This window comes from Pseudoalteromonas sp. PS1M3 (assembly GCF_016865405.1).
Classification (GTDB): Bacteria; Pseudomonadota; Gammaproteobacteria; order Enterobacterales; family Alteromonadaceae; genus Pseudoalteromonas; species Pseudoalteromonas marina.
In genome coordinates this window covers 1268774-1326444 of record NZ_AP022624.1, presented here as the reverse complement: position 1 = coordinate 1326444, position 57671 = coordinate 1268774, and the positions used below count along the sequence as shown (strand labels likewise).

Below are 57671 nucleotides of genomic sequence, written 5' to 3'. Positions count from 1 at the left end.
AGGCATTTTTTTAGCCGCTACTGAGCAATACCAAACCGATCGCAATACACAGTTTACGGCGCTGTTTGAGCACAGCAGTTGTATTTTAGATACGCTGAAACAATACCTTAATATCATTGTGCAAGAATGCGTTGACGGTGAAGCAACCAAAGTGTGCCTGCTCACAAAAAGCATTAGCGAGGTAGAGGGTAACGATCCACAAATTTGCCACGTATTGCGTACTAATTTAACTGCATATGAGCACGCTTTTGCGCAGCAGTTACAAAAAGCAATTGATAATAAAGAAATTACCAATGGCCGAAGTGCCATAGAGCTGGCACGATTTTGTGTTATGGGTATATATGGATTACGCACCTACGCATTAACAAACCAAGACCCCGACGCACTAAACCAACTAGCCAATGAGCTACTAGCAGCTATCAGCTAAACTAAATTTTAAAGCGCAGCAGCTCGCTGCTCTTTGTATACTCCACAGTGAGAGAGAGCCAAATATGACCACCGATAATTTATCAAAGCAAGACGACGTAATTTTAGGCCTTGGCGCAAAAAAACGACTCGCATACATGTACGAAACCGTGCAGCAATTTAAGCAAGTGTGGATTTTAAACGATGACGACGGCTGCGTAATGCTCACAAACGAAGACGACGATTGCGTGCCAGTATGGCCAACACGAGAATTCGCACAAGCCTGGGCAACAGGCGAATGGCAAGGCTGTACACCTAAAGCAATTCCAACTAACGATTGGTTTAGCCGTTGGACACCCGGTCTTGAAGAAGACGACTTACTGGTTGCCGTGTTCCCTACCGAAGAAGACGACGGCACAATTTTATTTCCTGATGAATTTGAAAGACAACTAAAAGCACCAAAGAAAAAATACTAAGTAACTAGCATAACTTTATTTAGTTTATAAACGCGGCTTTACAATAGCCGCGTTTTTTATACCTGCTTTCTAAAATTTAAATATGCCTGAGTGATTGCCTTAGCATCTTCAACTTGCGGATAGTGCCCAAGCTCAGCAAAGCCTTGTGTGCGGGCATTAGGTATTATTTTTTCATACTGTTCGAGCATGTGTTTCCCTGATATTGGGTCTTGCTCACCTGCAATAAATATAACCGGTATATCGCTATTAATAATTGCAGTAACCCAGCGCTGCTCGTTTTGCTTTCGCTGTGTAATGTAATTAATTAGCTTTGGCATAACACGTAAACCATTATTGTGATTTAAAAGCGCCCAAAGCGTATCTATAACTACAGGTGCGGGAGGCGTGTTTGCACCAAATATGGAGGTTAAATTTTTGGCAAACTTTTGCTTACTCATTAGCTTAGGGACTATCCAGCCCAGCTTTGAAAGTAACAACTTTTGTATAAATAACGGTTTATGTGCTTGAGGAAACAACCCGCCATTCAAAAAGCACACACTGTGTATATGTACTTCACTTTGATTAGCCACTTGCCTCGCTAATAGCTCTTGGGCAACGGTATCGCCATAGTCGTGGGCAAGTATGTGTAAATTACTTATATTTAAACGCTGTAAAAAATGTGTGTATAAATCAGCTTGCTCTGAAATTTTATAATCCGCTTTAAATGGCTTATCCGAAAGCCCAAATCCCAGCATATCAAGTGTGACTAAAAAGTAGTGTTTACTGAGTTCATCCCACATACCTTCCCAATCCCAGCTTGCACTTGGAAAACCGTGAATTAAAACAAGCGCGGGTTTATTTGTATTCCCTGCCGTTTTAGTAAAAATTTGATGCCCGTTTATATTTATAAATTGACCGCTTAATTGCCATTGTGAAAGTGAGTACATGTTATGAACCAAAACTTTTGTATTTAATTGTTGTAACACAATTACCTATAAACTTCGAAAAATCACCAGCAAGCTTTAACGCATAGATTAAAAGAAAGCCTTTTTCATTACAAAAATATCTATAAATACGGTATTAACTGGGAACCCACGCTAAATAAAAGTATTAAGCAACGTACTATTTAACAAAGAGTTTAGTTAATTATTAGCTTGTAACTTAACTATTAAATGCTATATTCAAAGCTCTTAGGTAATAATACAGTCTCAAAAAATACCATACAAAAGGATTGCTAAATGGCTTTGCAAAGTAGAGCTAATAAAGGGGTGCTATTAAGTACTTTACTTCAGGTTGTAATCCTCACTACAGGTATTGTTTTAACTTACTTTCAACAAACTCAGCATCAACAAACCTTAGACTCAAAAGTAACAGCTGCGCTAAATAGCAAGTTAACCAGTTTATCCGTAGGGATAAATAACAGAATGGAGTTATATCAATACGGGTTATTTGGCCTCAAAGGGTTTATACAGGGTATTGGAATAGAAAATTTAAACTACACCGCAATTAAGAGTTATTCAAACGCAAGAGATTACGCCGAAGAGTTTCCTGGTGCTAACGGCGTTGGGTACATAAAAAAAGTAACACATAACGAACTTGCCGAGTTTATAAATAAAGCACAAAGCGAACGCCCCGATAGACTATTTAATTTTAAAACACTTACTGAAAATAAAAATGATCATTTTGTGATCCAATATATTTTTCCTGAAAGTGGTAATAAACAAGCAATAGGGTTAGATATTGGCTCAGAAACTATTCGTAAACGTGCAGCATTAAGCGCAGTTTTTGCAGATAATGCGCAATTATCTGCACCTATTACGTTAGTCCAAGCAGATCAGAAAGCTCACCATGGTTTTTTGATTTTATTACCTATTTATAAGAGTAAGATCACTCCTACATCTAACGATGAACGCCTTGAAGCACTGCATGGCTGGGCATACTCCCCTTTGCTTATAGACAATATTTTAAACTCATTATTTGATATTGATGAAAACTACTTAACCATTAGCGATCTCAACGATGCAACTGATGTGGCCTTTTTTACATACGGCAATCCAGCAAATAACACTGAATTTAAAGTATCCACTGTGACTAAAGTGATTGGTCGTGAGTGGCAAATAACTTTGCATGGCTCTTACGCGTTTGTAGAAAACCTGCATTTGCCCTATCAGTATCAAGCACTCGTGAATGGTATTTTTTTAACACTCATTGCTATGTTAATTGTGCTTGCAATACAGTTACAATTTTTTCGAAAAGCCCAAAAAGAAAATTTAAGACGTGAAGCCGAACAAGCACATAAAAATATTCTTGAACAAGCCAATTTAAAACTAGAAACCGATGTAAAACTGCGAACTCAGCAAATAGCTGATATTAGTATGTTACAGCGTAGTATTTTAGACAGTGCTAGCTACTCTATTATAGCTACCGACATAAACGGTTTAATCACCGAGTTTAACCCTGCCGCAGAGAAGTTACTGGGCTACAAGGCATTTGATGTAGTGGGTAAAAAAACCTGTGGCATATTTCATTTAGAAACAGAACTGATAAGCAAAGCAAAACAACTGAGTATTGAGCTCAATAAAATAGTGAGTCCTGGATTTGAAACATTAATTGTAAAGGCAACCCCCACAGAACCCGATGTTAATCAATGGACCTATGTAGATTCTAAAGGTAGGCATATTCAAGTCAGCTTAAGTGTTACGTCGCTGTTGAATAACAGAGCCCAAGTTGTAGGTTTTTTAGGCATTGCGTTTGATTTAACGCAGCAAATAAAACACGAGCACGCGCTTGCTCATGCAAAGGAACTCGCAGAACAAAGCTCTAAGACTAAATCTGAATTTTTAGCGAACATGAGCCATGAAATACGTACACCCATGAATGGTATTTTAGGTACTCTGCAGTTACTACAAGAGCAACCGATGAATGATAAATCAACAGACTACTTAAAAAAAGCACTCTACTCTACTCGCTCATTAACCACTATTATTAACGATATACTGGATTTTTCTAAAATCGAAGCCGGTAAACTTTCTCTTGAGCAGAAGGTGTTTGAGCTGGACGAATTAATTCATCATTTAGAGTCTGATTTATTAGTACCTGCCCATGAAAAGAATATTTATCTAAAATTTAAATCAACGATTCATCATAAATACTGGCGTGGTGATGCTGTAAGAATAAGGCAGGTGTTTTTAAACATAATATACAACGCAATTAAGTTTACACACAAAGGAGGTGTAACGGTTGAGTTTAAACTAACTGACGATGAACAAGTTTGCGCTATTGTTTCAGACACAGGTATTGGTATTCCAAAAAATGTTGTAAACAGGCTCTTTGAGCGATTTGAACAAGCAGAGTCTTCAACCACGCGTGAATATGGTGGAACAGGGCTTGGATTGCCAATTACGAAGTCGCTAATAAACCTTATGGACGGTGACATAAAAGTAACAAGCGAAGAAGGTGTTGGTAGCCAGTTTTATGTATACCTACCGTTAGAACAAGCTGACAAAATACCAAGCACTGATAATACTGAAAATTTAGATTTTCCCGATCTAAGTAATAAAGTTATTTTGATTGCTGAAGATAATAAAATTAACCAAATAATTGTGAGCTCTTTTCTTGAGCCTACAGGTGCTAAATTAGTCATTGCTAATAATGGCTATGAAGCAATAGATTTATACAAAAAGGTATCACCTCATATAATTTTAATGGACATACAAATGCCAAAAATGGATGGCTTTGAAGCGTGTAAAGCCATAAAAAGGATAGATGCATCACAAACAGTTATTGCACTTACAGCCAATGTACTCTCTGAACAAAAACAACTTTATGAACAGTTTTTTGATGGGTACGTATCAAAACCTATTGAAAAACAAAAACTAATAAACGCATTACATATTAAAAATAGCTAAAGCCGAAATACCTTAAAAACTGACATATTGGGTATTAAATGGTTATATAAATACTTATAAAGTATTTTTTACAAAAGCACATAAGCAAATTAAAGGGGGAGTATGCTTAGATTATTTAGTTTATATTTATGTATATTGTTGACCCTATTGTCTTTTAGTACATTAGCTCAATCGCTCAATGATGAACAAATTAAAAAAATTGGGCCAGCTATTTGGCAACAAGTTAATATAAAGTCACCTGTTTCGGGTGAACAAATAATCAGTGCATATCAAAATAAGCAAAGCCCTCTTGTTTCTTTATCTGAAATGCGTGGACCCGCTGTTGCTAAAATACCACTGTCGACTCTGAATGAAGAACGCTGGTTTGTATTACCCCAAGCAAACTACCTAGATGGTGGTTTTGCTTATTGGCAAGATACACAGGGAATTCGTTTAATTGCTGATTTTTCTCAGGGTAGTTTGTCGCAGTCAGCAATTATAATGCATGGACAAGCGTTTCAATTAAACCTAGAAACAAATTCTCAAGGCGTACTGTGGCTTTATTTAAATGCACGTCATTACGCCAAACCAGTGAGTGTAACCTTTTTAGATGAGCCTACATTTATATACCAGCAGTTTTTTATAAATTCACTCAGTATAATGTCCATCACCATTATGCTCACCCTTGCCTGCATGGCATTCATTCTTTATTTAAAAACAGGTCAAAACGTTGCGTTATATTGTTCAGGTTATATTGGCTTACACGGAATTGGTTGGGCGTTTGCGGCTGGGGTTTTTGGCGTGTTTTACAGCTTTAAAAGCATAAACTCACATTATTTTGGTATGTATATTTTTTCGTTTGCGATATCTTCAGCCAGCGCCTTTGCCTATTACTTATTTAATTTTCATACGGTTGAAAAAACACGAATAAGCCAATTTTTAAAGTATTTTTCTTATGTCGCTTTTATTAGTGGCTTTATAAACCTAGTACTACCCTTTCATTGGGTATTTTATTTAGCGCACACTTTAGCAGCAATATGGGTGGTACTAACGTTAGTGCTCGGCTTTAAAATGTTGAGCTTAAACGATTTTAGAGCAAAGTACTTTTTAACCGGTAATATTGTTTACAGCCTATCACTTGTTGTCTTTATTTTATCTCACCTTAATTTATTCGTAACGGCTTCAGCTGAACTTTGGGTGCTTGTTGCCCTCGCTATTGATTGTATTTGTATATTACTTTCATTATCCGAATGGCTGAAAATAAAGCAAAACGATTATATTAATGCCCTTGAGCAATCCCGTATTGATCCACTTACAAAAGTAGGCAATCGTTTACTACTACAAGAAAAGCTAAATTCCATAGGCCATTATTATTTAATAGGATTTATTGACTGCGATGGTATGAAATCAATAAACGATCAACTAGGGCATGCCAGTGGCGACAAACTACTTATCAATGTCACTGAATTAATTAAAAAAGAACTGGCTAACCTAGGAGATGTGTATAGAACTGGAGGCGATGAGTTTATATGTTTGTGTTGTGCTTCGTCGTTAAACGAGCTAGAAAAATTGGCAGACAACACATCTAAAGCACTTAATAAAGCGCATATTCAACTAAAGCAAACGTGGCCGCAATCTGGTTTAAGCTTTGGCATTGCCATCAGCAGTGAGTGCACAGATTATAAAGCATGTTTTACTTTAGCTGATGAAAGAATGTATGCGGCAAAATATGCTCGTAAAAATAATACGCCTACTAACCACAATACCACCCAGCAAATTTAAAGCACAAAAAAGGACGCCCAAAGGCGTCCTGATATTGAATAATGGTGGGGATTTAAAAATCTTTATTAATCTAGCCAGCTTTCAATAGCAACCAGCTCATTAATACTTCCATTATGAGGATTATATATCCATTCCTGATCAAATACTTCTCTGAGGCGTTTACTTAGGTAACAGTTACCCACCACTAAAGAAAAAAACTTATTTCCGTTCAGCTTTAAAGCGGATATAGCCTCTATTTGCGACGTTGGTAGTCCACCCATAATAAAATCAGAAACGATAAGTAAATCAGCTTTGTTATAGGTGTTTTCTGTCATTAAATTAACTGCATGCCTAATAGCTGGTCCTACATCCGTTCCACCATAAAACGACATTGACAAAAAGTCCGTCAACTTTTCTAAACTAAACCCTTTGGATAAATCCAAGGTATTAATCGAAGTAGAAAAGTTAATAATATAGCAATCTCTATTTTTAGCTTGCGCTTTTAGTGACATAACTAAGGCAACGGCTTTTGCAACAGTTTCAGGCGTTCCTCGCATTGAACCACTGGTATCAATGCAAATAACTAAAGGGCCTTTTTGCTCATCTTCATCAATGGTTTGTTCTTTTTCTACTTCATGTTCCTCATCAATAAATTGCTGCCCCGACATTTCAAAGCACATCAAAGAAGATTCAACATACTTAAGGTCAAATAGGATTGATGTGTCCTCGTCACTTAATAGTGCTAATTCAGAAGGGAGAGCATGTTCAATATCTTTAGATAATTTAATACCTACTATTTCTTCTTTAGAATTAATATCAATTATGGGAGATTTTTGTATATAAGAATGAGTAACTGTTTCTATTTTTTCACTTTTTTTAACCTGGTTAATACGACCTAACAAGTCTAATAGCTTTTTAATTCCTTCATCACTATGAATTCGTTCCATTAAGCTTTTAACTTTAGCTAAATTATTTAGCCTTAAAGAACCACTTGAAAGATCAAGTAAAATGCCTGGTTCAATACCTATGTTACTCAGTAAGGTAAGCATTTCATCAATAAGCTTTAATTTTTTAACTAAGCTTTTTAAAAACTTTTCTCTTAATGAAAGTATTTGCTCTAGCTCCCATTGTTCATATAGTGAACACAGTAATTTTTGCCACTCCTTTGCCAATAAATTAGCAGAAGTGGCTAAATCACTAGCAGCTTTAACGTTCTTACTTTTTGACGCAACAGCCTCATTTTTGAGGTGAACTAAATCTGTATCCCAAAAGTCTTGGTTGTAATTAACGTCGCTTTTTAGACACAAAGCTTTGTATTTATTTAACGCAAGTTCATATTTTCTAATAGTTAAGCTATCAAAGTTTAAACTATTAAAAACATCCAACTCATTTTGAGCATCGTAATAAGGGTACTCTAATAAGCAATGCCGGTTCGTTTTATCGGCCCAATTTTTTAAGCGTTCTTCTACTTGTAATGCTAAGTTGGGCGCTTGCTCAAATACACCTTGGTAATCGTTACATATTTCAGCCAGCATAGTGGTTGCATGTTCATCAACTTTACGCACTACATAACCCTTTTAAACGGTCACAATCTTTAATTCTTAACTTCAAATTACTTATTTGCTGATTAATGCCATTTAGCGCTATATTGCATGATTGTTCAGACACAAATGGTGAGTACAAGCTAGACACATACTCTGCTTGCTTAGCCTCACATAATTCTAAAGTTGTCCTCAAGCTCTGTGTAAGCTTGTTAACTTCAGCTTTTAAAGCATTAATTAAGCGATTATTTACATTTTGTTTCTTTTGCCCTTTTTTATATAGAATCTTTGGTGTTACATGGGCTGTAGAGTCATATCGTCCCTCTAATCCAGTAATTTTAACTTCGCAACTACCTTGACCATCAAACGTACATGTATAAGTTTCAAGCTCATTACCATTCGCATCAAAAGGATTAAAGGTGTCTTTACTCTTCATTTTATTAATAGGGATATAAAAAGTTCGTGTTGTTGTTTTTGTATCTGATGCATAGTATCCCCCTCTATATGAAAATACTTGTTTCACTTGATAGTGCTCTTTACCATTAATATCATGTGTTTCGTACACATCTTTTTCATGAAAAATCTCATTAGTAATCTCTTTATCAAGCGCATCTTTTTTTCTATCAAGCTCAGCTAAGCTTAACTCTGGTGAAAAACCAGATTCTTCTATTGCACTGTTTACTATACTCTCAACATCTTCGCGATTATTATCGGTGGTCCAAAGGCAATAACGTAATAATAAAGCATCGCTGTGGTTAGTATGTTTGCGGTTATTAAAAAATGCCGAGGCTTTTAGCAATTGTGCGGCTTTTTGCCATCGTCTGTCTGATACATAAACACCAAGCTCTACAAATTGATCCGACAGTTCTTTTCTTATTAAATGAATTATTGTTAACGTATCTTGTGAAAGTTCAACCGTATCAATTTTTTTAAGCCAGCTAGCCCATTCATTATTCTTAACGACTACCTCATCAGTGACTTTAATTTCAGCATGGGTTGGCTTACTACTAATTAAGCTTTCAAAGTTTTCTTTTATTTCAATAGGGCCAACCATTAACCTAATAATAAAACGATCATATAAAGCATCTAGGCCTTGGTTTTCTTCAGGTGTTTCATTTGATGCTGCAATTAGGGCTTTTAAAGGTGCTTTTTCAAGCTCTTGCCCATTTTTGTAAATCCCTTCATTTATAAGTGTTAATAAACTATTTAATATTGCAGGGCTCGACTTCCAAATTTCATCTAAAAACGCAAACTCTGCTTTGGGTAAATAATTTTCGGTTTTACGTGTATATTGATCTTCTTTTAACGCTTTTATCGATACCGGCCCAAACACCTCTTCTGGTGTACTAAAACGGTTCATTAAATATTCAAAATAAGGCGGGTTATCAAATGCTTTAGCAATACGTCGCGATATCAAACTTTTAGCAGTGCCTGGTGGGCCATATAAAAATGTATTTTGCCCAGTGAGTGCGCCAAGTAATGCAACCGGGATTATCTCCTCACGCTCATGCATACCGACTGAAATTTGATCAATTAATTTTTTTATTCTTGTTTGTAAACTCATTACTTATTCCTTTAAATTACTACTAATGCTTTGTCTGTTGCTTGTGCAAGCGCTTTAAAAAAGCGCAAACACTTTTCAAGCTCATCTTTTTTAATTATTTGTGGTTGAGTTGTATCAAGCTGTGCGCGGTGTACGGCTTCCCCCCGTTTAGAAATCCATTTATTTAACTGCTCTCTGGCATCTTTTGGTAGTACATTAGGCCATGACCATTTCTCAGTAATATCTACTCCAAAAAACTCTTCAAAAAGCTTTTTGGTTTTATTTGAATTTGGATTATGAAAAAACTTTAAACGCTCATGCAATTGTTTTTCTGCAAAGTGACCAAATTGAGAGCCTTTAATTAAGCTAAATTTGGCATCAAAAATTTCAGTTACCACATCTTCAACATAGGTTTCCCATGCGGTTAGCGTCATTATTAAGCTCGCTTTTTTTAAAACATCATATGAGCATAATTCTGGATGGTTATTTAACGTTTCAAAGCATGCTAATAGTTGTTCTGCTTCAGATAGGGCTCTGTTAAAATTTTGTAATGAGAGGGTCATTTTCTTCCTTAAATATTTAACTAACAATTAGGTGTTTGTTAGTACTGCTTTATTTTTTGTAATGCTATACAAAAATTTATAAAAATATATTTTCACAAGCTTGCGAAAACTTAATTCGTTCTGTTTTAGTCTTTTTTGTAATCACTAAAATTAATGATATTACTGGTATCAACTATTTCGTTTGATGACTCATCATCATGTTGTTGAACAGTAATCAGCGATTGGCAATAAGTGAGTAGGCGCTCTATGGGTATAAACTTCTCTTTGCGGCCAGTTGTTTTATTAGTAATACGTTTAGGTTGGGTGTTTAAGTAAATAGCTAACTCAATGGCAAGGGCTTTAGGTAAATTATAAAGTCCCTCTTCTTGTAGGGTTTGGGTAACCCAAAGTGCGGCATCACTAATATGCCCGTTTATGCTTAAATCGGTATTTTTAACCCAGTGTGGAGTAAACTCTGTTTTAGATAGTTCACTCAACAGCACCGAAATATCGCTGCGTGGTATTAACTGATACACCTCAAGCGTTTGTGCCATAATTAACTGCCATTCGTACTGCAAACGCTGAGTTAACTCTTCTTGCGATAGCTTTAAATTAACCGGTATAAAAAACGTAAAACGGCTATTCGCTTCACAAACAATGATTGTTTTTTCACGGGATTTATAGCTGTTATCAATTATCTGTAATTGCCAGTTAAAGTAATTTTTATCACTAATAAGGGTATTTACCCCCGCTTGTTTACCTGGTTCATTAGGCAAACGAGGTAAATCAGCTTTTAGGTATTTATTAAGTGCGTTTGAGGCGCTTAGCTGGAGTTTCATAGATTTAACCTCATAACCCCATTGACGACATTAGTTCATGCTCACTCACCACTTCAGGCGTTACTACCGCATCTCTTAGCATGGTTTTCTTTGCGAGTAGCTTGTCTAAGTTCACATCAAACGAATCATACTCAGGATGTAAAAGGCAGGGTAAGTGAATAAACACAGGCTTTTTTTGACCTATGCGATAAACTCGGTCTGTAGCTTGTGCCTCTTTTGCTGGGTTCCAATGGCGCTCTAAATGGACTACGTGATTCGCACCAATAACTGTTAAGCCAACGCCTGCTGCTACCGGCGACATAATGATAATATTAAAGCCTTCTTTTGCTTCAAAGTCGGTGATCATCCCTTTACGAGAGAGCTGATCCTTTTTAGTTGCCATCGCTTTACTATCACCATTAATAACATGGATGTTTAGCTCATAAATTTTATCTAGGCATATTTTAAGAACAGCTTGAAGTTTTTTGGTTGTTGCAAAAATTATTACCTTCTCTTTTTTGTTTTTTATATCTGACAATATATCTAACAACATGCGCAACTTTTCAGACTCTTGTAAATTACGCTGAGCATCTTTTGCATTACTCGGCGGCTGTTTAAAAACCTCATCAAGCCTTGGATGTAAGCTAACAGCCCTTAATTGCTGTAACACAGTTAAAGCATGGCCGCCGCCCTGCTCTTTCGCTTTTTCAGCTCTATAATCTTCAACAATTTGGTTGTAGCCAAGTAATTGTCCGCCGGTCATATTACGAGCGAGTTCAGGTGCAAATGCCATATTGTCGGCTAAATCTTTATGAATGCCTGTTTTTATTGTTTTAGTCGGCATTCCGGTTAGTTCGTCTTCCTTGGTTCGACGTAACATAAACTGGCCTGCAGCATTACGTAAGTCGTTGCCAACGTCTAACCGTACCTCTGCTTTTTCTTCTTCATTAGCACTGCTTATTGGCTTGATCCAGCGTTCTCTAAAATAGCCCCAATCGCCTAATAACCCTGGTTGTGCTGTATCCATTAAGCACCAAAACTCACTTAAGCTATTTTCAACAGGGGTGCCTGTTGCCAATAACTTAAAATCAGCTTTTAAGCCTTTAGCTGCCCGAGTGGCTTGGGTATTCGGGTTTTTAATATTCTGAGCTTCATCAAATACCACCACCCCCCAATCAATTACGCATAGTGAAAACTGATAGTCTCGAAGTGTTTGGTAGGTAGTAATAACAACACGTCTATCCATGTCTAAGCGCTTTGTAGCTGCATCAGCTCCAACATGTAAAGCGTAACGAATAGATTCGTGATCTGCATGAGAGTCATCGATAACTGTGGCCAGCTGCATAGACTCTCTTTCAGCTCCTTTAACTCTAAACTCTTTTAAATCTCTTGCTGACTGTAATACCTTAATGTCCCTAAATGGCGACTCATTAAAAGTAGCATCAACCTCTTGTTCCCAGTTTTCTAATAAGCTAAGCGGTGCAACTATTAATATAGGCTTTTCTGATTTATTATTTTGCCTTTGTATTGTCAGGTACTCAGCCATCATTACCAGCGTCATATAGGTTTTACCTAGCCCCATATCATCCGCTAACAAAGCCCCCTGTACTCGATACATATCTTCATAATTATCCAACTGCGCTGATTTGAGTAACGACAGCATCCAACTAATGCCGGACTCTTGGTGAGGAAAAGGTGTTCTTGCTAAATTAGTTCTGTCAAAGGTAATACTTTTATTAAGCTGCGAAACTTTATTAACGATATCTTTATTATGCTCTTCGGTGTCTTTAAGCAATAAAGAAACTTGTTCTTTTTTAACCGGCAAATCATCAGTATCAGATATATCCGTTTCATTGGATGGATTTGCCAAATTTTCTCTTACCTCTGCGAGTGTTTCAGTTACGCGCTGCTCATCGCGTATATCAATTGACTCATCATCAACAAAGACACTATCAGCATTTTGCCCTTTAGCTTGCTGGTAGCTTTGCTCAAACGATACAACGTCTTCCTCGCATTCAAGCAACTTTACCAATCGCTCTGGTGGTTCACTATCTGTGTTAGTCGAAAACCAGCCATTACTTCCGTCACTGTCTTGACCAAAAGGAATGTGTACCATTTTGCCAATACCAGCAACTCTGAGAGAAAACCCAAGATCGAGGTTTAAAATAGATGCATCTAAAAAAGCTGAAGGGGTTTTAATAAATTCTGCCACTTTGTGTGCAGGAATGGTTCTATTTTGCAGTACTTCTTTAACAGCCTGTTTTTTATCGTCAGTAAGTAAAACAATGCGGTCTTTTATTCGCATTACTTGCCCGTCGCCCTGGAGCTGAGCTAAACGATTTTGTAAGTCGTCGGATGAAGAGCCATCACCAAAGCTTGGGCTAAGCTCTAAGCTACCATCAGCCCTTTGGTTTGCAGTTACTGTGATGTGTTCTGGTTGTACTAAATCAAACTTATCAAAATGTTTTAAATCTAGCTTTAATCCATCTTTAACGGCTTGCTGTAACTTAGCAACTGCCAACACATTATTTAGCTCAGTGCGGTCATCGGGCGTAAGCGACGAATGTATTTCTACGGCTAAAACAGCATTAAGCTGCTCTGGCGTCATTAAATATTGTGTTTGCTCACTAAAAAAAAGTATCGGTCCTTTTCTTTTTACTGGATATTTTTGCTGCTCAAATTTTGCAAATAATTGCAGCGTAAAGCTACTTTTAGTGGTTCTACCTTGAATATCAACATCAAAGTCGTTATTAAAAAAAGGCGGTAGGCCTAAAACTTCTGCATCTTCGGGGTCTAATAAACATGCTTGTTCGCTGTCTAGTCTAAAGCCATTGGGTATAAGCTGTGCAATATCTCGCTCTTGTAGCATTTTAAGTACAACATGCTGAATAAGCTGGCTACCTCCGCCCTCACCTTTGTTAAGGCAGTGGAATGAAGCTTCGTCAGTGGCAAAATTAACGCCATACGAGTCATACACTAAAGAGTATCGTTCATCTGCTAAATGACTATTTTTATTCTTAGGCAAAAGCCCTTTTATCAAACTAACAAGTGACATATTTTTATTTGATCCCTTTTAAATATTCCTAGTACGCAATTTACTTATTAAGCAAGTTCCCAACAGAGCCTGTCGTCTCTAGTTACTCTATTTTCAGATAACATTGAATAAAGTTTAGAATTCACAGTTGAGCGGTCAGCCTTCATATTAAACTCACTGTTTAAAACCTTAACGAGCTCTTTGGCGGTAATTGGTTGGTACACTTCTAGAGCGTTTAATAAATTGATTTCCAAAAGACTCTTTTCTTCTACTATTTTTCTTACCACAGGTAATCCATAACGATTAACATATCTTCTGTATTCGTCTTTATAAAATAGTTTTTCTAAATCGAGTTCAATGCCATTTTGAGTTAAAAAATCAATCGCATTTTTTTGCCAAGAAGTCGGCGAGTGTTGAATAGGCATTAACTCGCCTTTTGGATAGTTCTTTTTATATTCTTGTGGAAAGCTATTTGTTAAAGCAAAATGGTTTAACTCACTCAAAGAGTAATCATTCAACTTATTACTCGGTAGGCCCATATAAATCCATAGCTTAAAGTTATGCGACCCTTCAATGATATGAAAATCACCGCAATCTAAATAAATAATGGAAGTTTGAGTCATTCCTCTAAGGTTTATATAACTGGTTGTTAAACTCTTTCCTAACACTCGCTTAACTGTATGCTCTGCTTGGTTTCCAAGCATTAGCCGAGCATTGCGCACAAAGCCATGTTCATAAAGCCCTTCTAAAAAGCGCTTACGAGCTGGGAACATTCTATTTAGCGCTTCATCACCGGTGTAATTTGCGTACTCTTCAATAGCGCCTAAAAATAACCGTAAGTCTTCTTTGGCAAGCCAGCTTGTTACTGCTTTTACTCTATTCTCACCAATGGGCTTCCACCACAGGCGGTAATTTGTAGCAGTATTCGCAATACGCGGGTCGCCCGCTAAGTTCAGTACAAAGTTTTGCCATATTTCACTTGGTGCACCAGCAGAGCGATCAATAATAATTTCAAGCGCTATGTGCCCTATTCGTTTACCTTCTTCAAAAGGCATTGTGGCAACATCTTGTTTTAGTAGCTCATGCAGAACATCATGTTGCTCACCAACGGGGATTTCTCTTAGCGTATCTAAGTAATATTGCGCATGACAAATATCTAAAAATCGCCCTTGCGGCAGCTCGTTTAAGCGTAGTTTTTTTAATTGTTCGTTTAAGTCTAAATGATTTTGTTTGGCAAGGTTAACCAAAGCCTTAGGAGCGGTTAAATCTAGCAGCCATTTAGCTTGGTTAAGCACCGATAATATTGTGTCACTTGAGTTTTTGCGATCTTTTAAACGTTGCTCTATTTGCTGGTTAAGCCACTGCGTTAATCGGTTAAAAATATTGCCATCAACCAGTGCATCAAAATATCGATAAACCAGTGAAATTAAATTCATTAACGACGACATACCCAGTTTGGGATGTTTAGCTTGAATGTAATCTATTGTTTGTTCGTTTAAGGAGTTTTTTCTTACGTCTTCTTTATCAATCCATAACTGAGTTAAAACACGCACGCCTTTTCGCTTAATTAAAATTTGTTTAAGCTTTTCTTTTTGATCGTACATAACGTAGCGATTAACCTGTTGCTCAAGGACTTTAAACTCTTCGCCTTGCCCTGCACCATCAGCAATTTTTTTTGTTTGTAATGTCAGGCTACTCCACTGTTGTGACATACGCTCCCAGTTAAACTGAGCAAGCTCTGGAATAGGAGGTAAATGCAGCATAATTAAGGCATCTCCAAACGGCTTCTTACTGTTTCGTATTCAGCACTGGTGGGTCTACGAATTGTAAAGCGTATATCAATGCGTCTGTTTGATCTAAAATCACTCTCTGTTAGCTCTTCAACAACCATGCGCCTTGTTGCCGCATAGCCACTCACCGAAAAAAGTGGGTTGCCTTCTTTGTTAGTAATACTAGCTAAATCATGTTGGCTTGGCAGTAATTTAACCCAGAGCTCCCATAACGAAATCGCCCTAAAGGTCGATAAGCCCCAATTACCCTTACCCATCATGCCATAAAAGTTTTTACTGTCGGTGTGCCCTTCAATAAAAATAGTATCAAGAAATTGCTCACGGTTATCTTTATTTATAACCTCAGCTAGCACCTCTCCTATTTCAAGTGCAGTGCCTTCAAACTGAGCACTTATATTAAATGCAGCGCTATCAAACCCTAAAATATCGTTAGGTATACTTAATACCGTTTCATTTTCGCTAACCGTGACTTGTATGCCTCGCTTACGCAGTAAATCAGCAGCTTCGTGTAATATCGTTTTACGAACACCCTCAGCCATGTGCAGCATTTCTAGCTCTTGAGTAAATGCTTGTTGTTTATTTTCTAGCTCTTCTTTGGCTTCCATAAGCTCAACCATTAACACAACAGACGCTAAAACAAATAAAATAAGCAAACCCGACAAAATATCCGAAAACGACATCCAATACGGGTTTTCTTCATCAACATTTACTTGGTTGCTTCTAAATACTCGCATTAGCTACGCTCCAATTCATCCACTAAATCAGAAATAGAGCTCACTGTTCTAAGCATTTGATCGCTAAATTTACGAGTTGTGGTATTCCAGGTTTCCATACGCTCTTTAACTTGGGTATTTACCTCTGATGAATAACTACGTAGCCACTCATTCGTTTGCTTTTCAATATCCGATACTTGCTTAGCTAAGGTATTACTCAGCCCCTCAAACGACGCCTCAACACCACGTATAAAGTCACTCTGGTGTGTTTTCATTTCGCTAAAGCCACTTTGAGCTAATTTAGCTGTATTACCAAATTGTTCTGTTGTAGCAACAAGCGAGGTTTCCAGCCCTCTTAGCACTTTAGCTTGTTCAATTACGTGATTTGCTAATCCATCATTTTGCGCAGAAATACCTTTAATAGTGTCGGTCATATCAGCTAAGCGCGTATCAAACAACTCTGTTGCTTTTAATAGATTACCCGATAACACCCCAATCTGGTTGGCGCTATTGCTCAGGTTTTGGCTACTTGTAGCAGATGACTCCGCAACCGTTTTAAGCTCTCCTATAACGTCTTTATGTTGTGCAATAACCGAGTCCATATGTGTTTGCGTACGTTTTACAGCATCAGTCATCGAGGTAAGCATTTGGTCTTGTTGTGCTAGCCACTTACCTAACTGCGTTTGTAATTGCTCACGATATTCTGAGTCACGCTTAGAGGCTTCAAGCTGTTGGCTATTAATTAATGAACCAAACGTTTCTTCAAGTGCCTTTTGGCGTTGTTCAGTGCTTTGCATAAAGCTTTGTAAGCTGGTTTCAAGGCCACTGGTGAACGCCTGTTGCTGCGCTGTTGTTTTTTCGTTTTGGCTCGAAAGCTCATTAACAAATCCACGGTTCGATTCGCCCATTACAGTTTGTACCTCGGCCATAGAGTCAGAAAGCTTATTAAGCGTTTGCGATTGCTCAGTTAACCAGCCACCTAATACCGACTGTAAATTATCTACATGGTTTGCTTCACGCGTCGCTTGCGATTCCTGCTGCGACTCAATCGCTGCAAACAGTTTTTGCTCCATAAGCTGTTGACGTTCTTCGCTTTTGTTCAGCATCGCTTCTAGTTGCTGGTTAAATTGCGATGACACACCCGCTTGTTGCTCAGCCAGTAACTCAGCTTGTTTACTGCTTTGTTCAAGCACTGCGCTCATTTGCCCGCTCAAGCTGCTTACTGCCTCATGCATTTGCTCTGTCGACTTTTGTATAAGCTCGCCTTGGCCTCTGCCTGCCGCTTGCATGCTTTCGGTAAAATTACCAATTAAATGCTCCAACACGCCGCTGGTTTGTTGGCTGGCATTACTGACTAAAGATTGCATAGCCGGTGCCATTACATTGTTAAGTGCATTGGTAAAGGCCTCTTGCATGTCTTTATTCATGCCTGTAATGGTTTCTTGTAGGCGATCGCCAATTCGCTCATGCAATTCTTGCAGTGCTTCACTGCTGTCACTGGTGTTTTTAGAAATATCAACAAGTGACTTTTCAGCAGGCAAACGAGGAAATAAAAAATCGATAGTTTGCTGAACTTTTACTACTTTTTTAACTATTCTTCGCTCTGTGTTCTTCTCAAACACATTAAGCAATAAACTAAGCCCTACCCCCCAAACAGAGGTCACAAATGCCATTGCCGAGCCATTAATCATGCTCGTAATACCATCTTTTAGGGCTTCTATTTCCTTCGTCTCCATGTGCAACCCTTTTAAGCCCATTGTTAAGCCTAAAAAAGTACCTAATACACCAATTGCGGTTAAAAAAGAGGGAGCTGCGGCGAGTAATCTATTTGAAGTGATACCAGAGGCCAGTGTTCTTGGATTAAAAAAGTGCTCAGCATCTAAGGTGTTATAAACCCCTTTTTCACGGTGGTCGAGCACTAAGCTTTCATCAAACTCACGCCAAAGGTTTTTAACTACCTCGTTGTTTGAGGCCTTTGCTTTATCCTTGATAGTAGCAATATTATCGTAAAGCGAACTTGTAGTTTGGCCTGCTACAATTTCCTCAACGCCTTTTATTGTTTTTTTACTATTACTACTTAATTTGAAAACGCGAGAAATCGCGAATCCAAAAAGTAATAGCATGGCAATAATAAACCAACGCCCTAACAATGCATCTGGCCATAATAAATCAGCATTTAATAGTAAATCTTCAAACATTACTTTCTCCTAATCCCTTAGAATGCGGGTATTTCTTACTTTATAATTAGCAAATTTATATTTCTACTAAAGGCTTTATTTGAATAAAAGCTATTTTAGATAGAAGCTTTTATTTCTTCAATCAGCAAATTTTTCTGTGATTTTGCTACATCTAACTTTTTTTCTAAACTTGCTATACTTTCAGAAATATCGAAGAACCTCTCGACTAATACTGATTGTTCAGTTTCATCAATAATCGGTATCTTAATATTTAGTATCCTTTCAACCGTTAAGCTTACATTCGCAGCACCCTTCATATATGGAATTAATATTTCATCTTTATGCGTTAAAAGGTAAACATATGTGTATTTAACGAATAAAGATGTTGTATTTTCTCTGGGTTGAAACACGCCTAGTATTGATGCGGCTTGGAAAACCCCATCATAATAATGAATGTTGTTTATACTTGCGTGCCCATGCCCTGTTGAAGAAACTAATGGTATACAAATAGCTTGCCCATGAAAGCCTGCATTTGCGCACTTTTTAAACTTCGAAGATGTAGTAATGAAATCAACCTCCCCACACATAGTTGACTCAGCAGCAGCTAATTTTCCTTTACAACCAGTAAAATACTCATTTAATTTGTTAAGCCTTATCCCTTCGGGGTATTGATATTTCCTAAGATAAATTTTGGGGCATAAATCAAAGTTATTTTCATGAATTTCTTTAATTGGAACAAAACGATGCTTACCTAGTTCTGGACTATAGTCACTTTCATTTCTATTTTTAAACAGTTGTACTAATTTAGGAAGCTCACTACCAACTATAGGTAATTTATTGGCTCCATCAGAAAACCCATCGTTCTCTAATTGATAAAACCAAGTATTTTCCGTTTTACTTCCTTTTGTTAATATAATAATTGCAGTCGCTACACTTGCATATGGTTTAAATATCCAATGAGGTAAAGCTATTACAGCCTCTAATTGATTGTTTTTTAGTAACCCCTCCCTCAATTTTTTATGAGCATTACTTTCACCCTCTAGCACTCCCAGAGGTACAATTGTAGCAGTTCTCCCCCCCACTTTTAGCATGCGCTCAATTAAAGCAACAAACAGCAACTCGGTTTTTTTTGTTTTTACTTTACGTAATAACTCGGGGCATACGTCTTCTTCGTCTAGGCTACCTTTAAATGGCGGGTTGGCGAATATTAAGTCGTACCCTTCTTTTGCCTTTTGTGGGTAGTGCTCTTTAAAGTTTTGGCTTAGGGTATCTTGATAATGAATGCCCGGTTGTTTAATACCGTGCATTACTAGGTTCATGGCGGCTACGCGTAGCATGGTGGCGTCAAAATCAAAGCCGTTGAACATGTGAGCATCTATGTGGCTGCGCTGCTCTGGGGTAATTAAGTCGCCTGAGTAGAGCAGGTTTTCGAGCGGTTTACCGCTATCATCACATTGTACGTTGCCATCTACATCAAGCACGGGCTCGCGCTCTATGCCCTCGGCTGATGTGTATTTTTGTAATAGGTATTCGTAACTTACCGACAAAAAACCACCGGTGCCGGTTGATGGGTCACATATTTGGCTGGTTACATCGGGGTCCATCATTTCGACCATGGCGCGTATAATGTGGCGCGGCGTTCTAAATTGGCCGTTTATGCCTGCGGTGGTGAGCTTGCTAAGCAAGTATTCGTATAAATCGCCTTTGGTGTCTGAGTTTTCAAGCGGCAGGTCGTTTACCATTTCAACCGCTTTTACCAATAGGCTTTGCTTTTGAATCATTAATTGCGCGTCTTTCATAAACTCGTTAAATATCGCGCCTTCTGGCGAAACATCGCCTGAGGTTTTTGAAAAGTACGGAAACAGTTCATCTTTAACCAGTTTGTATAGCTCTTCTGCGCCTAAATGGCGCAGGTTTTGCCAACGAATATGTTGTTCGGCGTCACTAAAGCGGCGGTTAAACGGCTGCTTAGTGCGCGCACTTCGTTTTTCGTCGGCTTGCTCGTTCATGTCGAGCATACGGGCATACATTAAAAAAGTAATTTGCTCTACTACGGTAAGCGGGTTAGTGATACCGCCTGTCCAAAATTCTTCCCATAGTTTGTCGATTTTACTTTTTAAAGGTCCGGTTATCATTAATGTGTATCCTAGTTAGTGCTGTTTAAGCGCGGTGTAAATTACGCGCTTATAAAATTAAAGGTGTATTTGCTTTTCAACGCTTTGGGCTTTGCTGCCTAATTTTACGTCAAACTGCTTAATAAATTGCTCTATTACATCAGCTTGTTGCTGGCTAAATACGCCATCGAGCCCCATGTCGTGTATTTGTGTAAAAGGTGCATCGTAAAGCTGGGCTATTTCAATAGCGCCGTGGCGAATTAAGTGGTTTTTTAACATACCAATAAAGCGTTGTTGCTTGGCATTTACATGGGTGTGTATTTGCTGCACAAAGGTAGTAAAGCTCTGCTCTATGGCGTTTTTATCCATACCGACTATGGTACGCAATATTTTGTCGAGCGTCGCGGTTGATTCGGGAAAAAACTCTTTTAATGTATTTAAATCAACACTTGGGTTTTGCGTATGCACTAACGAGCTTAATTGCGCTAAGTCGGCTTCGGTTACTTGTTCGCCGTTGCGAATTTTTTTAAGTACGCTGTCGGTTTCAAATAACGGGGTGAGTGTTTTTTCTACCTCTTGGCGGTATATTTGATAATCAATAGAGACTATTTTTGTAAGCCTGTCGGCTTCGTGTATTTGATTTTCGTCTTCAATTATATCAAGCACAAAGTCACCTTTTGGCGGCGTTACGCTTTTATTACGCAGGTGAATAATACTGCGTAAATTAATGCGGCTTTGCTCAAGCGCTGCATGGGTTAAATACTGCCAGTACTGCTGTGTTTGTATTTCTTCTATTGCAGGTGCTTTGCTACGCACTTCGTTTAGGTGCATTTGAAGCGATTCAACCTTGTTCATTATACTTTGTTTAGCTAAATCAATTTGGTTTGCATCGGTAAATATTAGTGTTTGGATAGTGGTTAGCTCTAAATCAAACTTATACGCTTCACTTTGCCCCATTATGTTACGCCATTGCATAAGTGGCGCGACTTTTTCAAGCAGATCGCTTACTGTTTGCGGTGCAAATTGATTAAGACGTTTTAAATCCTTATAGGTTTCGACCACTAGCCAGTTATCGCGCACCGATATTGATTCCATTGGCAGTAGGCAAATATCGTCGTGAATTAATTTAATGGTTTGGTCAAACACATCCATGTTTGCTTTTTTGAGGGCGGTTTGTGCAAGGGTTACCCGCGCTTCAAATAGTTTTTGCAGTAACGATTTTGCTTGTTTTACGTCGTCTTCTTCTGGGTTTTCGTCAAAGTATTCAAAGTTTGCCCAGTGATCGAATATTAAAAAGTGAGTTTTGTGCTGCCCTGGCCCGTATAGGTTTTCGCATAAGCGTGTGCCACGGCCAATCATTTGCCAAAACTTTACTTTTGATTTTATGGGTTTTGCAAATACAAGGTTTACGCATTCAGGCACGTCTATGCCGGTGTCGAGCATATCGACCGATACGGCTATACGCATGCTGTTTTCGTCGCTTGATTTAAAATCGTCTATTAGCTCTTCGGCCCGTTCGTACTTTGAGTGAATAACGCGGCAAAAATTAGCACCATGCTGCGGGTAAAGCTCGCTAAACAGCTGGGCCATTAATTCGGCATGAGCTATGTTACGGGCGAATATGATTGTTTTACCGGGCAGTTGGCCGTCTTTATCGCGCAGACCTTTCTCCATTAAGTTACGCAGTATGAGCCTGTTGGTGTCTTTATTTTTAATGGCTTCGTCTATTTGTTTTGCGTCAAAGTCAAGCTCGTTAGGGTCAATGCCTTGCTCTTCTAATTGGGCTATTTGCTCATCGGTTAGGTTGTCTTTTTTAATGCCTTCGCGCAAAAACTGTGTGGTGTAACTTACAATTTTGTAAGGGACTAAGTTGCCTTGTTCTATCGCGTCTTCAAGTGGGTAGTTGGCTGTGGGTAGTTTGTAATCGCAACCAAACAAATCACACGTTGAGCGCGATACCATTTCTACCGGAGTGGCGGTTAAGCCTACCTCGAGTGCATCAAAGTACTTAAAAATATCACCATATATATTGTAAATTGAACGGTGGGATTCATCAGCTACTATTAGGTCAAAATAGCCTACGTCGTACTTGTTCATTATGCGTAGCATACCTGGGTACGTTGCTATAAATACCCGCGCGCTGGCTGCTGTGTTTTTAGCGCTTTTACCAACAATATGTACTGGCTCTTTGGTGAATTCGGTAAAGGCGTTACCCGCTTGTTTACGTAGTTCTTTTCGGTCACATAAAAATAGTACGCGCTTAGCCCAACCTGCATCGAGCAGCCGTTTGGCAAGGGCAATAGATACGCGTGTTTTACCTGTGCCGGTTGCTTGAACTATAAGCGCTTTGCGGTGTTTATCACTAAAACGCTCACACACCCGGGTTATGGTTTCCATTTGATACAAGCGCCCTGCTACATTTGTATCAATCGGCGTAGTATTTAGATCTTTTTTAAGCGTGCGCTGTTTGATTAAGTACTGCAGAGAATCTTTTGAATAGTAACCGTATAAGCCGCGGCTATTGTAGCCTTGGGCATCATCGAGAATTTTTATATCCCAGCCGTTAGAGTAAAAAATAACGGGGCGTTGGCCATATTGCTTTTCGAGCGCATTGGCATAAAGCGTTGCTTGTTGGCGACCTTTTTCGATATTTTCGCGAGTGCGTTTTGCCTCTATTACCGCAAGTGGTTTACCGTCGTCATCCCATAAAACGTAGTCAACATAGCCTACGCCTGTTGTTGTAGGTTGGTCTGTTACTTTTACTTCTTTGCCTACGTCTTCTGTTGATTCGTCATCAAGTGCTACATTCCACCCTGCATTACGTAAATCTAAATCGATAATGCGTTTACGGGTTTCATCTTCGTTAAAGTTAAAACTAGAGTTAACAATTTGCTCATTGCGGGTTTTAACCTGAGCCAGCTTTTCAGCATCAATAGTTTGTTTTAGTTTTGCTGCTTGCTGCTGTGCTTGTTTTTGTGCAAGCTCTGCGGCTTCTAGTTCGTCAAGTGCGCGTTTTAAACGGGCCTGATTTTCGGCTAGCTGCTTGGTGAGTTGCTTGTTCTTTTTTACAAACTCGGCATCACTTTGGTTAGTAGGCTGTGTTTGCTCAGGCGCTTTAAACTCTGGGCACTCTTGTTGCGTGCCATTGGCATACGCCATAAATAAGTACGAGGCTACAAAGTAGCTTTCTTTTAATATCCAAATAGCTTGTTGTTGATCAACTTTGCCTTCGTGGGCTGCTTGATTACCACTTTTACGAATGGCGTGAAGTTTATCGGTAATTAAACGCGGTACGGCACTGGTAAAGTCGTCGGCGGTAAGTTTATCAAAAATGTTAGAAGTGGGTAAAACAGGTAAACTAAGTTCTTTATATAAGTAGCCTACTACTTTTTCGGCAAAGCAACGCAGCTTAACCAGTGAGCTTTGTGGATCGGTAATCGCATAGTCTTCTGCAAAAGCGGCTAACTGGTGTAGCTCTGGCCACTTAGATTGAATATGTTCAAAGTTCATTGATTGCTTCATTCCTGATTACTTCCTTATCAACTAATTTACCATGCGTTATTATTTTTATGCGTTTGCAAGCTTGCGAATATTAAGCCGTTATATTTATTTTTATATTGTGTGTTACTGCGCTTAACCAGTAGCTTGTTTCAAAGCTTTGGTTATTAGAATCAATCGCTATTTTTTTAGCAAGCTCGTTTGGTAACACCTTATTTATTTTACTATTTATGCGGCTACGCGTTTGTTGCACAAAGGTTTTTTCCATTACTTTTAAATTACTGTGTAAACCGTCTCTAAAATCTTCGGGCTCTATGCCAAACGTATCACGAAATATACGTAAATCACTGCTATTTTGCTGTAAATGTATGAGGTACTCTTTGCTGTATCGCAAAGACTCTTCAAAATCACGACCCACCACTAGCTTTTTATGTTCACTTTGGCTGTATTGGTTTAACCATAAATAGAAGGCAGTTTCTTTTGCGGTAAGTTTAATTTCGATACCTGCAAAGGTGAGCGTTTTTGCTTTTGCGTTTACTTCAAGGGTTAAATCTTTTTTATGCGCTGAGTTTAAGCTTGCTACTGTTTGGCTAAACGATGCACTTTGCATATTTGCAATGAGGGTTTCGTCGATAGATTGGCGCATTCGTACAAAGGGTATTTCGGCAAGGGTTACATTTGCATTAATACAGTTTACTTGCGTGCCATTTTTACCATCAATAATGTGGTCGTAAGGTGTTGGGTAGTAAAAGTCTCTAACAAATTCAAATTCGTTATTCACAAATACATGACTGAGCGAATCTTGCTCACGGCCTAATAATGACATGGCATAGCCTAAATAAAACGCCATTGTTTTACGTCCACCTGCAATGGATGCATGAATACTAATATCGTTTTTATTGGTAAGTTCAAACACTTTACGCGTAATAAAGTCGGCCATGTAGGTTTGTTCTATTTCAGATTTAGCATCATTAATAGGTTGGCCTTTGTCATCTTCTATTAGCCAAATATTTTCATCGGGGAGTTTAATATCAGGAAGTTTATAATCTGCTATTAATTTAGCTAAATTACCTTGCTTAAATAATCCATCGGTGAGCATAGCCTTGGTGCTTTTTGTTGTAATAACAAAAATTTCTTCAGGCATAGGCTTACCCTGCTGATAAAGCGCAAAAAGAGTTTCGGTTAATACCTGCGGGCTTGCACCGGTAACTATTAGTAGTACATTCTTCATCAACGATCCTTTTGTATGAGGAATCTGCATAATACATAAATTACATAGTTAATGAAACTTGTTTGAGCTCAGTGGATTAGAGGCCTTATTTCTTGCCTTTAAGCTACGGTGTATAAACAACAGTAGCTTTAATTTAATAACTCTTTAATCAACACAGAACCCAGCTGGCGTGTATTAAACGGATTCCCGTTGCCATTTAAAATTGAAATCCCTAACTCTTTAGCAATATCACGCAAGTAAGGCTTACTGGGTGTTACAAGCTCGTCATTTAAAAACACTTCAATAGTGCCGTTTTCAAGCTCCACCAATTTGTAGTTATTCCATATAACTTCTTTTACATTTAATAATATACGTGGCTTAACTGGTGCGTTTATTAACTTACTCATTGTAATACAGCTTTTTCCCGTTACTGCATCACTCATTAGTTTTTTAGCTTCTTCAACGGGCGCATCTAATAAAGTTTCAACTTGCATCTCATCTGTATTGATTCTTAAAATAATTATACGATCAACCAAGTTTAGCGTATTAGTATTAAAGCTTATATGGCCACCTGTATGCATTCTACCTGTTGTTTTGACTGATATACGCTCGCCACTGCTTGATACAACATCGTACCCCGCCTGGTTAACCTCTGTTGCCATGCGTCCATTTGTTATAAGTGCGGCGTACAGCTCCCCAATTCTACCTGTTAAATGTCTAAGCTCTGTTGCAGGTACATCCCAACTTAACTCCCTTTCTAACCAGCTCATTACTTCACCCAGCGACTGAATGATTTGCATTTGTGTTAAAGCCATTTTATATCCTTATTTTTCTTCTAACCAACTTTTAAAAGGTGCTTATGTCCTGATACCGACAATGAACCTTGAGATGCCTTTGCTATATGCTCACTCCACCAGTTCATCAACTCTCTACGTTTTTCTATATATTCAGCTCTATTATAAGCAGAACGAACCTGGTTTTTATCTACATGTGCCAGTGCGGCTTCTATTATATCTGGATTAAACTCATGCTCATTTAATGTTGTTCTTCCAAGCGAACGTAAGCCATGGCTTACTAAACGGCCCTCAAACCCCATGCGTTTTAGAGCCATATTAGCTGTCTCATTGTTGATATGGGTTCTCGGGTTTCTGTCTGACGGAAAAACAAAGTCTCTATGCCCTGAAATTGGTTTTATTGATTCTAATAACTCTATAGCTTGATTTGATAGAGGAATGGCATGCTCTCTGCGCTTTTTCATTCGTTCAGCTGGGATAATCCATAGTTTATTCTCAAAATCAATTTCATCCCAACGGGTACCGGCCGCTTCACCTGGGCGGGTAAGAGTATGTAACTGCCATTCAATCAAAAAGCGGGTTACTCGTTTAATTGACGCCGTTGCAAGCGTTTGCATCAATTCAGGCAGCTCTTCTGGTTTCAACGAAGGCATATTTTGTTTTTGCGGCTTTTTAAATGTTTCTTTTATTCCAGCAAGCGGATTAGCTTGAATATAACCACTATTAACTGCGTAGGTCATAACTTGGTTTAATCGTTGGCTTAAACGCTTAACTGTTTCTAGAGTACCTTTAGCCTCTATAGGCCTTAATATTTTTATTACTTGTGGTGCGTTAATTTTGCCAATAGGATATTTACCAATAACCGGCAGTATATGGTTATTTAATGATCGCCAAATATCTTCGCCATGAGCTTGCGTAAAATCAGGCTTTTTAACCTCAAACCACTCTAAAGCTACTTTATTTAGTGTTAACTCTTCTTGAGCCCGTTTAAAAGCTAAGGTTTCATCTCTATGCTCTTTTGGATCAGTCCCTAAAGCAACTAGTTCTCTGGCTTGTTGCGCTAACTTTCTGGCATTTACAATAGATACATCTGGGTACTTGCCTAATCCCATGTTGACACGCTTTTTTGTGATTGGATGGTAGTAATTAAAGTTCCAGAGCTTAGAACCACTCTTTCTAACTTTTACTTGTAAGCCGTTACCATCGGATAAAATTATATCTTTATCCTCTGCTTTTACTTTTTTAACGCTGTATCGGTAAGCTGCTTGGCTGATCTTGCCATAGAAAATGAATCCCACTCAAATTTAGTATTCTTTTATTATGGCAGCTTATTCAAGGAATACCATTTTAGATACTAAAGCTTTGAGCTTGGATGAAACAGCCTGGGACAGGGTAACACTCTAAGTCATTGATTTTGATTAGTTACAGACACAAAAAAGGACGTCCTGAGACGTCCTAATATTGAATGATGGTGGAGGAAGAGGGATTCGAACCCTCGTTAGGGATTAACCTAAACACACTTTCCAGGCGTGCGCCTTCAGCCACTCAGCCATTCCTCCACGGTGTTGCATAGCAACAGCGCGTTATAGTATGAAATAGGTTACGCAGGTGCAAGGCCTTTTTAAATATGTACTGTTGAATGGCTATTAATCGTGCAGTTATTTACTTTTTCAATAAAAAACGGCTAAACCATAAGGCTTAGCCGTTTTTTATATCAGTCTAGTTACTTTACATTTGCTAAAAACTATTTAGCCATACTCGCCGTAAAGTCTAGCATGCGGTTTAGTGACTTAAGTGCACCTTCACGCAAGTCCATATCTACAAATACCTCTTTACCTTGAGGGTCTATTAAAGCCTCCTCAATCGCTTTTAAGCCATTCATTGCCATCCACGGGCAATGTGCACAACTTTTACAAGAAGCGCCTTCACCAGCCGTAGGGGCGGCAAAGAACTCTTTCTCTGGGCATAGCTGCTGCATTTTATAAAAAATACCGCGATCAGTCGCAACAATAAACTTTTTATTAGGCATTGTTTGCGCTGCTTTAATCAGCTGGCTTGTAGATCCAACGGCGTCAGCAAGTGCAACTATTTCTGCAGGTGACTCTGGGTGAACTAAAACGCCAGCATCTGGGTGCAGTGCCTTAAACTCTTTCAATGCTTTAGTTTTAAACTCGTCGTGAACAATACATGCGCCATTCCACATGATCATATCAGCGCCGGTATTTTTTTGAATGTAGCTGCCTAGGTGTTTGTCTGGGCCCCAAATAATTTTTTCGCCTTGCTCGTCTAAGTGCTCAACAATTTCAAGCGCGCACGATGAGGTTACAATCCAATCTGCACGGGCTTTAACCGCTGTAGAGGTGTTTGCATACACCACCACTTTACGATCAGGGTGCTGATCGCAAAATGCTGAGAACTCATCAATCGGACAACCGATGTCTAGCGAGCATGTTGCTTCAAGTGTTGGCATAACAACCGTTTTGTTTGGCGTTAAAATTTTAGCAGTTTCACCCATAAAACGAACGCCTGCAACGATGATCATATCAGCGTCGTGTCTTGCACCAAAGCGCGCCATTTCTAAAGAGTCGGCAACGCAACCGCCAGTTTCTTCGGCAAGGGCTTGGATTTCAGGATCAGTATAATAATGCGCTACGAGTACCGCGTTTTTATCTTTAAGTAATTGCTTAATACGTGCTTTGTATTCGCCTTGCTCGTCGTTTGTTAACGGTGCTGGCTTTGGAGGGAAAATATAGCCTTCAGGCATAATAGTTTGCGCTAAACTCATGTTCTCGACCACTTATTTACAGTGTATAAATTACGGCGAATTATACGAGAATAAAAACATAAATAACAGCAAACTGCTTAAGCTTGTTTATAAAAAAAAGAATGGCATTTTAAAAAGAATGTAGCAGATGGTGGGTCATGATGGATTCGAACCATCGACCAATTGATTAAAAGTCAACTGCTCTACCAACTGAGCTAATGACCCGCTCTAATATTGTACGTACTAAAAAGATAGTGTTTGCGTAGATCCGCCGATGTTCCAGTTTTTACTTACAAAGCAAAAATGGTGGGTCATGATGGATTCGAACCATCGACCAATTGATTAAAAGTCAACTGCTCTACCAACTGAGCTAATGACCCGCTCTTGGTGTTAACTAATAAATATATATTTCCATGAAAATGGTGGGTCATGATGGATTCGAACCATCGACCAATTGATTAAAAGTCAACTGCTCTACCAACTGAGCTAATGACCCGCTCAAATATAAACTTAAAAGCTTACTTGCGTGAATCCGCCGATTAGAGTTTTATAGAATGGTGGGTCATGATGGATTCGAACCATCGACCAATTGATTAAAAGTCAACTGCTCTACCAACTGAGCTAATGACCCATTCTATAATTTTTAGATTATTGATTGCAATTAATGCTTTAGTAAATAACCACTTAAAAATAAGTGGTGGGTCATGATGGATTCGAACCATCGACCAATTGATTAAAAGTCAACTGCTCTACCAACTGAGCTAATGACCCGCTCATAAACTTATTCAATAATATAAATGCGTAAATCCGCCGATCCAGACACTTTAAAAGTGGTGGGTCATGATGGATTCGAACCATCGACCAATTGATTAAAAGTCAACTGCTCTACCAACTGAGCTAATGACCCGCTCTGGTATAACTGCTGTATTAAAGTTGTTGTAGACCATTATAAAAATGGTGGGTCATGATGGATTCGAACCATCGACCAATTGATTAAAAGTCAACTGCTCTACCAACTGAGCTAATGACCCGCTCTAATTTTACAACCTTGAATACTACGTAAATCCGCCGATAAAAGACCATTTTAAAATGGTGGGTCATGATGGATTCGAACCATCGACCAATTGATTAAAAGTCAACTGCTCTACCAACTGAGCTAATGACCCGCTCTTTTTGCAACATTTTGAGTGGGGTAACCATTCGTTTGCTGCGGGCGCTTATAATACTTATTTATAAAATGAGTGCAACCGAAATTGTCTCTTTTTTTAAGTTTTTATGCCTAGTTGACCAATTTTAGACCGCTTATGACAAAAAGCAGTCTAATCAAGCTGATTCAATTAATTAGACAGGCGATCTGTGGCTAATTTTGCAGCCGTTGTACTTGGGTACTGCGTAACAAGTTCGTTAAGTATTTTTAACGATTCGTCTGTCAGTCCTTGCTCTTTTAAAAGCGTGCCTAATTTTAACATGGCGTCTGGGCGTTTATTTGAATTTGGATATTCGTTTACAACCACTCTAAAGTGATCAACCGCTTTAACTCCATCGTTTTTAATTGTTAATAATTGACCTAACCAATAGTGTGCGTTTGACGCATACACAGATTCTGGATATGTTTTTAAGAACGTTTGAAACTCTGGAATAGCCTGGTCGTAGCGTTTATCTTTCATTATAAGTGCAACAGCACGCTCGTAAGCCTCATTCTCAGATAAATCACTGCTATATGCTTGTGAGTCATTAGGTTGTGCATAGTCGGTTGCAGGCACTGCTGCAGGCTGTGAATACGCCTGACTAACACGGTTTTCAATCTCTTGATAAAGCTCACGCTGACGCTGAAGTACTTTTTCTAGTTTATAGCTTTGCTCTTCCGTCACACCACGAATTTGACTTACTTCATCTTGAAGTAAATTAAGTTGCTGTTGTAACTCGGCTTGCAAGAAATTACGCGATTGCATCATACTTTCTAACGACGCTAAGCGCTTCTCAATACTTGACTGTGAACTCGCAGCTTCTGAAACAGGAGCGGGAGCAGCCCATAACTGGGTGCTCCCGCTCAATATCATTGCTGCCAAAATAATTTTCGGCTTCATAATATCTCTTATCTTAGTAAACTAATACCGCACGGCGGTTTTTAGCGAAAGCTGATTCAGTGCGAGACTTAACCATTGGTTTTTCTTCACCGTAGCTCACTACTGACATTTGGCTAGCTGATACACCTAAGCTTAGCAGGTATTTTTCAACTGACTGACCACGGTTTTCACCTAGTGCAATATTGTACTCTGGCGTGCCACGCTCATCTGCATGGCCTTCAATTAATACTTTAACCGATGGATTTTTTACTAAAAAGTCAGCATGTGCGCGAAGTAAATCAGCATATTTGCTTTCAATTGTCGCTTTATCAAAATCAAAGTAGATTACTTGCTCTTGACGAAGTGCTTCGTATTTTTGACGAAGTTGTTCTTCAGCACGTTCTTCAGGCGAAATTGTTGCTACTTCAACTGTATCGTTGCTAGTTGTTTGCTCAACAGCAGGTTGATTAGATTGGTTTGCAGCACCTTCATCGATATCTGAAGACGAGCTACAAGCTGCTAATGTCATTACTGGCACAGCAATTAGCAGGCCTTTAAGTATTTTATTAAGTTGCATTGAGTAGATTCCTATTTTGAGTAAACCAGTAACATTACTGTAAATATGGCGACCAAGCTGGTGCCTTTACTTGTCCGTCTAGCACAGGTAATCGTGCTTTGAAGCGGCCGTCCATCGATACTAACGCCAGTACCTGTTTGTTATTATGGAGCGTGCTGTATATTATCATCGAGCCGTTTGGCGCTATACTCGGTGATTCATCTAAGCGAGTTCGCGTTAATACTTGAAACGCGCCAGAAGCTAGCTCTTTTTTAGCAAGATGGTACTTACCGTTCGTACGATTAACCATCACTAATTCTTTACTGTCAGGCGTAACTGACCCTGCAAGATTCATATCGCCATCAAACGTTAGGCGCTTTGATCTGCCAGTTTTTAAATTTAACTTATAAATCTGAGCATTACCACCCCTTTCCGAGGTAAACACTATATCTTGACCATTTGGGTACCAAGATGGTTCAGTATCTATGCTACGGTGGTTTGTTAGGCGTGTTTCTTTACGCGTTGCCAGGTTTAGTAAATAAATTTCTGTTGCGCCTGTTTTATCTTTTGAAAGGACTAATAGAAGCTCTTTACCATCAGGTGAAAACTGCGGCGCACCATTAATCCCACGATAGCTGGCTACCACTTCTCGCTTACCTGTATATAAGTCTTGGATATATATTTGGCTTTGACGATTTTCAAACGTTACATAAGCAAGCTTGGTACCATCTGGTGACCACGCGGGTGACATTAACGGCTCTTTAGAGCGCAAAAGTACTTGTTCGTTGAATCCATCGTAATCGGCAACAACGAGTTGATACGGCTTATCGTCTTCGTCACGCACAATCACATAGGCAATTTTAGTTAAAAATGCACCTTTTTCGCCTGTTAGTTTTTCATAAATCACATCACTAATGCGGTGTGAATAGCGGCGAAAGCCACTTTCTGAAATAACGCTTTCTCTGGCTTCTAAAATGTGGTCTTGGCTTTTTACTAATTGCCCATTAGACATCATTTGGGTGTTACCACCCGTGATTTGACCACGAATTACATCCACTAATTCATAACGGACTAAGTATCGGCCATCGGTTTGCTGTTCAACTTGACCAACTAAAACGGCCTCAACCCCTTGATTAACCCATGAGGCATAATCAATTGCTTGGTCCTCGCTTGGTTGTTGTGGCATTTGCGCAACATCAACCGGCTTAAACTTACCACTTCGGACTAAATCAGCTGCAATCACATCACTTAGTTTTTGTGGGATCGGACCTATTCCGGTGTATTTAAATGGCACAATAGCAATAGGCCTTGCGCCATCAACACCTTCGGTGATTACAATTTCAAGTGCAGCATTTGCAATGCCTTGAAACCCTAGTAGCAATACTACACAGGCTACTCTTAGTTTATTGAACATATCATTCCTTTAAAATTCTGGCTTGATTGTTAAGTTAATATTTTTTAGCTGGTCAAACACGTCTCTGTCTTTAGACACAGGTAATGTGTCGGCCATACGAACCGCTCTGAGCGCGGCCTCACACACTAGCTTATCACCACCTAAAGACTTAACTTGCGTAACTAAACCATTAAAGCCAAGACGGATATTCACTCGACATTGTTGGTTTTTCATTTTTTCATCAATTAACAAGTTTTGTTGGATGCGCGCCATAATCAAAGCACGGTATTTGTCAACTTCACTCGCAACTTGTTGCTGGCGTATTTTACTACGTGCAGCCTGCTCTTTAGCAAGTTGTTCTTGTAATATTTGTTCTTGTAATGCTTGTTGACGCTTACGTTCAGCTTCGGCTGCACGCTCTTTAGCTTCTTGCTCACGCTTAATACGTTCAGCTTCTGCTTTTTTTAGCGCTTCTTCTTCAAGCTTACGTTTATCTGCCGCGGCTTTTGCTGCCTTTTCAGCCTCTTGTTTTTGCTTTTCTGCTTGCTTAGCTTTGGCACGCTCTTTTTGCTCTATCTCACGCGCCTTTTTTGCTTGAGCTTCAGCTTGCGCTTTTTCTTTCTCTTTGGCTTTGCGTTCACGCTCAAGTTTTTTAATGTTTCGAGCCTCAGATTCACGTTGTTTGCGAGCATCTGCAGCCCTGCGTTCTAAATCACGTATCCGCTTATCTTCAGCACGCTTTTTATCTTTTTCTTTTTTTTGTAGCTCAGCAATTTTTTGCTCAACCATTTTTTGGTCAACCGTTACCGCAGAAACAGCATTGTCGGGTTCAGGTATAGCCGTGTTTAACGTCACTTCCATTACTTTAGGGGTTGGTGCATGAATGTTAGCTGACGCGTACAACAATCCGCCCAAACCTAAATGCAATACCACCGATTTTACTAATGCACTACTCATCCAGTTAATTCCCCTCAAAGGATTCGGTCATCAATCCCACTGACGGCACACCTGCGTTTTTCAAAAAATCCATTAGCAATAACACTTCTTGATAAGAAACTTTACCAGAACCTTTAATCATTACAGGTACATCTGGATTTTTCATTAACTGCAATTTAATCACAGCGGCTACATCGAGTGCTTCCATTGGTTCCTCTGGATCAGTACCTACACTGACGTAATATTTACCCTCAGCATCAATAGACGCAATGATTGGTGGTGTATCTTTTGTATCAACTAAATCAGATTCTTCCATTTTTGGTAAATCTACTTTTACACCGTGAGTAATTAGTGGTGCAGTCGCCATGAAAATAATAAGCAGCACCAACATTACATCGATATAAGGTACTACATTAATTTCTGCTACTGGGCGGCGCTTTTTACGATGATACATTCGCTTGTGCCTCTATTTGTGTAGCTGCTTGACGGTGTAAAATATTAGCAAACTCTTCCATAAAGTTGATGTAGTGAGATTCAAGCTTTTCAACACTGTTTGAAAAACGGTTATAAGCAATTACAGCCGGAATTGCAGCAAATAAGCCCATTGCCGTAGCAATTAATGCCTCTGCTATGCCCGGAGCAACCATTTGTAATGTGGCTTGTTTTACTTCACCCAATGCAATAAAGGCATTCATAATACCCCACACAGTGCCAAATAAACCGATGTAAGGACTTATAGAACCAACCGTTGCTAAGAACGATAGACTTTTTTCAATTTTTTCGATTTCACGTGACAGTGCTACACGCATTGAACGATGCGTACCTTCCATGACTATGCTTGCGCCTTGAAATGTATTTTTTTTATGTCGCGCAAATTCTTTAAAGCCTGCCGTAAATAACGCCTCAATACCATGAGACTGAGCACTGCGAGATGAAATTTCGTTATAAAGCTTACTTAAATCAATGCCTGACCAAAACTTTTGCTCAAACTTTTTAGCATTCGAAAGCGCATCAGAGATTGCTTTTTTACGTTGAAAAATAATAGCCCACGACATAACCGACATGGCAACTAGCCCTAACATTACTAATTGTACAAGCAAACTGGCTTCTAAAATTAGATCCAAAAAATTAAGCCCTGATCCCACATTAAACTCCTAAATAGTATCAAAATACGTCAATTGTAATGATTTGTGCAATTATGACCGCAACTAAGGTCATTTAGTTGCAACTAGTGTATCGAGTCCATTTCAAACTAACAACGATATTGCTATGAATAGCCAACAAAAAACGTTAAAAATCGGCTATGTTGTTTATTTTTTACGCCTGGTTATATAAATTTTTATTCAAATAAAATAAAAACTCAGGTTCAGCTGCGTAATTATATAAATAAACATCATAAAACACGCCATTTATTCAAAATTAATGCATAAACACGCAAAACCACGTTAACGTTACCTACCAGAATACTAAAACTAATACCGAACAATTATACAAAAATATACTTAAGTACTATTTTTCATTAACTTATAAAATATATGGTTATTTAACGAACAATTTACAAACTACAAAAAAACTAAATGCATTAGTTTTTTTAATCTGAAAAAACAAATTTTCTAGTTTGAACAATTTTTAGATATTCCGTATTATTCTTCCATACCGAGCTAGCGCATTAAATGAAACTGTTTCATTATGTCCTGTTCTTAGTAATATGATTTTAAGTCTTATTACATTGTTTTACTCTATTTGGATAAAACCTAACAGTGTAAAACATGGTTCCCCCAGATTACTTCCTTTAACTTGTTGTTAGCCCGCATTATTTGCGGGCTTTTTTTTATCTGAAATTTGGCCTACACCAAAATATACGGATTCATTTAATATTGTTTATTGAGGCAGAAATTTAGAACTAAACCTAGCCAGCCATAGTCAGCACTGACTAAGTTGAATTTTATGAAAGGCACAATAGCGACATACGCCTTAACGCCCTGTGAATTGTTGGTTAACCAGAATTCAGGCTAGTTAATGGTAAAGCAAATGACTTTTAGTAGATAAAATACGTTATAAACGGAGGTGCCCTTGCTAACGGTTATTTTTAGCAAGGGTTTAGGAAAGGTGTTTAAAATTAGTCTTTTTTAGGTAACAAGCCAAAATGATGGTACGCATTGTCAGACACAATACGTCCGCGCGGTGTGCGCTGAATAAACCCTTGTTGAATTAAAAACGGTTCAATAACATCTTCTATTGTTTCACGCTCTTCACCAATGGCAGCGGCTAAATTATCGAGCCCTACGGGACCACCCATAAATTTCTCAATGATGGCTAGTAAGTATTTACGATCCATATAATCAAAACCGCTTTTATCTACATCAATCATGTCGAGTGCTTGCTGGGCAACGTCTGCATTTACAGTGCCGTCAGATTTAACCTGAGTATAATCTCGCACACGGCGCAATAAACGATTAGCAATACGCGGCGTACCCCGTGACCGTTTAGCTATTTCACTAGCCCCATCGTCACACATTTCTAAATCAAGATAATGAGCTGAGCGGCCCACTATATGCGATAAATCCTCTACTGAATAAAATTCCAAACGCTGCACTATGCCAAAACGGTCACGTAGTGGCGATGTGAGTGAACCTGCACGCGTTGTAGCGCCTATTAACGTAAATGGCGGCAAATCCAGTTTGATAGAACGTGCAGCAGGGCCTTCGCCTATCATTATGTCAAGCTGATAGTCTTCCATTGCAGGGTAAAGTATTTCTTCAACCTGTGGGCTTAACCTGTGGATCTCGTCGATAAACAGTACATCACCTTCTTCAAGGTTTGTAAGAAGTGCCGCTAAATCGCCTGCTTTTTCAAGTACAGGTCCTGAGGTGGTTTTAATATTTACGTTTAATTCGTTTGCTACAATATTCGCCAGCGTGGTTTTTCCTAAACCTGGCGGACCAAATATTAATAAATGATCAAGCGCTTCATCGCGGCTGCGTGCAGCTTCAATAAATATTTCCATTTGCTGCTTAACATGCGGTTGACCTCGGTAATCAGCCAACAGTTTTGGCCTAATTGCTCGGTCAATCGAGTCTTCATTTGTTTTTTCAGTCGCGTCAATTAAGCGATCCGCTTCAATCATGGGTTACTCACAACATCGATTTTAAAGATTCTTTTATAAGAACCTCAGTAGACATATCCGGTTTACTCACCGATTTTACTGCTTTTTGTGCCTGTGGCAATTTATACCCTAATGCAACAAGTGCAGAAACTGCATCATCCGCTGCATTATTAGCCACTAATGCATCGCTGTGAGGCTCTATCACTGCGCTATCGCTAAATGGTGTAAATAAATCATTACCCCAATCTTTTAGACGGTCTTTCATCTCAAGCACTAAACGTTCAGCTGTTTTTTTACCCACACCCGGTAATTTAACCAGCGATGTAGCATCTTCATTATTTACACAGCTAACAAACTGTTGCGCCGACATTCCCGATAAAATAGCAAGCCCGAGTTTTGGCCCTACCCCATTAGCTTTTAAAAGCTCTCTAAATAATGCGCGCTCTGTTTTATTATTAAAACCAAACAGTAACTGCGCATCTTCACGCACTACAAAATGAGTATAAACAATCGTGTTTTCACCCACTTTTGGTAAGTCGTAAAAACAGGTCATTGGCATTTGTACTTCATAACCCACGCCGCTTACTTCAAGTAAAATTTCGGGGGGTTGTTTTTCAACTAAAATACCATTTAAGCGGCCTATCATTGTTATTTCCTTAAGCGTCCTCTAACGGTTTTGCTTGCGCTGCCCGCTAGTTTAATTAAATTTTGTTCTGAATGAGCATGACAAATTGCTATTGCTAATGCATCTGCTGCATCGGCTTGAGGCGTACCTGGTAATTTTAGAATATTTTTTACCATATGCTGGACTTGGCTTTTGTCTGCACCACCGTTGCCTACTACAGCTTGTTTAATTTGCCTTGCCGAATACTCAAACACTGGCAAATCAGCCATTGCAGCACCCACAATGGCAGCACCACGCGCTTGGCCAAGTTTTAATGCAGAATCGGGATTATGAGCCATAAATACTTTTTCTATAGCAAACGTTTCCGGCGAAAACTGCTCAACAAGTTGAGTGATGCCCTGGTAAATCATTTTAAGGCGTACCGGAAAGGGATGATCGGCTAATTTTATACAACCACTGCCTAAATAAGTAAATTTAGCACCTTGGTGAGCAACTACACCGTAACCAGTCAAACGCGATCCTGGGTCGATCCCTAAAATAATGGCCAAATCACATTCTCGTTGTTTTTATTGTAAATTAAGCTAATAATGCCAGAGCACTGTATAAAATACCAGTACCAAGCAAAAACAAAAATGCTCGCTTAAATAGCGAGCATTTTAAACGCAATAATAGTTAGTTTACCCTAAAGCGCGAACTAACCCTTGGGTGTTTTGTTTAAGGGTACGGGCAATCATTAAATAACCCAACCCGGCTACAAATAAACCACCAGCAAGCGGGCCTATAATCCATATATGTGGATGAAGCTTGCCCGTAAGTTCAAACATTTGTTGCTGCACAATCAAAAGCGCTAAGTCGCTAAAAAATGCAGCAACTAAACCGGCTAACCCACCCAATAATAAAAACTCGTACAAGGTCGCATTTTTAATTAAACGGCTTTTAGCACCTAATGTTCTAAGAATTACAATTTCTTGCATGCGTTCACCTAAGCTCGCTTGCACTTGCGAAATGAGTACTAATGCACCGCACAAAACAACAATGGCAAGTACAAAACCAATGGCAAGTGAGACTTGCGATATTGTGGTTTGTATTTGCTTTACAAAGTTGTCTACATCGATTGCAGTAATGGTTGGATAGGTGCGCAACAGTTGGCTAAAGTCACGCTTTTGCTCAGGTTCTATCCTAACCGACGAAATATAAGTCGCCGGAAAGTCTTTAAGTACATCTGGGCTGAGTATAATAAAGAAGTTGGGTTTGAGCGTTGCCCAGTTAACTGTACGAACGCTGGTAATTTTAGCATCGAACGACTGCGCGCCAATTAAAAAGGTAAGTGTGTCGCCAATTTCAACATCAAGGCGCTCTAACATCGACTCTTCAACTGATGCCTCGGCCACTGCGTTTTCACCAAACCATTCGCCTTGAATTATCTCGTTTTGAGCCGGTACATCTTTAAGCCACGTTAAGTTTAGCTCACGGCCAATACCAGAACGCGCTTCTTCGTCTTTTTTCTCATTGTCTTGAAGAGAAACTTCCCGTGCAACCAACTCACCATTTACCGCGTTAACACGCCCTCGAATCGTTGGGTAGAAGTCAGACACTAAAATGTCTTTCTCAGCAAGGTAGTTATTGATTGGTTCAAGGTCGTTTTGCGTAATATTAACTAAAAATGCATTGGGCGCATCGCTTGGTAATTGCGACTGCCAATCAGCAATCATGTCATTTTTAAGCACAACTAAAAACAGAAGCAGTTTAATGGCAAGCGAAAAACTAATAAGTTGAACTGCATTTACATTGGCACGCTTTTGAATCGACGCAATAGCCAATGACCAACTATTACCTGGTTTTAAACCCAGTTTTCGGCCACCGCCAAATATAAGTTTAGATATTAAAAACAACACGCCAATTAAAGTTAGTGTGGTTATAAATAATATTAGCGTTATTTTTATATTGTTACTAAATAACCACATTAACAAAAACACGGTCAATGCACTCATACCCAAGTGCACGCGGCTCACCGCTAGTTTGTCACCTAAATTACGACGCAGTACCCTAAGCGGCGGAATATCGAACAAATCAAATAACGGTTTAATAGAAAACATAACGGCGCAAATTACACCCGTACTAATTGCTACAAGCCAAGGCTTAAATCCACCCATGGGCAATTCGCTTCCCATACTTTTTGAAAGGTATCCGGTGGCTATTTCTTGCAAGCCGTAACCAATCAATAAACCTATACTCACAGCCATTGCACATACAAGCAATAAGTGAAGCATGTAAATTTTACGGATCATTGAGCGACTGCCGCCCAATGTTTTCATCATCGCAACAGGGTCATATTGGCGCTCGCAGTATCGTTTGGCTGATACAGCAATCGCTACTGCAGCCAAAATAATACCTAGTAAACCCGCTAACAATAAAAAACTCTCTGCTCGGTTTAAACTGTTTGAAATTGGTGATTGACGATCTTTAACACCGTACCATTGTTGGTTTTCTTTCATTTGTGGCTTTAACCAGTCATAAAAGCTGTTTATGTCGTCTTCACTACCGGCATAGAGCTGACGATAAAAAACACGGCTCCCAGGCTGAACAACCTCTGTTTTTGACACATCTGCAATATTTATTAATACACGACGGCTACTTGAAAATACATTAAATGGCGCATCAGGCTCCTCAACAATCACTTTTTCAACATTAAATAACGCAGCACCTAGCTCAACTTGCGAGCCAATATCAATGTTTAGCGGGTAAAAAACAGACTCACTGAGCCATACATTACCTGGGTTTGGGCCGCCGTTTGCAATAACCGTTTCACCCAGTAATGTGTTTTTTACTTTTAGCTGCCCTTTTAACGGGTATGCGTCTGACGCTGCTTTCACCGAGCTAAATTGCATTTCATCATTAGCAAACAACATGGTGTCGAAGTACACCATTTGCGCAGTTTGTAAGTTTTGACTTTTAGCTCGTTCAATAAATGCGGTGTCAATGGCATGGCTGCTTGCCAATACTCGGTCGGCAGCAATAAACGCACTGCTTTTTTGTGCAATGCTTTGTGCTATTCGATCTGTCACCATAGACAAGGTAAGTACAGTTAATACCGCTAAAGCAATAGCTGCACTAGTTACCGTTAGCTCACCTCTTCGAAATTCTCGCGCAAATAATTTAAGCGCTAATTTAGCCCACATTTGCAACGTCCTCTGCTTCACTTTTTACAAGTAAGCCCGCTTCTATCTGAATAATATGCTCACATTTTTGAGCGAGTCCTTCATCGTGCGTCACCAAAATTAGCGTTGTACCATGTTGAGAATTTAAGTCGAACAGCAGCGACTCAATCATTTTGCCGTTCTTACTGTCTAAGTTAGCTGAAGGCTCATCGGCAAATAAAATTTTGGGTGTGCCAATAAAAGCGCGGGCAATAGCAACACGCTGTTGCTCACCACCCGAAAGCTGAGATGGGTAATGATCTGTTCGGTGGCTTAGGCCTACTTTTTCAAGCAAAGCAAGTGCCTGCTCCTTAGCATCACTTTTTCCCGCTAATTCTGCAGGCAACATTACGTTCTCAAGAGCGGTTAAGCTTTGCACCAACATGAAAGACTGAAATACAAAACCAATTTTAGCGGCACGAAGTGCTGCACGTGCTTCTTCGTCTAAATCATGAAGCGGCTCACCGTCTAAAAATATTTCGCCATTAGTCGCTGTATCCAAGCCCGCTAATAAACTCAACAAAGTAGACTTACCTGATCCCGACGTGCCAACAATAGCAACAGACTCACCGTGCTTGACATTAAAGCTGATGTCGCTGAGGATGGGCAACTCACCTTCAAAGGTAGTTACTATTTTAGACAAACCATTAACTTGAATTATATTTAATTGAGAAAGCGCTGACATATGACTCATTCAATCCTTCGTTTAGTATTCATTTTATTTTTAGTTATCAAACCGCTGAGTGCAGCAGCCGACAACACGATTTTAATACTTGGTGACAGTTTAAGCGCAGCCTATGGCCTACAACAAGAGCAAGGCTGGGTAAAATTGTTACAAGATAAGTACAATGACGAGCAAGCCGACATTGCACTTGTAAACGCCAGCATTAGTGGCGAAACGTCTGGCGGCGCACTACGCCGTTTAGATGCATTACTTACCCAATACCAACCAACACACGTGCTTATAGAGCTTGGTGCAAATGACGGTCTTCGCGGATTTCCGGTAAAAAAAATGCAAGCTAATTTGACCGCGCTGATACAAAAAAGCCAAGCAGCTAATGCAATGACCGCGCTAATGGAAATTTACATTCCACCTAACTACGGCCCTCGCTACAGCAAAATGTTTACTGATAGCTTTAGCCAAATTAGCGAAAAAACTAATACGCACTTATTAAACTTTTTTATGCTCAATATCGCTGATAAACCAGAGCTAATGCAAAACGATGGATTACACCCTAACAAAAAAGCACAGCCGTTGATACGTGATGAGATGTACGACTCGATCAAAACTTGGTTAAATAAAGACTAAAAAAATAACCTAGCTTAAGTGGGCTTTTTAGCTCACTTGCCTAATAAACACCCAAACAAACAATCGCTTATTGATTTTTAAAAAAATACACGTACTATTGCACTCAAAGTCGGTATGTAGCGCAGCCTGGTAGCGCACTGTCATGGGGTGGCAGGGGTCGAGAGTTCGAATCTCTCCATACCGACCATTTAATTTCTCTTAACTTCAATCAGTTATAAATTAAAGCATCCTCTTTATCGCACTATAAAATTAGCTTTTCTAAATATTTATCGCACATTTATCGCACCAATTTCCCTAATTATTATTTTACTATTCTATGCATAATATTGGTATTTATGGGGGGAGATATATAGGAAGACACCTAATGACACCTTCCACTAAACTTTATTAGCTTTATTTAACCTTCGACACCGAACAATAATTAACCGCCTAGATAGTTACTGCCAATAGCGCTTCACGGTGCTGAGCCCTAGCCCCGTTTTTTCTGCAACCTGCTTTTGAGTTGGCTTAACCTCGTTTAGTATAGTCAGCTCAGATATAGTCGATAAAATTAGCTCATTTGTTCTCACTCTCTTTTTTTCAGCCGTACTGTTAGCTGACAGCTTTTGCCTCCTTTGCACCTCATCTACTGAAAGTCTTATCTTTTCTTTAGGTTTTAAATAATCAGGCACGTAACCCAAAATCGAATCAATATACTCTGCTAGAGTTTCTTTCTTATAGTTATAATTAACAACTTTGGCTGTTTGAACAAGATTAGTTAGTTCTTCAGTAGGTAGATTAATAAAGTCCTGATTGACCTTTAAAAGACGTTCAAAAGCTGAATTTTTATCAATGTGCTGGAATGCAACAAAGAGAATAAATGCAGTTTTATCTCGCTTCCCCAAAGGAACATATCCTAAATTATTAAAGTGAGATTTAATGATGTTTACACACTTTAGCCACCACTCTTTTATGTTATGTCCGTATTTTCGATATGGCTTAGGTTTGTCATTTGGGCATGAAGTCTTTTGCTGGCTGGGTTCAATAGGAGATGAGATTCTTGCATATCTTTTTTGCAACTTATTTAGCTTTGCAGCAAGACCAAAATCTTCAACAAGCTCATTGAAGATATATTTAGCTCCCCCGTCAAAGAATCTAGCATACAAGCCTGTCTTATGATTCATTGAACCTGGAATTCGCATATGTCCAGCAATTTTACCTGTAGCGCCTTCATCAACGTGCCATATATTATTTGATCGAAGCTTTTCTTTTAGCTTATGTGCTATCGAACGCCACAGCTCAACATTAATTGGCTTGGCTGCAATAGGTTCATATATCCAATAAAAGTGAACACCACCCGACCCAGAACAAACGTAACCTGTGGGAGGAGGAAACTGATTTGCCTCTAGCTGTTGAAAAATATCATCAACCACTCTCTTTTCTAATTTTTTTACTCTATCTCGGATATCAAATTTTTCTATCTCCTCCTTTACATCTATCTCAAGCCAATTAGCTCTTAAAAGTGCTAAATTACGTGTTCTAGGCCAGCTAAAGAACTCATTTGGAGTATGATAATTATTTACAGCTTCACGCTTTACACCCAATGCTTCTACATAGGCATATGTGTCACGCTTATACTGTTTAATTGTGGTTTTAAATTTAGATTTAGTATTACCGAGTAAGTGTATTTTATAATTTGACACATGATTAGGAGTTAAAAGACTCCGAACATAAGTAGGATTTTTTAATTCAATCAGATCATAATAATGAACAGGTTCAGTAATACTATATTTTGGCCACGCATAAGATGGCCTTCCTTTTAAGGCAAGCATATAATTAGAAGATGCAAAGTGCGGTTGGGGTGTGGCCGGTCAAGCTGCCCCATTCGCCTTTATTACATCTTCACTCCTTCAAATCGAGCTAGCCATTGCTCAACTGTTTCGCGTTTAAATAAGCGAACTCGTCCCAATTTAATTGAAGGTGGTGCTAAACGCTGTACTTGATATAGGTTGGCATCTTTTCCAGACTCAATAGCCTTACGCTGGGCGCTAAGACGATTATTAATTGTGCCTGTAGATAAGTGTAAAAGCTCTGATAGCTCTTTAATTGATAAGATTTCTGATGATGGCATGTTCGCTCTCCAATACGTAAATGAAAGCGAAGGGCGTTATGGATGCGCAAGACATCACCACATTAAAGTGGTTTCATAATTTTCCTCGTTACGTATTGAAGGCAGCCTGAAGGCGCCTGTTTTTAATGTCACCTAAGTGACTCCCTTCGCAGGTAACACATTTTCAAATGTGCTTACGTGAATATAGATGATTCAGAGTGAATTCGTCAATAGTTTGAGAGCGTTTTAATGATTCTACGGATGTTCTTATCAATTGACTTGATTAATAACTAAAACCTAAATTTTAAAGTTTATTTTTATTTGCTAAAAGAAACCTATTCCTAGGGCAATATATGCTACGGCTACCTAGTGTTCATAAATTTTAACCCTTAAACCTTTCGTAAACTTTATTTATAATCGTAGATGTTATGTCAAATTCAATTATTGGTGTTGGTGATAACATCGGTGAGCCATGAGCTAAAGAGTTTCTGATTCCAGCAGTAGACTCCAGTACTACTTCAAGGTAATCATATTCATATACAGCATTTTCATAATCAATTTCATCCTCGTTCCATTCATAAGAATCTAGATTTTTTGAATCTATAACTTCAGAAATTTTTCTGCTATAAACCTCTTCTGCTCGTTGTTTTTTACCACGCTGCCATGCACTGAAGTCCTCATTTTTAATTAGCTCATTTTCAACAATATAAGTCATACAGAGCTTTAATCCTCTTGAGAACTTAGGTCCTTTTTTTGGTAGCTGCTTGTTCTTCGATTTACGGAAATCATCAAGCTTTTTTTCACCGATACACTCTCTCAGTGCATGTTCTAAAGTGACATAGAGTTGATGACTAACTATTGGAAAGAATCTATATACGAAATACGCATGAAGGTATAAATTTTTTATTGTATCAAATTGAACTCTTATTTTTTCATCAACATGTTGGCCTAACTGATAGCTTTTAATATTTTCATAGAACTGTTCTATAGATTGAACGCCCATCATTTTTGTACGTACATCTGGCTGTAAAATGTTTTCTGGTGTTCTGAACTCTTCTGATGGCAAATTTTCTTTATCCATTATTAATTAACTCTACTCAATACTGCTAATTTTTTTCCTATCCACGTCAATTTTTTTATTTTCTTTGCCCACCTACCACTTTTTTGTAGTGATTTTATAGATAAGATAAATATCCCAAAGACGAACCCTATAGGTAACAAAGAGATTACAATTCTCATATAATCAGCTTGCTTCATTGTAATTACAGAACCTATGTATTCTTCTAAAATAACTAGCTTCAACATAAGGTAAATAACAAGTAACATACATCCACCTAGAGCAAATTTAACAAACGATAAAAAGCTATTATTAGGCTGAATTAATTCATTATTCTCCAGAGCTTTTAAATGATAGCGCTCTTCTTCAGTTAAAGTTTTTATTGAACTATCAGCAAAAGCTATCAAAGCTTTTGCTTGTCCTGGAGACATAGACTTTATTTTAGATATTAATATTTCAGATGAATTATCAGTTGAAGCGTTCACTAATAAATTTTGCCATAACTGACTTAGCTCTTTATTATCTGGATCGACTTTTGAAACACTATCAGCCCAATCTGAAAATAAACCTAGTTGCTCATAAGAAATTTGTTCATTGCCTGATGAGTTAATTTTCTCGTTTACAGAATTAATATGCCTTAATAAGTTATCATCTTCTTTTTGCCTTTTTTTGCTCTCAACCTTAGCTTTAACTACTTCTTTTAGTTCTTCAGCTAAATAATCAGTAGTAGGCTTTAAAAATGAAGTAATTGTAGGAAAGAGAGTAATCTCTTTCGTATCCTTGCTTTCTGACATCATTAGTCCTTTAAAATTTTTATCAATTTACTTACTTCTTTACAGCACTTGATTTAGTAATAAGCCGTACTTCTAAACCACTATTTTTAGTTGTTCTTGTTTCGTACCGACTGGAATGAACTTCAAAGAAGTCAGATAGTTTTTTCAAGCCATAATTACGAGTATCAAAGTCAGACTTAATTCGCTTTAGATACTTTCCTACTTCACCTAACTTAGCCCAACCAGAATCATCTCGATAGTTTTGCCATGCTTGATGCATTAAACGCCATAGTTCACGTTCAAGTTCCTGTGAAAAAGTTAGAGTTTGTTCATCATCTTCATTTGATGGCTCTAAATTCTCAATTGCTATAAAGTCGTCACAAGCATTTTTAAAAGATACTGGTGTCGTTGTTTTACCCACACCTATAACTTGTATTTCTGACTCTCTAAGGCGTGTTGCTAAACTTGTAAAATCACTATCACTTGACACTAATGCAAAAGCATCGAACCTGCCTGCGTATAATAAATCCATCGCATCGATAATCATTGTTGAATCAGTCGAATTTTTACCTGTTGTATAAGCAAACTGTTGCCTTGGCTGAATAGCCATTTCATTAAGAGGCGTTTTCCAATTCTTAAGATGTTCACTAGAAAAATCACCATAAGCTCGCTTTACAACAATTTGTCCAAAGCCTGAAAGCTCCTCGATGATTAAGTGTAACTTTGAGTGTTGTGTATTATCTGAATCAATTAACACGGCTAACTTTTTATTTTCCATAGACTAATTATATTTCCTTATTAATTCAGCCAGTGTAATTATTATTTATATAATTTAAAAGTAATTAACCATCTTATTCAAAATAATATGGGGAGGTGTGGAAACAGCTCTTAAAGTTTAGGCTTAATAAAGCCGCTTTTAGTAGGTTTTAATTTACGAAAAGATACAAGTAAATATTTTAAATTCAAAAAGTTTATAATCCCTTCAGTTAATTGCAGTCGTTTGATGAATCACGTTAGCTTCCCAATTACACAGCAACATAATCCACTCAAAAATTGAGCAAATTTTTACCGAGTTAACCCTTACTTGACTACACGATATAGATACTGAGCGGCTTTTAAATGCAGTGAAACTTTCTAAGGTTATATCCCAAATTTCACTCTGATCATTTTTGTATTGATAATAAACGTAGTCTAAAGATAAAAGCTCACTAATAATTTGAGCTTCATTTAATATTGATAACTCACCCAATAAACTTAAAAACTGTTCATGGCTTTTATGCTCACCTTCCAATCTACTCCCTAAAATAGAAAGGACAGGCAAAAATGGTTGTATTTCAGAATTCATAAAATGCTACGCAGCATGTAGCTGCGCATCCCAATGCTAAATGTAAAAACCCAACTCCAGATTGCTATTAAAGAGGCGAGATGTCAAAGCTCAATAATAGAATTCACCACGATCATACGCATCCTTGGCTTCTTGCTCGGTGTACTCATCACCAAAGAAGTTAACGTTACCTGTGCCGTCATTATGTTCATCAATGAACTCATCTTGTTCAGTCTTTTTGTTTTCTGTGTCCTCGAATAACACGTCAAGCGCAACAAGCGCGGTTACTTTAAGTGCTTTAAGTAGCATTAGCTTATCTCCAAATTTAAAACTAAGAAATCCTTAGTATCCATAATCAATTAAAGCTAAGAAACTCTTAGTTTTCAAGTGAAGATTATAAAAATAATGAAAACAAATGATGGTTCACCTTTTCCGAAGAGGCTAAAGGAAGCAAGATTGCGAAAAAGCCTTTCTCAAAAACAGCTTGGTATACTTGCAGGTGTTGACCCCTCTTCGGCTTCACCGAGAATGAATCAATATGAAAAAGGTGTGCATACACCTGACTTTCAGATGGTCAGAGCATTAGCTAAGGTACTCGAAGTACCTACCGCCTTTTTGTTTTGTGAAGAGGATTACATTGCATGCACAATATTAAAGTTGAAAAAGTAATTAATCAGTCAATTCCTTTGTACACTTTGCTGATTTAGGTTTACATTCACACTTCGAGCCTGAGTTTTTTATATCTAAAACACCTATGGGGTCCACTGGAATTTTTGCTAATTCAACGGTAAACCCCTTGTTTTGAATATTTCTAGCATGATGCCTAAGATTAACTTTGGAAAAAAATGGTAGGTGTAAATCACCACCTTTCCGTTGAATCACTGCTAATACAATAATATGCTTTCTGGGCTCGGTTATATCAAAATCAAAACTAATATAGGTATTTTCCAAGTGCTCTTGTATTTGAGGTATCACCTCAGGGCTATTTAATAGCATTTCAACCCCATTCGTAGCTTGGGCAAATAAATGACTAAAAACATTGCTACCACCGTAATGCTTTACATGAATTAACCTATTACATTGCGTCATTAAGTCACAGAATTCATAGTTCTGTTTAATTTCTTTGTTTCTCACCCAATGTTGATCCAAAACAGCTATCTCTTCTTCATCAGCAATACGAGTGAGATAACAGCACTCCCTTAGATCTTTGTAATGTTTATTTTCAAGACCATCCCATCGGGGTAAGCTATCAAAGTAATTTGTCACCTCCTCTGCAAAACTTTTCTTGATGTGATACCAACGACCATCATTTAAAATGTACTTTTGCCCCTCTAAGCTAAATTCGCCATTCAACGCATCGTACATTCTAAATTTATCGAGTGTATTTCCAGCCCCATTTATTAAAAAAATATACTTAGATTTTAATGTTGATATAGTTAACTGCTCTATATTTTTAAATTTTGCCTCCTGTAAGAACACTTTCAAGTCCATTTCAGGATGCAGCGCGGTATGACCATTACGTTTGAAACAAGCAGGATAGGCAAAACCAGAAAAATCTTCATAGTCGATAACTTGTGGTGGAGCAAGCCAAAACCCTTCAATATCGTTATCTATAAATTTCTGCACTAAAATATTTTCCAAAGACTCCAACACAGCTGGGTCAGTCTCTAGTCCAATGAAATCAGCCCATGGATATAATTTTTTATACTCATCACTCAAATAAGCATCAATCAACCTTTGAGCTATCGAAGGAAACTTTTCAAATTCAACATCAGTATAAAGAGAAACAGAGTCATTACCCGAAACCATCTCAAGTAAATCATCATCACCGCTAACTATAGCAGTTATGGATTTCAGAATTTCATGATCAAACTCAAAATCAAAATCTTGTATACCAGAGTTTGTTAAAACTTGTGAACGTGTATTTCTTGCAACTCTTTCTAATACAGATTTATCAACTGACTTTAGTTGTTTTGGATCACCTAAATTCATTGATACTTTTAAACCGAAGCCTCGCTCAATTGAAGACTTATTAATTAAAGCTCTTCCATAGCCAAAAGTAAAAATCACATACCTATTTTCTACTTTTAAAAAATAAACGCCTTTAACAGAACGTTGTTCAAATTCATTTTTATTAAGATTAAAAGCAGAAAAAAGTGAAGACCAATCTGCCTCATTTTTATGAAATGCTAAGCACAAAACGTTATCATGCAAATTATCAGGGGTTAATGTGTATTTGTTAAATTGCTTTGTACTATCAAGTAATTCTTCTATTGATAAATTCTCTTTACTTAGAAAAGCTATTACATTCCTTTTCATTGTTTATCCCTTCAATCCTTTAAAAGTTTTCAAACACCCAAGCAATATAAAGAATAATTAATTTCAAAAATCATGTTTTTATCGCCTTGTTTATTTAGCTTTTCACATAACTCTATCCAGTATTTTAAAACCACTGACAGTAACTATAAGCCATAATTATTTCCTTATATTTAACTACAGCATATTTTAAAGTGAATAGTTCTGCAAATAACATAAAACCAAGCCCTTTTTAACTGAGGCATCATGAGCAAATACCTCCTCTTTTAAAAGGGGCTACGCCCCCCGCTATGTCGAAGCGATAAATCGCTCGCTTCATAGCGGGGGGCTTGGTTTTTCATACCTTATATGCAGGTTTTTATTTGCAGATTGCACAGAATCGATTTTAACGCTAATCTAATACTGAAATAGCCTATTAGGCATTTACAAAAAATGGCGCTGTTCAGCTGCCGACAACACGTAGTGAGGACCCTCACTCATATCAATTTAATAGTCATGTCTCACGCCACATTTAAGGCGTTATGTCGGCGCTTTCTGCTGCCGTTTTTCACGTAAAGAGGAAATACATTAAGGCGAGATCGGTCCGAGCCTTTCGCATGTGCGAAAAACAGGGGCGAATAGGCTTCAGTGTCGCTGAGTAACTAAGTTGCCAGTTAATCTTACAACCTTGGAGATAGACATGACTTTTGATCTGAATAAAGAAATCGAACAATTAAATGAGCTAAAAAAGCTACGTACTAAAAAACGACATAAACCTTCAAAGCTTGACAAATACCAGCACCAGCTTAGGAAGTTTTATGAAAATGGTACTACAAAATCTGACCTTCAACTTTGGCTTGCTAAACGAGGGGTGAAAGTGCATTGGACAACTGTAAAACGGTGGATTGATAAAAATGCCTAAATTTGCCAAAGCTGAAACCCAAGCCAAAAACGTTATTAAAGGATTAACTAAAACTAAGCATATAAAGTCTTTAGGCACTGCCAGAAGCTATATGCAGTCACTTAAAACGGTTGCCAGCTGGGCAAAAGATATCGGGATTAACGGCATTCAAGCTATGAGTGTAGAACAAGCACGCCTGTATCTCGATTACAGGGCTGAGATTGTTGGCCAGAAAGCCTTGGATATGGAACGCCAAGCAATACAAGCAATGATGCAGTTCAATGGTAAATTACAACCTAAACAGACTCTTTACCGAGTAAAGTCGTTATTAGAAGAAATAAAACGCTCGCGTGCATACACACCTGAACAAGCTAACGCCATATCTCAGCGACAAACTTTTAAACACGAACTAGCAACACAACTTGCTTACGCCGCAGGTTTAAGAGCCCATGAACTATTAACACTTTCTAAAGCCAGTGAAAGACCACCAAATAACCGCCCTGCTTTAGATTCAAAATGGCAAGGCCGAAGTGGTGAGCTATACACTGTAGCAGGTAAAGGCGGCTTGATACGGCATGTGTTAATACCAAACTACCTTGTTGAGCAATTAGAAGCTAAAAAGCTCAAGCAACCTATCACAGTCACCGATAGAGAGATTAACTATTTGCAGCATTATGATGTTGGTAGTGGAAAAAAATGGTCTGATTCTTTTTCTAAAGCCTCTAACCGCACCCTACTCTTTTCAACTGGAGCACATGGCCTCAGGCATAGCTACGCTCAAGAAAGAATGGTTGAGCTTCATGCACTAGGTTTTAAATATAAAACGGCCTTAGAGACCGTTTCACAGGAGATGGGGCATTTTAGACCTGAAATAACTGAAGTTTATTTAAGGTGAAGCTACTTTAAGTCACCTAACTTTTTACATTAACTAAAATATATTTAAGAGCTCTGTATCAAATCTAAGGCCAGAAAAGTTATTTGAGTCATAACATTGTTTAAATTTTTCATTAGCAAACAATGTCCTTGAGCCCTGCAATTTTGACTTAAAGACCGGTTTTGATTGAACATCTTCAGAGTTAAACGCGAGGCTTTCAAGTCCATCTTCTATTCCTTCGCTATACTTCAGAATACATAGCTGCTTATCCTCTAGGCCGAAAGTTAAACAATTGAAAAGGTAGAAGTCGCAACCTTCAACTTTTATAGGAAGAAACTCTCCAAAACCATTAAGCAATTCATACATTGCTCTTTTAGCATCCGCTGACATTAAAAGGTAAGTACCCCAAAAAGAGATATCCGGATACCTTTCAGCTTGTTTGTATTCTTTACTAAATGAACATGAAGGAGCCCCCCAAGTATTTAACAAACTTTCGTTTGTTCTCGGCTGGCTTCTGACCAAAGATAAATCTTCATCTCCGATTATTTCAGCAAATTCAAAAATATCTAAATCAATAACTTCATAACTATTAATTATTGATTTTAATCTATAAACGTTCATGCACCAGTCCAATTAGTATCTTTGCTTTGTAAAATTTTTTGAGGGTGTGTTCCAGATTTTATCTCACGTTTAACGGTTTGCAATCGTGACAAAAAAGCACTTTCTGGAAGGTTGTCATTTGAGAACCTTTCGAATATCCATGTTTCATAATTATGAGTATGTATTGGTCTATGCGCAGGTGAATCAGGTGTGGCCCAATCATCTGGTGTATTTTTAGCAAAATTTCTTAGCCATACACCATTTAAAGGTGCGTATTCTCATGACTTTGATCACCGATTCTCATCAGCTTTGATCGCTTGATTTATCATTTTGTAGAGCCATTTTTAAATTAACTTAACTGATCATCATCAGTCAATTCATTTAACTGTTTTCGTATCGATTCTCCTTTTAAATTCAACTTAATTGCACCATGAATCAGCCTATCTAAAATAGCATCAGCGTGCGTTGATTCGCCGATCATTTGGTGCCAGTTTTCCTGTGGTAACTGACTAATGATGATGTGTGATTTATAACCATATCTAGCATCGATTAATTCAAGTAAGTCGCTTCGTTGCTGAGCACTGAGTGGCTCTAGCCCCCAATCGTCTAAAATAAGTAAGTCGTATTTAATGAGTTTACCCAATAATTTTCGATAACTGCCATCGGCCTGTGCTAGAAATAGACTTTCAAGTAATTCTTTTAATCGAATATAGAAGACACTTTTTCCTTGTAAACAGTGCTCGTGACCCAATGCACACGCGAGGTAGGTTTTGCCACAGCCTGTGGCGCCTGTAATTAATATATTCTGATGTAAACTCAGCCAGGTGCTTTGGCTGAGGCCGCGTATTTGTGCTTTATCTAGATTACGCTTCGGCGAGTAAATGAGTTGATTTAACTGACCCGGTACGCGGAATTTTGCTTGTCGCACCAGTCGCTCTATTTTTCTTTGGTTACGCGTATCAATTTCATGCGTTAGCAATAAACTGACGCGCTCTATAAAGCTTTGTTCTTGATATAGGTTTGGCTGTTCAAGCTGCTGCTTGAGTGCTTGCTTTATACCCGATAACTTGAGCAATTGAAGTTGCTGATTAATTGTTTCTATCATGTTTACATTCCTTAATGGTAGTAATCTGTGCCACGTATGTTGCTGTGTGTAATTGGCTTTTCTGGCTCTGTTTGGAGTGTGGGTAATGGTTGTTGGTCTAACCCTTTTTGCAGCATTTGCTTAATAGATCTGTGTGTGGTCGTATTCATGCAAATTGCTCGGTAACATGCTCGCTCGAGGCGTTCTTTTGAATACGTTTTAGCTAAACTTAATACCCCTAAACAGGTGCGATAAGCTTGCTCTGGATGACGTTTGCTATTAAGCAATAATTCAACGACTTGATGAGTATAATCACCGATACTCAATGCCCATGAGCGTAAATTTATCGGTGACTGCTCATGCTGTTTTTGATGCGCCTTTGGCATATGATGTGTCTGTGTCGTATGTCCGCCTAAACGGTTTGAGCGAGGATGCTGTGCTATTAAAGTGCCGTCATAATAAAGCTGCACGAGTTGATTGGATATGTGTGCGCGTAATTGTTTTTTAACCCACAGATAAGGCACGCTGTAGTAATGTTTTTCTATTTCAACATGGTAATCAATATGCACACGTACTGTTTTGATTTGTGTATATTGATAGGGCTTTTCAGGCAATGGCTTTAATGCGTTTTTATCCACCATATCAAATAGCTGTTTGCGTGATTGTTGATATTGCTTCATCACCTTATTGTTCATCATATCCAGTAGCTTTGCTATTTCATGATTGAGTTGCGCTAAGCTGTGGAAGGTTTGGTTACGTAAGCGTGCCATGATCCAACGCTCAACAATTTGTACGCCGACTTCAGCCTTCGATTTATCTTTGGGTTTATAAGGTCTAGCCGGAATGACAGCAACGTTAAAGTACTCGGCTAACTGGTGGTACGTCGGATTTAAATCAGGCTCGTAGCGACAGGTTTTACTGACAGCACTTCTGAGATTATCGGGAATAACAACGTCAGGAACGCCGCCTAAAAATTCAAAGCAACGCGCATGACTCATTACCCAATCTTCAAGTTGCTGACTATACGTTGCTTCAGCATAGGTATAATTTGATGCACCTAGTACAGCAACGAATATCTGAGCAGTGCGCTTTTCTTGTGTCGTCGGACAAGTAATGGTAATTGTGGGGCCACAATAATCCACAAACAGCTTTTCACCCCCTTTATGCTGCTGACGCATTGAGAGTCGCTGGGTACCTAACCATTGTTTATAAGCTCGGCAGAAGTGACTGTAGCTGTAATAAGGCTCACCCACTTTTTCAAGTAACTCATCAAATACGAGCTGTAATGTTAGGTGTTTATGTTGTTTTAAGTCTTTATTGATATTTAACCAGTCAGGCGTTGGGTGTCTTTTTTTACGCGTTGAGAAGCGCTTGAGTTTGGTGTTGAAAAATGTATTTTGCTGTTTATCCTCTGGTATTGGCCATTGATTTAAGCCTAACTCATTGGCCTTTTTAAGGTAATTAGCCACAGTACCAGGTGAAATATTTAAACTTCTGGCAATCTCTCGATGGGATAATTGTGCTGAGTACTTCAGCCGTAAAATGGAATGTAATTTACTCATAGATATAGGTCTTGTTGTCATTGTTGTTATCCTCATCAAACGATTCAGATAACGGTTTAACACACCTACAAAAATGATAAAACGTGAACTCGGTTACGAGTGGTATTAAGCTTTGATCGGCAAAATCATTAAGAGCATAAATGTGATCATTTACAAGTGATTTTAGTGATCAAAGCTTAATGAGAATAAGCGATCAAAGTTAATGCAATTGGGTGATCAAAGCTGGAGAGAATATGCAAAAGGATCATTTATGCCAATACCATGCGCATGCAAGTTCATTCGAGCAATCGCCATTTCAACTTTTTGATGGCAGCCTTTACCTGGAATAATATGGTGGGCTTCATGTATCACTGTTGGTTTGGGCTCACCAGTTGCTGTCAAGTTTCTTGCTAATTTACCCGTTGGGTGGTGGCTTTCTTTGCTTAGCTCTTTAACTGATTTTAACTTATTGCTTGTTCTATATTCGACAAGTTCTTCTTGTAACATGATATGGGCTGCAATCTTTCGCCTCTCAAGCCTTAGATGTTCCCAATCCCTTTTACTTTTTAGAGTTCGAAGTTTTTTATCCGAAGCTGATTCATCATCAGTAGCAATTTTTGCTTTCTCAATATGAAACTCTCTTGCTTTTACTTCATAATTGTAGATAGCTAATTCTAGAGGTGATGGGTTATTTGGGCGCTCAGGCTTTGGTATATTAAGCGGATTATGATATTGCACAAACTGTCCTTATATATTTTCAAAAATCCATTTCATTTAGCTATTAATTTACAGTATTACCTAAATTGTGTAAATGGCACCAAACTCATTCTAAGCTAATTTTTAGAATACAATCAGACACAAAAAACAAATAGAGTAAGCGATAGAGAGAATGGTTGAGCTTAATGCGTTAGGTTTTAAATATAAAACAGCCTTAGAGGCCGTTTCACAGGAAATGGGGCATTTTAGACCTGAAATAACTGAAGTTTATTTACGTTAAATATAAAAGCTACCGTGAAGATAGCTTTAATCTCAATTCTGACCTATTTCTTTGATGATTTACTAGGTTTTAATCCAGGGGTGTTCCCTGGAGTATTTTTATTATCACGTCTACGTTTATCAGGTTTGCCAGTTGAATCAGCAATTGGTTTTGGTCCAGGTTTAAGAGCCATAATCGTTATCCTTTAATTTAAGAGGAAGTCCCTCAATTATGAGTATAGCTTTAAGAAATTTGGAGATTGTTATTGATAAATAATTGCTTCTACATTAAATCGAAAAGGTGCCGTTTTGAATGAGACCTGAAAGTAACGTGTTAGGGATGCGCTGACTTAATAAATTTCAAAACTTAATTTGACGCACTTAAAAAATAAATTTCAATTAAAGTACCAATTTTCACCATACCCCCTACTCTTTTCAACTGGCGCACATGCCCTCAGACATAGCTACGTTCAAGAAAGAATGGTTAAACTTAATGCATGGGCTTTAAATATAAAGCGGCCTTAGAGACCGTTTCACAGGAGATGGGGCATTTTAGGACGATGTTACTGAAGTATACCTACGATAATTCCTAAGGCGAGATATATAGTAGCGGCCTTTCCTCATCATGTAAGCATGCTTCCAACTCTCTCTTAGTAAAGACGCACTTCGTGCCTGTTAACCCATTCATATAAAAAGCCCTTAAGATAAAATTTGTGAAGGAGGAAGGGCAAATTGCAGACTCAACAGGGATACGACAATTTTTATATTGACCAAGAGTTAAATGACTTGAAGGGTGCTCTACTATTACACTGTCATTTGGAGCATAATCGAACCTTATGGGAATTGGGAGAACAGATTTAAGTAAGATATCTGCATAAATTTTACTTTCGTCCAAGTATAATTCAGGCTCATTTTGAAAGGACTCAAAATCTGGAGATGGAAAGTAACATAATCTATGTTTTATTAACGTGTTTCCTTCAAAACAATAAAAAAACTGCAATAACGCACCATCTAGCAGTTTAATATTAAACTGCCGCTCTTTATCTAACTCTCCATATATTTCTTTATACTCTATATTCTTCAATGCTACGGAAGTATCTGAATAATTATCATAACTTATAAGCTGTTGCCCTGAATTATCAGATTGACGTGGAAAATTTTGATCTACAGACAACCCTATTTCAATAAGCTTTGATGTAATTATTCCTATATCTTTAAGAACATCTTTAGCCCTCATTTTAAGAGCCTCGTAGCTTTTCTAATAAAGCTAATCTGATATCTTCAGGTATGTCTTCAGGATTAACCTCATCACTTAAAAGTGAAGCAAGGCTTTGTGCACTGTTTCGAGCTTTACTTACTTTGTTTTTCTCAGCCGAAGTCATGTCACGATTTACGACTTTCATCTCTTGGCGTATTTCTTCTGTTGGATATTTAAAATTAAGCATGAAGTCATTTTCTACAACTTTTGAGTATTCATCACAAAGGCCATCAAAGGTAGTATAACAACCGGTAATTCTTAACCAAGCTTTCGTCCTAGTCATTGCAGTGAAAAGAATATTTCTTTTTTTAGATAACTCAAATTCTGTATTACAATATTCTGCTCCAATAACGTAAACCATTGCAGCTTCGTTTCCCTTTGCTCGATAAATAGATGTGAACGTTACTTGATCATCATAAATAAACTCATCAGGTGAACCTGTAATACCTGCAATAGAAGAGTTTATCCCTTGTTGGAATAAAACATTTCTGATGTAGCCTACTTCACTCTTCATTCGCATTACATTTGGATGAATTACTACAATGTCGCTTGGTAATATTTCCTCTTCTCGTATATTCCTGATAATTTCATTAGCAACCCAATCATACTCATCAGACCTCGAATCAAATTTTCTAAATTTAATTAGTTCATCACCACTGTTATGAT

At 38.3% G+C, this 57671-nt stretch carries 48 protein-coding genes, 10 tRNA genes and 1 pseudogene (2 of these 59 running past the window's edge); 9 read left to right on the top strand and 50 right to left on the bottom strand.

The window, feature by feature from the left end:
* Positions 1 to 427: the 3' portion of a TetR/AcrR family transcriptional regulator gene (locus PS1M3_RS06135; RefSeq protein ID WP_013464648.1), read on the top strand. The gene continues 152 nt to the left of window position 1, outside the view; 427 of the gene's 579 nt are visible here — the last part of the coding sequence; the start codon falls outside the window, past its left edge; the stop codon is at positions 425 to 427.
* A 64-nt stretch (positions 428 to 491) separates the two neighbouring features.
* A complete protein-coding gene (locus PS1M3_RS06130) occupies positions 492 to 881 on the top strand; it encodes a DUF2750 domain-containing protein (RefSeq protein WP_203986760.1) in 390 nt (129 codons plus the stop codon).
* Between the two features lie 56 nt (positions 882 to 937).
* Here PS1M3_RS06130 and PS1M3_RS06125 read toward each other — a convergent pair whose 3' ends face one another.
* Positions 938 to 1807 carry an alpha/beta fold hydrolase gene (locus PS1M3_RS06125; protein WP_203986757.1) on the bottom strand — a complete coding sequence of 290 codons (870 nt, stop codon included), beginning with the start codon at positions 1805 to 1807 and terminating at the stop codon, positions 938 to 940.
* A 291-nt stretch (positions 1808 to 2098) separates the two neighbouring features.
* Between PS1M3_RS06125 and PS1M3_RS06120 the strand changes: the two genes are divergently transcribed.
* Complete coding sequence (locus tag PS1M3_RS06120) at positions 2099 to 4768, top strand: CHASE domain-containing protein (RefSeq protein ID WP_203986754.1); 2670 nt, start codon at positions 2099 to 2101, stop codon at positions 4766 to 4768.
* A 102-nt stretch (positions 4769 to 4870) separates the two neighbouring features.
* A complete protein-coding gene (locus tag PS1M3_RS06115; protein ID WP_203986752.1) occupies positions 4871 to 6529 on the top strand; it encodes a diguanylate cyclase in 1659 nt (552 codons plus the stop codon).
* A 65-nt stretch (positions 6530 to 6594) separates the two neighbouring features.
* Here the strand turns inward: PS1M3_RS06115 and PS1M3_RS06110 are convergent, their stop codons facing one another.
* The 34 genes and pseudogenes from PS1M3_RS06110 to PS1M3_RS05945 all read right to left on the bottom strand — a co-directional run bounded on the left by PS1M3_RS06110 (position 6595) and on the right by PS1M3_RS05945 (position 41610).
* Entirely contained in the window at positions 6595 to 8073 is a 1479-nt protein-coding gene (locus PS1M3_RS06110; RefSeq protein WP_203986749.1) for a VWA domain-containing protein, read from the bottom strand.
* Positions 8066 to 9613 (bottom strand): AAA family ATPase, encoded by a 1548-nt coding sequence (locus PS1M3_RS06105; RefSeq protein ID WP_203986747.1) that lies wholly within the window; start codon positions 9611 to 9613, stop codon positions 8066 to 8068. The genes PS1M3_RS06110 and PS1M3_RS06105 overlap by 8 nt, the downstream gene beginning before the upstream one ends.
* 11 nt (positions 9614 to 9624) lie before the next feature.
* Entirely contained in the window at positions 9625 to 10155 is a 531-nt protein-coding gene (locus PS1M3_RS06100) for a HEPN domain-containing protein (RefSeq protein ID WP_203986745.1), read from the bottom strand.
* Positions 10156 to 10280: 125 nt separating this feature from the next.
* Positions 10281 to 10973 carry an amino acid adenylation gene (locus tag PS1M3_RS06095; protein WP_203986742.1) on the bottom strand — a complete coding sequence of 231 codons (693 nt, stop codon included), beginning with the start codon at positions 10971 to 10973 and terminating at the stop codon, positions 10281 to 10283.
* A gap of 10 nt (positions 10974 to 10983) precedes the next feature.
* The gene (locus tag PS1M3_RS06090; protein WP_203986739.1) at positions 10984 to 14007 is read right to left on the bottom strand and encodes a DEAD/DEAH box helicase; all 3024 of its coding nucleotides are present in this window, start codon (positions 14005 to 14007) and stop codon (positions 10984 to 10986) included.
* Positions 14008 to 14054: 47 nt separating this feature from the next.
* Positions 14055 to 15749, bottom strand: a complete 1695-nt coding sequence (locus PS1M3_RS06085; RefSeq protein ID WP_203986737.1) for an EH signature domain-containing protein — start codon at positions 15747 to 15749, stop codon at positions 14055 to 14057.
* Positions 15750 to 15751: 2 nt separating this feature from the next.
* The gene (locus PS1M3_RS06080; protein ID WP_024603142.1) at positions 15752 to 16510 is read right to left on the bottom strand and encodes an OmpA family protein; all 759 of its coding nucleotides are present in this window, start codon (positions 16508 to 16510) and stop codon (positions 15752 to 15754) included.
* The gene (gene zorA / locus PS1M3_RS06075; RefSeq protein WP_203986735.1) at positions 16510 to 18687 is read right to left on the bottom strand and encodes an anti-phage ZorAB system protein ZorA; all 2178 of its coding nucleotides are present in this window, start codon (positions 18685 to 18687) and stop codon (positions 16510 to 16512) included. Before zorA ends, PS1M3_RS06080 begins: the two co-directional genes overlap by 1 nt.
* Positions 18688 to 18782: 95 nt before the next feature.
* Complete coding sequence (locus PS1M3_RS06070; protein WP_203986733.1) at positions 18783 to 20801, bottom strand: N-6 DNA methylase; 2019 nt, start codon at positions 20799 to 20801, stop codon at positions 18783 to 18785.
* 57 nt (positions 20802 to 20858) lie between these two features.
* Positions 20859 to 24302 carry a DEAD/DEAH box helicase family protein gene (locus PS1M3_RS06065; protein WP_203986731.1) on the bottom strand — a complete coding sequence of 1148 codons (3444 nt, stop codon included), beginning with the start codon at positions 24300 to 24302 and terminating at the stop codon, positions 20859 to 20861.
* Positions 24303 to 24372: 70 nt separating this feature from the next.
* On the bottom strand, positions 24373 to 25509 hold the full coding sequence (gene csm6, locus PS1M3_RS06060) for a CRISPR-associated ring nuclease Csm6 (RefSeq protein ID WP_138739915.1): 1137 nt from the start codon (positions 25507 to 25509) through the stop codon (positions 24373 to 24375).
* Between the two features lie 128 nt (positions 25510 to 25637).
* A complete protein-coding gene (locus tag PS1M3_RS06055; protein ID WP_138739916.1) occupies positions 25638 to 26303 on the bottom strand; it encodes a hypothetical protein in 666 nt (221 codons plus the stop codon).
* Positions 26304 to 26323: 20 nt separating this feature from the next.
* A pseudogene (locus tag PS1M3_RS06050) lies at positions 26324 to 27564 on the bottom strand (integrase domain-containing protein).
* A 187-nt stretch (positions 27565 to 27751) separates the two neighbouring features.
* Positions 27752 to 27841 (bottom strand) — tRNA-Ser (locus PS1M3_RS06045).
* 185 nt (positions 27842 to 28026) lie between these two features.
* Positions 28027 to 29067 (bottom strand): quinolinate synthase NadA, encoded by a 1041-nt coding sequence (gene nadA / locus PS1M3_RS06040; protein ID WP_058429118.1) that lies wholly within the window; start codon positions 29065 to 29067, stop codon positions 28027 to 28029.
* Between the two features lie 128 nt (positions 29068 to 29195).
* A tRNA-Lys gene (locus PS1M3_RS06035) sits at positions 29196 to 29271 on the bottom strand.
* Between the two features lie 79 nt (positions 29272 to 29350).
* A tRNA-Lys gene (locus tag PS1M3_RS06030) sits at positions 29351 to 29426 on the bottom strand.
* A 40-nt stretch (positions 29427 to 29466) separates the two neighbouring features.
* A tRNA-Lys gene (locus PS1M3_RS06025) sits at positions 29467 to 29542 on the bottom strand.
* Positions 29543 to 29601: 59 nt separating this feature from the next.
* Positions 29602 to 29677, bottom strand: a tRNA-Lys gene (locus PS1M3_RS06020).
* A gap of 64 nt (positions 29678 to 29741) precedes the next feature.
* Positions 29742 to 29817 (bottom strand) — tRNA-Lys (locus tag PS1M3_RS06015).
* Positions 29818 to 29877: 60 nt separating this feature from the next.
* Positions 29878 to 29953 (bottom strand) — tRNA-Lys (locus tag PS1M3_RS06010).
* Positions 29954 to 30001: 48 nt separating this feature from the next.
* Positions 30002 to 30077 (bottom strand) — tRNA-Lys (locus tag PS1M3_RS06005).
* Positions 30078 to 30136: 59 nt separating this feature from the next.
* Positions 30137 to 30212 (bottom strand) — tRNA-Lys (locus PS1M3_RS06000).
* A gap of 171 nt (positions 30213 to 30383) precedes the next feature.
* A complete protein-coding gene (ybgF, locus tag PS1M3_RS05995) occupies positions 30384 to 31133 on the bottom strand; it encodes a tol-pal system protein YbgF (RefSeq protein ID WP_008131976.1) in 750 nt (249 codons plus the stop codon).
* Positions 31134 to 31146: 13 nt separating this feature from the next.
* Entirely contained in the window at positions 31147 to 31689 is a 543-nt protein-coding gene (pal, locus tag PS1M3_RS05990; RefSeq protein WP_008131978.1) for a peptidoglycan-associated lipoprotein Pal, read from the bottom strand.
* A 34-nt stretch (positions 31690 to 31723) separates the two neighbouring features.
* Positions 31724 to 33082, bottom strand: coding sequence for a Tol-Pal system beta propeller repeat protein TolB (gene tolB / locus PS1M3_RS05985; RefSeq protein WP_010557248.1), 1359 nt, complete (start codon positions 33080 to 33082; stop codon positions 31724 to 31726).
* Between the two features lie 9 nt (positions 33083 to 33091).
* The gene (gene tolA / locus PS1M3_RS05980) at positions 33092 to 34018 is read right to left on the bottom strand and encodes a cell envelope integrity protein TolA (protein WP_006794473.1); all 927 of its coding nucleotides are present in this window, start codon (positions 34016 to 34018) and stop codon (positions 33092 to 33094) included.
* 4 nt (positions 34019 to 34022) lie between these two features.
* Positions 34023 to 34451: a protein TolR gene (tolR, locus tag PS1M3_RS05975; protein WP_006794474.1), complete on the bottom strand. Its 429-nt coding sequence runs from the start codon at positions 34449 to 34451 to the stop codon at positions 34023 to 34025.
* A complete protein-coding gene (gene tolQ / locus PS1M3_RS05970) occupies positions 34438 to 35142 on the bottom strand; it encodes a protein TolQ (protein WP_006794475.1) in 705 nt (234 codons plus the stop codon). Before tolQ ends, tolR begins: the two co-directional genes overlap by 14 nt.
* Before the next feature lie 974 nt (positions 35143 to 36116).
* Positions 36117 to 37124, bottom strand: a complete 1008-nt coding sequence (gene ruvB / locus PS1M3_RS05965) for a Holliday junction branch migration DNA helicase RuvB (protein ID WP_039037913.1) — start codon at positions 37122 to 37124, stop codon at positions 36117 to 36119.
* A 7-nt stretch (positions 37125 to 37131) separates the two neighbouring features.
* Entirely contained in the window at positions 37132 to 37749 is a 618-nt protein-coding gene (gene ruvA, locus PS1M3_RS05960; RefSeq protein ID WP_006794477.1) for a Holliday junction branch migration protein RuvA, read from the bottom strand.
* Between the two features lie 2 nt (positions 37750 to 37751).
* Positions 37752 to 38276, bottom strand: coding sequence for a crossover junction endodeoxyribonuclease RuvC (ruvC, locus tag PS1M3_RS05955; protein ID WP_008131991.1), 525 nt, complete (start codon positions 38274 to 38276; stop codon positions 37752 to 37754).
* A 129-nt stretch (positions 38277 to 38405) separates the two neighbouring features.
* On the bottom strand, positions 38406 to 40907 hold the full coding sequence (locus PS1M3_RS05950) for an ABC transporter permease (protein ID WP_203986729.1): 2502 nt from the start codon (positions 40905 to 40907) through the stop codon (positions 38406 to 38408).
* Positions 40897 to 41610: an ABC transporter ATP-binding protein gene (locus tag PS1M3_RS05945; RefSeq protein WP_010557244.1), complete on the bottom strand. Its 714-nt coding sequence runs from the start codon at positions 41608 to 41610 to the stop codon at positions 40897 to 40899. The genes PS1M3_RS05950 and PS1M3_RS05945 overlap by 11 nt, the downstream gene beginning before the upstream one ends.
* Between PS1M3_RS05945 and PS1M3_RS05940 the strand changes: the two genes are divergently transcribed.
* Together PS1M3_RS05940 and PS1M3_RS05935 are read left to right on the top strand one after the other, a co-directional pair.
* Positions 41611 to 42234 carry an arylesterase gene (locus PS1M3_RS05940; RefSeq protein ID WP_138740760.1) on the top strand — a complete coding sequence of 208 codons (624 nt, stop codon included), beginning with the start codon at positions 41611 to 41613 and terminating at the stop codon, positions 42232 to 42234.
* A gap of 110 nt (positions 42235 to 42344) precedes the next feature.
* Positions 42345 to 42421 (top strand) — tRNA-Pro (locus PS1M3_RS05935).
* A 250-nt stretch (positions 42422 to 42671) separates the two neighbouring features.
* On the opposite strand, the gene PS1M3_RS05930 is transcribed toward PS1M3_RS05935, so the two are convergent.
* The 7 genes from PS1M3_RS05930 to PS1M3_RS05900 all read right to left on the bottom strand — a co-directional run bounded on the left by PS1M3_RS05930 (position 42672) and on the right by PS1M3_RS05900 (position 47786).
* Positions 42672 to 44045, bottom strand: a complete 1374-nt coding sequence (locus tag PS1M3_RS05930) for a hypothetical protein (RefSeq protein ID WP_203986727.1) — start codon at positions 44043 to 44045, stop codon at positions 42672 to 42674.
* Between the two features lie 62 nt (positions 44046 to 44107).
* A complete protein-coding gene (locus tag PS1M3_RS05925; protein WP_004587264.1) occupies positions 44108 to 44344 on the bottom strand; it encodes a helix-turn-helix domain-containing protein in 237 nt (78 codons plus the stop codon).
* Between the two features lie 361 nt (positions 44345 to 44705).
* Positions 44706 to 45404: a hypothetical protein gene (locus PS1M3_RS05920; protein WP_203986724.1), complete on the bottom strand. Its 699-nt coding sequence runs from the start codon at positions 45402 to 45404 to the stop codon at positions 44706 to 44708.
* A gap of 2 nt (positions 45405 to 45406) precedes the next feature.
* Positions 45407 to 46177 carry a hypothetical protein gene (locus PS1M3_RS05915; RefSeq protein ID WP_203986722.1) on the bottom strand — a complete coding sequence of 257 codons (771 nt, stop codon included), beginning with the start codon at positions 46175 to 46177 and terminating at the stop codon, positions 45407 to 45409.
* Positions 46178 to 46205: 28 nt separating this feature from the next.
* Positions 46206 to 46931 (bottom strand): NYN domain-containing protein, encoded by a 726-nt coding sequence (locus tag PS1M3_RS05910; RefSeq protein WP_203986720.1) that lies wholly within the window; start codon positions 46929 to 46931, stop codon positions 46206 to 46208.
* Between the two features lie 204 nt (positions 46932 to 47135).
* Positions 47136 to 47498, bottom strand: coding sequence for a hypothetical protein (locus PS1M3_RS05905; RefSeq protein ID WP_203986718.1), 363 nt, complete (start codon positions 47496 to 47498; stop codon positions 47136 to 47138).
* Between the two features lie 90 nt (positions 47499 to 47588).
* Positions 47589 to 47786, bottom strand: coding sequence for a hypothetical protein (locus tag PS1M3_RS05900; protein WP_203986716.1), 198 nt, complete (start codon positions 47784 to 47786; stop codon positions 47589 to 47591).
* Between the two features lie 96 nt (positions 47787 to 47882).
* On the opposite strand from PS1M3_RS05900, the gene PS1M3_RS05895 reads away from it, so the two are divergent.
* Positions 47883 to 48146 (top strand): helix-turn-helix domain-containing protein, encoded by a 264-nt coding sequence (locus PS1M3_RS05895; RefSeq protein WP_203986714.1) that lies wholly within the window; start codon positions 47883 to 47885, stop codon positions 48144 to 48146.
* Here the strand turns inward: PS1M3_RS05895 and PS1M3_RS05890 are convergent, their stop codons facing one another.
* Positions 48147 to 49796, bottom strand: coding sequence for a TIGR04141 family sporadically distributed protein (locus PS1M3_RS05890; protein ID WP_203986712.1), 1650 nt, complete (start codon positions 49794 to 49796; stop codon positions 48147 to 48149).
* A 676-nt stretch (positions 49797 to 50472) separates the two neighbouring features.
* Here PS1M3_RS05890 and PS1M3_RS05885 point away from each other — a divergent pair.
* Together PS1M3_RS05885 and PS1M3_RS05880 are read left to right on the top strand one after the other, a co-directional pair.
* A complete protein-coding gene (locus PS1M3_RS05885; RefSeq protein WP_182702478.1) occupies positions 50473 to 50694 on the top strand; it encodes a hypothetical protein in 222 nt (73 codons plus the stop codon).
* On the top strand, positions 50687 to 51568 hold the full coding sequence (locus PS1M3_RS05880; RefSeq protein WP_203986709.1) for a site-specific integrase: 882 nt from the start codon (positions 50687 to 50689) through the stop codon (positions 51566 to 51568). The genes PS1M3_RS05885 and PS1M3_RS05880 overlap by 8 nt, the downstream gene beginning before the upstream one ends.
* Positions 51569 to 51601: 33 nt before the next feature.
* On the opposite strand, the gene PS1M3_RS05875 is transcribed toward PS1M3_RS05880, so the two are convergent.
* The 7 genes from PS1M3_RS05875 to PS1M3_RS05850 form a co-directional block, all read right to left on the bottom strand.
* Positions 51602 to 52168, bottom strand: a complete 567-nt coding sequence (locus PS1M3_RS05875) for a hypothetical protein (protein WP_203986706.1) — start codon at positions 52166 to 52168, stop codon at positions 51602 to 51604.
* Between the two features lie 328 nt (positions 52169 to 52496).
* Positions 52497 to 53252: an IS21-like element helper ATPase IstB gene (istB, locus tag PS1M3_RS05870; protein WP_203984839.1), complete on the bottom strand. Its 756-nt coding sequence runs from the start codon at positions 53250 to 53252 to the stop codon at positions 52497 to 52499.
* A gap of 11 nt (positions 53253 to 53263) precedes the next feature.
* Positions 53264 to 54814, bottom strand: a complete 1551-nt coding sequence (gene istA, locus PS1M3_RS05865; RefSeq protein WP_008466912.1) for an IS21 family transposase — start codon at positions 54812 to 54814, stop codon at positions 53264 to 53266.
* Between the two features lie 195 nt (positions 54815 to 55009).
* Positions 55010 to 55510, bottom strand: a complete 501-nt coding sequence (locus tag PS1M3_RS05860) for a hypothetical protein (protein ID WP_203986703.1) — start codon at positions 55508 to 55510, stop codon at positions 55010 to 55012.
* A gap of 302 nt (positions 55511 to 55812) precedes the next feature.
* Positions 55813 to 55941, bottom strand: coding sequence for a hypothetical protein (locus tag PS1M3_RS20125; RefSeq protein WP_256438044.1), 129 nt, complete (start codon positions 55939 to 55941; stop codon positions 55813 to 55815).
* Positions 55942 to 56336: 395 nt separating this feature from the next.
* Positions 56337 to 56984 (bottom strand): DUF2290 domain-containing protein, encoded by a 648-nt coding sequence (locus PS1M3_RS05855; RefSeq protein ID WP_203986701.1) that lies wholly within the window; start codon positions 56982 to 56984, stop codon positions 56337 to 56339.
* Position 56985: 1 nt separating this feature from the next.
* Positions 56986 to 57671 carry the 3' portion of a DEAD/DEAH box helicase gene (locus PS1M3_RS05850; RefSeq protein WP_203986699.1) on the bottom strand. 1429 nt of this gene lie beyond the right edge of the window, so the window shows 686 of its 2115 coding nt (coding positions 1430-2115); its start codon lies off the right edge, out of view; the stop codon is at positions 56986 to 56988.

Coding starts and splice junctions, on each gene's coding strand:
- PS1M3_RS05940 (WP_138740760.1), top strand. CDS start 41,611: ATGACTCATTCAATCCTTCGTTTAGTATTCATTTTATTTTTAGTTATC.
- PS1M3_RS05910 (WP_203986720.1), bottom strand. CDS start 46,931: ATGGAAAATAAAAAGTTAGCCGTGTTAATTGATTCAGATAATACACAA.
- ruvB (WP_039037913.1), bottom strand. CDS start 37,124: ATGATTGAAGCGGATCGCTTAATTGACGCGACTGAAAAAACAAATGAA.
- PS1M3_RS05945 (WP_010557244.1), bottom strand. CDS start 41,610: ATGTCAGCGCTTTCTCAATTAAATATAATTCAAGTTAATGGTTTGTCT.
- PS1M3_RS05875 (WP_203986706.1), bottom strand. CDS start 52,168: ATGAACGTTTATAGATTAAAATCAATAATTAATAGTTATGAAGTTATT.
- PS1M3_RS06080 (WP_024603142.1), bottom strand. CDS start 16,510: ATGCGAGTATTTAGAAGCAACCAAGTAAATGTTGATGAAGAAAACCCG.
- PS1M3_RS05950 (WP_203986729.1), bottom strand. CDS start 40,907: ATGTGGGCTAAATTAGCGCTTAAATTATTTGCGCGAGAATTTCGAAGA.
- PS1M3_RS06130 (WP_203986760.1), top strand. CDS start 492: ATGACCACCGATAATTTATCAAAGCAAGACGACGTAATTTTAGGCCTT.
- PS1M3_RS05925 (WP_004587264.1), bottom strand. CDS start 44,344: ATGCCATCATCAGAAATCTTATCAATTAAAGAGCTATCAGAGCTTTTA.
- tolR (WP_006794474.1), bottom strand. CDS start 34,451: ATGTATCATCGTAAAAAGCGCCGCCCAGTAGCAGAAATTAATGTAGTA.
- PS1M3_RS05920 (WP_203986724.1), bottom strand. CDS start 45,404: ATGGATAAAGAAAATTTGCCATCAGAAGAGTTCAGAACACCAGAAAAC.
- PS1M3_RS06100 (WP_203986745.1), bottom strand. CDS start 10,155: ATGACCCTCTCATTACAAAATTTTAACAGAGCCCTATCTGAAGCAGAA.
- PS1M3_RS05880 (WP_203986709.1), top strand. CDS start 50,687: ATGCCTAAATTTGCCAAAGCTGAAACCCAAGCCAAAAACGTTATTAAA.
- PS1M3_RS06090 (WP_203986739.1), bottom strand. CDS start 14,007: ATGTCACTTGTTAGTTTGATAAAAGGGCTTTTGCCTAAGAATAAAAAT.
- PS1M3_RS06125 (WP_203986757.1), bottom strand. CDS start 1,807: ATGTACTCACTTTCACAATGGCAATTAAGCGGTCAATTTATAAATATA.
- tolA (WP_006794473.1), bottom strand. CDS start 34,018: ATGAGTAGTGCATTAGTAAAATCGGTGGTATTGCATTTAGGTTTGGGC.
- PS1M3_RS06120 (WP_203986754.1), top strand. CDS start 2,099: ATGGCTTTGCAAAGTAGAGCTAATAAAGGGGTGCTATTAAGTACTTTA.
- PS1M3_RS06095 (WP_203986742.1), bottom strand. CDS start 10,973: ATGAAACTCCAGCTAAGCGCCTCAAACGCACTTAATAAATACCTAAAA.
- istA (WP_008466912.1), bottom strand. CDS start 54,814: ATGACAACAAGACCTATATCTATGAGTAAATTACATTCCATTTTACGG.
- istB (WP_203984839.1), bottom strand. CDS start 53,252: ATGATAGAAACAATTAATCAGCAACTTCAATTGCTCAAGTTATCGGGT.
- PS1M3_RS06115 (WP_203986752.1), top strand. CDS start 4,871: ATGCTTAGATTATTTAGTTTATATTTATGTATATTGTTGACCCTATTG.
- PS1M3_RS05895 (WP_203986714.1), top strand. CDS start 47,883: ATGAAAACAAATGATGGTTCACCTTTTCCGAAGAGGCTAAAGGAAGCA.
- PS1M3_RS06105 (WP_203986747.1), bottom strand. CDS start 9,613: ATGAGTTTACAAACAAGAATAAAAAAATTAATTGATCAAATTTCAGTC.
- PS1M3_RS06070 (WP_203986733.1), bottom strand. CDS start 20,801: ATGATAACCGGACCTTTAAAAAGTAAAATCGACAAACTATGGGAAGAA.
- PS1M3_RS05885 (WP_182702478.1), top strand. CDS start 50,473: ATGACTTTTGATCTGAATAAAGAAATCGAACAATTAAATGAGCTAAAA.
- PS1M3_RS06085 (WP_203986737.1), bottom strand. CDS start 15,749: ATGCTGCATTTACCTCCTATTCCAGAGCTTGCTCAGTTTAACTGGGAG.
- PS1M3_RS05900 (WP_203986716.1), bottom strand. CDS start 47,786: ATGCTACTTAAAGCACTTAAAGTAACCGCGCTTGTTGCGCTTGACGTG.
- PS1M3_RS05930 (WP_203986727.1), bottom strand. CDS start 44,045: ATGCTTGCCTTAAAAGGAAGGCCATCTTATGCGTGGCCAAAATATAGT.
- PS1M3_RS06055 (WP_138739916.1), bottom strand. CDS start 26,303: ATGGCTTTAACACAAATGCAAATCATTCAGTCGCTGGGTGAAGTAATG.
- PS1M3_RS05855 (WP_203986701.1), bottom strand. CDS start 56,984: ATGAGGGCTAAAGATGTTCTTAAAGATATAGGAATAATTACATCAAAG.
- ybgF (WP_008131976.1), bottom strand. CDS start 31,133: ATGAAGCCGAAAATTATTTTGGCAGCAATGATATTGAGCGGGAGCACC.
- nadA (WP_058429118.1), bottom strand. CDS start 29,067: ATGAGTTTAGCGCAAACTATTATGCCTGAAGGCTATATTTTCCCTCCA.
- PS1M3_RS06065 (WP_203986731.1), bottom strand. CDS start 24,302: ATGAAGCAATCAATGAACTTTGAACATATTCAATCTAAGTGGCCAGAG.
- PS1M3_RS05890 (WP_203986712.1), bottom strand. CDS start 49,796: ATGAAAAGGAATGTAATAGCTTTTCTAAGTAAAGAGAATTTATCAATA.
- csm6 (WP_138739915.1), bottom strand. CDS start 25,509: ATGAAGAATGTACTACTAATAGTTACCGGTGCAAGCCCGCAGGTATTA.
- pal (WP_008131978.1), bottom strand. CDS start 31,689: ATGCAACTTAATAAAATACTTAAAGGCCTGCTAATTGCTGTGCCAGTA.
- PS1M3_RS05905 (WP_203986718.1), bottom strand. CDS start 47,498: ATGAATTCTGAAATACAACCATTTTTGCCTGTCCTTTCTATTTTAGGG.
- ruvA (WP_006794477.1), bottom strand. CDS start 37,749: ATGATAGGCCGCTTAAATGGTATTTTAGTTGAAAAACAACCCCCCGAA.
- zorA (WP_203986735.1), bottom strand. CDS start 18,687: ATGTTTGAAGATTTACTATTAAATGCTGATTTATTATGGCCAGATGCA.
- PS1M3_RS05915 (WP_203986722.1), bottom strand. CDS start 46,177: ATGATGTCAGAAAGCAAGGATACGAAAGAGATTACTCTCTTTCCTACA.
- tolB (WP_010557248.1), bottom strand. CDS start 33,082: ATGTTCAATAAACTAAGAGTAGCCTGTGTAGTATTGCTACTAGGGTTT.
- PS1M3_RS20125 (WP_256438044.1), bottom strand. CDS start 55,941: ATGGCTCTTAAACCTGGACCAAAACCAATTGCTGATTCAACTGGCAAA.